At 65.7% G+C, this 55,753-nt stretch carries 52 protein-coding genes and 2 tRNA genes (2 of these 54 cut by a window edge); 16 read left to right on the top strand and 38 right to left on the bottom strand.

All coding sequences use genetic code 11. The features are described 5' to 3' along the window. The 3 genes in view from AB4Y31_RS19345 to AB4Y31_RS19335 are tightly spaced (at most 44 nt apart) and all read right to left on the bottom strand, a layout consistent with a single transcriptional unit that may run on beyond the window. Window positions 1–309: the 5' portion of a DUF2007 domain-containing protein gene (locus AB4Y31_RS19345; protein ID WP_018441519.1), read on the bottom strand. It extends 15 nt beyond the left edge of the window; the window shows 309 of its 324 coding nt (coding positions 1–309); its start codon is at window positions 307–309; its stop codon lies off the left edge, out of view. A 44-nt stretch (window positions 310–353) separates the two neighbouring features. Continuing rightward, on the bottom strand, window positions 354–1,331 hold the full coding sequence (gene rsgA / locus AB4Y31_RS19340; protein ID WP_368675279.1) for a ribosome small subunit-dependent GTPase A: 978 nt from the start codon (window positions 1,329–1,331) through the stop codon (window positions 354–356). Then, on the bottom strand, window positions 1,328–2,587 hold the full coding sequence (locus AB4Y31_RS19335) for a M48 family metallopeptidase (RefSeq protein ID WP_368675278.1): 1,260 nt from the start codon (window positions 2,585–2,587) through the stop codon (window positions 1,328–1,330). Before AB4Y31_RS19335 ends, rsgA begins: the two co-directional genes overlap by 4 nt. 72 nt (window positions 2,588–2,659) lie before the next feature. Here AB4Y31_RS19335 and orn point away from each other — a divergent pair, with 72 nt between their 5' ends. Then, on the top strand, window positions 2,660–3,268 hold the full coding sequence (orn, locus tag AB4Y31_RS19330) for an oligoribonuclease (RefSeq protein ID WP_368675277.1): 609 nt from the start codon (window positions 2,660–2,662) through the stop codon (window positions 3,266–3,268). Window positions 3,269–3,284: 16 nt separating this feature from the next. Here the strand turns inward: orn and mog are convergent, their stop codons facing one another. Next, entirely contained in the window at window positions 3,285–3,905 is a 621-nt protein-coding gene (mog, locus tag AB4Y31_RS19325) for a molybdopterin adenylyltransferase (protein WP_368675276.1), read from the bottom strand. Next, window positions 3,889–4,515 (bottom strand): ribosome biogenesis factor YjgA, encoded by a 627-nt coding sequence (gene yjgA, locus AB4Y31_RS19320; RefSeq protein ID WP_368675275.1) that lies wholly within the window; start codon window positions 4,513–4,515, stop codon window positions 3,889–3,891. Before yjgA ends, mog begins: the two co-directional genes overlap by 17 nt. 170 nt (window positions 4,516–4,685) lie before the next feature. Here yjgA and pmbA point away from each other — a divergent pair, with 170 nt between their 5' ends. Further along, the gene (pmbA, locus tag AB4Y31_RS19315; protein ID WP_026229816.1) at window positions 4,686–6,056 is read left to right on the top strand and encodes a metalloprotease PmbA; all 1,371 of its coding nucleotides are present in this window, start codon (window positions 4,686–4,688) and stop codon (window positions 6,054–6,056) included. A 15-nt stretch (window positions 6,057–6,071) separates the two neighbouring features. Here the strand turns inward: pmbA and AB4Y31_RS19310 are convergent, their stop codons facing one another. The 10 genes from AB4Y31_RS19310 to AB4Y31_RS19265 all read right to left on the bottom strand — a co-directional run bounded on the left by AB4Y31_RS19310 (window position 6,072) and on the right by AB4Y31_RS19265 (window position 15,478). Further along, window positions 6,072–7,298 carry a PepSY-associated TM helix domain-containing protein gene (locus AB4Y31_RS19310; RefSeq protein WP_368675274.1) on the bottom strand — a complete coding sequence of 409 codons (1,227 nt, stop codon included), beginning with the start codon at window positions 7,296–7,298 and terminating at the stop codon, window positions 6,072–6,074. Window positions 7,299–7,475: 177 nt separating this feature from the next. After that, window positions 7,476–7,982: a dihydrofolate reductase gene (locus AB4Y31_RS19305; RefSeq protein ID WP_368675273.1), complete on the bottom strand. Its 507-nt coding sequence runs from the start codon at window positions 7,980–7,982 to the stop codon at window positions 7,476–7,478. Window positions 7,983–8,054: 72 nt separating this feature from the next. Continuing rightward, window positions 8,055–9,491 (bottom strand): sigma-54 dependent transcriptional regulator, encoded by a 1,437-nt coding sequence (locus tag AB4Y31_RS19300; protein ID WP_020566284.1) that lies wholly within the window; start codon window positions 9,489–9,491, stop codon window positions 8,055–8,057. Between the two features lie 101 nt (window positions 9,492–9,592). Further along, entirely contained in the window at window positions 9,593–11,014 is a 1,422-nt protein-coding gene (locus AB4Y31_RS19295; RefSeq protein WP_368675348.1) for a hypothetical protein, read from the bottom strand. Between the two features lie 156 nt (window positions 11,015–11,170). Next, window positions 11,171–12,046: a peptidase C39 gene (locus AB4Y31_RS19290; RefSeq protein WP_368675272.1), complete on the bottom strand. Its 876-nt coding sequence runs from the start codon at window positions 12,044–12,046 to the stop codon at window positions 11,171–11,173. A gap of 6 nt (window positions 12,047–12,052) precedes the next feature. Then, on the bottom strand, window positions 12,053–12,763 hold the full coding sequence (locus AB4Y31_RS19285; RefSeq protein WP_368675271.1) for a C39 family peptidase: 711 nt from the start codon (window positions 12,761–12,763) through the stop codon (window positions 12,053–12,055). 69 nt (window positions 12,764–12,832) lie between these two features. Further along, complete coding sequence (locus AB4Y31_RS19280) at window positions 12,833–13,939, bottom strand: hypothetical protein (RefSeq protein WP_368675270.1); 1,107 nt, start codon at window positions 13,937–13,939, stop codon at window positions 12,833–12,835. A 30-nt stretch (window positions 13,940–13,969) separates the two neighbouring features. After that, window positions 13,970–14,440: a hypothetical protein gene (locus tag AB4Y31_RS19275; protein WP_368675269.1), complete on the bottom strand. Its 471-nt coding sequence runs from the start codon at window positions 14,438–14,440 to the stop codon at window positions 13,970–13,972. Between the two features lie 176 nt (window positions 14,441–14,616). Next, window positions 14,617–15,096, bottom strand: coding sequence for a hypothetical protein (locus tag AB4Y31_RS19270; RefSeq protein ID WP_368675268.1), 480 nt, complete (start codon window positions 15,094–15,096; stop codon window positions 14,617–14,619). A 10-nt stretch (window positions 15,097–15,106) separates the two neighbouring features. Next, window positions 15,107–15,478 (bottom strand): hypothetical protein, encoded by a 372-nt coding sequence (locus AB4Y31_RS19265; protein ID WP_368675267.1) that lies wholly within the window; start codon window positions 15,476–15,478, stop codon window positions 15,107–15,109. 500 nt (window positions 15,479–15,978) lie between these two features. Here AB4Y31_RS19265 and AB4Y31_RS19260 point away from each other — a divergent pair, with 500 nt between their 5' ends. After that, on the top strand, window positions 15,979–17,349 hold the full coding sequence (locus AB4Y31_RS19260; RefSeq protein ID WP_368675266.1) for a sigma 54-interacting transcriptional regulator: 1,371 nt from the start codon (window positions 15,979–15,981) through the stop codon (window positions 17,347–17,349). Between the two features lie 254 nt (window positions 17,350–17,603). Next, window positions 17,604–18,575 carry a thymidylate synthase gene (locus AB4Y31_RS19255; RefSeq protein WP_368675265.1) on the top strand — a complete coding sequence of 324 codons (972 nt, stop codon included), beginning with the start codon at window positions 17,604–17,606 and terminating at the stop codon, window positions 18,573–18,575. Between the two features lie 205 nt (window positions 18,576–18,780). Here the strand turns inward: AB4Y31_RS19255 and AB4Y31_RS19250 are convergent, their stop codons facing one another. The 4 genes from AB4Y31_RS19250 to AB4Y31_RS19235 all read right to left on the bottom strand — a co-directional run bounded on the left by AB4Y31_RS19250 (window position 18,781) and on the right by AB4Y31_RS19235 (window position 26,100). Further along, on the bottom strand, window positions 18,781–21,105 hold the full coding sequence (locus AB4Y31_RS19250; RefSeq protein WP_368675264.1) for a hypothetical protein: 2,325 nt from the start codon (window positions 21,103–21,105) through the stop codon (window positions 18,781–18,783). Continuing rightward, the gene (locus AB4Y31_RS19245) at window positions 21,102–22,454 is read right to left on the bottom strand and encodes an ATP-binding protein (RefSeq protein ID WP_368675263.1); all 1,353 of its coding nucleotides are present in this window, start codon (window positions 22,452–22,454) and stop codon (window positions 21,102–21,104) included. The genes AB4Y31_RS19250 and AB4Y31_RS19245 overlap by 4 nt, the downstream gene beginning before the upstream one ends. Window positions 22,455–22,705: 251 nt before the next feature. After that, the gene (locus AB4Y31_RS19240; RefSeq protein ID WP_368675347.1) at window positions 22,706–25,147 is read right to left on the bottom strand and encodes a DUF6600 domain-containing protein; all 2,442 of its coding nucleotides are present in this window, start codon (window positions 25,145–25,147) and stop codon (window positions 22,706–22,708) included. A gap of 221 nt (window positions 25,148–25,368) precedes the next feature. Beyond that, the gene (locus AB4Y31_RS19235; RefSeq protein WP_368675262.1) at window positions 25,369–26,100 is read right to left on the bottom strand and encodes an ArsR/SmtB family transcription factor; all 732 of its coding nucleotides are present in this window, start codon (window positions 26,098–26,100) and stop codon (window positions 25,369–25,371) included. Between the two features lie 172 nt (window positions 26,101–26,272). Here AB4Y31_RS19235 and AB4Y31_RS19230 point away from each other — a divergent pair, with 172 nt between their 5' ends. Further along, window positions 26,273–26,413, top strand: a complete 141-nt coding sequence (locus AB4Y31_RS19230) for a hypothetical protein (protein WP_020566286.1) — start codon at window positions 26,273–26,275, stop codon at window positions 26,411–26,413. Between the two features lie 100 nt (window positions 26,414–26,513). Then, entirely contained in the window at window positions 26,514–27,017 is a 504-nt protein-coding gene (locus AB4Y31_RS19225) for an acyl-CoA thioesterase (protein ID WP_018441543.1), read from the top strand. 18 nt (window positions 27,018–27,035) lie between these two features. Here the strand turns inward: AB4Y31_RS19225 and fumC are convergent, their stop codons facing one another. The 11 genes from fumC to fdxA form a co-directional block, all read right to left on the bottom strand. Then, window positions 27,036–28,418, bottom strand: a complete 1,383-nt coding sequence (gene fumC / locus AB4Y31_RS19220) for a class II fumarate hydratase (RefSeq protein ID WP_368675346.1) — start codon at window positions 28,416–28,418, stop codon at window positions 27,036–27,038. Between the two features lie 39 nt (window positions 28,419–28,457). Next, complete coding sequence (locus AB4Y31_RS19215; RefSeq protein WP_368675345.1) at window positions 28,458–30,041, bottom strand: phospholipase D family protein; 1,584 nt, start codon at window positions 30,039–30,041, stop codon at window positions 28,458–28,460. Window positions 30,042–30,203: 162 nt separating this feature from the next. Then, window positions 30,204–31,574: an MATE family efflux transporter gene (locus tag AB4Y31_RS19210; RefSeq protein WP_368675261.1), complete on the bottom strand. Its 1,371-nt coding sequence runs from the start codon at window positions 31,572–31,574 to the stop codon at window positions 30,204–30,206. 158 nt (window positions 31,575–31,732) lie between these two features. Next, a complete protein-coding gene (locus AB4Y31_RS19205; RefSeq protein WP_018441547.1) occupies window positions 31,733–31,954 on the bottom strand; it encodes an RNA-binding S4 domain-containing protein in 222 nt (73 codons plus the stop codon). A 137-nt stretch (window positions 31,955–32,091) separates the two neighbouring features. Further along, window positions 32,092–32,859, bottom strand: coding sequence for a DUF4088 domain-containing protein (locus tag AB4Y31_RS19200; RefSeq protein WP_018441548.1), 768 nt, complete (start codon window positions 32,857–32,859; stop codon window positions 32,092–32,094). A gap of 223 nt (window positions 32,860–33,082) precedes the next feature. Further along, window positions 33,083–33,406, bottom strand: coding sequence for an AzlD domain-containing protein (locus AB4Y31_RS19195; RefSeq protein ID WP_368675260.1), 324 nt, complete (start codon window positions 33,404–33,406; stop codon window positions 33,083–33,085). Further along, a complete protein-coding gene (locus tag AB4Y31_RS19190) occupies window positions 33,403–34,107 on the bottom strand; it encodes an AzlC family ABC transporter permease (protein WP_368675344.1) in 705 nt (234 codons plus the stop codon). The genes AB4Y31_RS19195 and AB4Y31_RS19190 overlap by 4 nt, the downstream gene beginning before the upstream one ends. Window positions 34,108–34,271: 164 nt before the next feature. Next, window positions 34,272–35,111 (bottom strand): AraC family transcriptional regulator, encoded by an 840-nt coding sequence (locus AB4Y31_RS19185; RefSeq protein ID WP_368675259.1) that lies wholly within the window; start codon window positions 35,109–35,111, stop codon window positions 34,272–34,274. Between the two features lie 173 nt (window positions 35,112–35,284). Next, window positions 35,285–35,360, bottom strand: a tRNA-Asn gene (locus tag AB4Y31_RS19180). Window positions 35,361–35,429: 69 nt separating this feature from the next. Then, window positions 35,430–35,505 (bottom strand) — tRNA-Asn (locus AB4Y31_RS19175). A 241-nt stretch (window positions 35,506–35,746) separates the two neighbouring features. Continuing rightward, a complete protein-coding gene (fdxA, locus tag AB4Y31_RS19170; RefSeq protein WP_368675258.1) occupies window positions 35,747–36,070 on the bottom strand; it encodes a ferredoxin FdxA in 324 nt (107 codons plus the stop codon). Window positions 36,071–36,339: 269 nt separating this feature from the next. Here fdxA and pncB point away from each other — a divergent pair, with 269 nt between their 5' ends. The 5 genes from pncB (at window position 36,340) to rmuC (ending at window position 42,276) form a co-directional block, all read left to right on the top strand. Beyond that, window positions 36,340–37,542 (top strand): nicotinate phosphoribosyltransferase, encoded by a 1,203-nt coding sequence (gene pncB / locus AB4Y31_RS19165; protein ID WP_368675257.1) that lies wholly within the window; start codon window positions 36,340–36,342, stop codon window positions 37,540–37,542. 120 nt (window positions 37,543–37,662) lie between these two features. Next, window positions 37,663–38,334, top strand: coding sequence for a lactate utilization protein C (locus tag AB4Y31_RS19160; protein WP_368675256.1), 672 nt, complete (start codon window positions 37,663–37,665; stop codon window positions 38,332–38,334). Between the two features lie 38 nt (window positions 38,335–38,372). Beyond that, window positions 38,373–39,794 (top strand): sodium:proton antiporter, encoded by a 1,422-nt coding sequence (locus AB4Y31_RS19155; protein ID WP_368675343.1) that lies wholly within the window; start codon window positions 38,373–38,375, stop codon window positions 39,792–39,794. Next, a complete protein-coding gene (locus tag AB4Y31_RS19150) occupies window positions 39,794–40,783 on the top strand; it encodes a 2-hydroxyacid dehydrogenase (RefSeq protein WP_368675255.1) in 990 nt (329 codons plus the stop codon). Before AB4Y31_RS19155 ends, AB4Y31_RS19150 begins: the two co-directional genes overlap by 1 nt. Then, window positions 40,780–42,276, top strand: a complete 1,497-nt coding sequence (gene rmuC, locus AB4Y31_RS19145) for a DNA recombination protein RmuC (protein WP_368675254.1) — start codon at window positions 40,780–40,782, stop codon at window positions 42,274–42,276. The genes AB4Y31_RS19150 and rmuC overlap by 4 nt, the downstream gene beginning before the upstream one ends. A 13-nt stretch (window positions 42,277–42,289) precedes the next feature. On the opposite strand, the gene AB4Y31_RS19140 is transcribed toward rmuC, so the two are convergent. The 6 genes from AB4Y31_RS19140 to AB4Y31_RS19115 form a co-directional block, all read right to left on the bottom strand. Then, on the bottom strand, window positions 42,290–42,727 hold the full coding sequence (locus tag AB4Y31_RS19140) for an N-acetyltransferase family protein (RefSeq protein WP_368675342.1): 438 nt from the start codon (window positions 42,725–42,727) through the stop codon (window positions 42,290–42,292). Between the two features lie 110 nt (window positions 42,728–42,837). After that, a complete protein-coding gene (locus AB4Y31_RS19135) occupies window positions 42,838–43,113 on the bottom strand; it encodes a hypothetical protein (protein ID WP_026229824.1) in 276 nt (91 codons plus the stop codon). Between the two features lie 51 nt (window positions 43,114–43,164). Beyond that, window positions 43,165–44,547, bottom strand: a complete 1,383-nt coding sequence (gene glp, locus AB4Y31_RS19130) for a gephyrin-like molybdotransferase Glp (RefSeq protein WP_368675253.1) — start codon at window positions 44,545–44,547, stop codon at window positions 43,165–43,167. A 104-nt stretch (window positions 44,548–44,651) separates the two neighbouring features. Next, window positions 44,652–45,305, bottom strand: coding sequence for a molybdenum cofactor guanylyltransferase MobA (mobA, locus tag AB4Y31_RS19125; RefSeq protein WP_368675252.1), 654 nt, complete (start codon window positions 45,303–45,305; stop codon window positions 44,652–44,654). Between the two features lie 14 nt (window positions 45,306–45,319). Continuing rightward, entirely contained in the window at window positions 45,320–46,429 is a 1,110-nt protein-coding gene (gene moaA, locus AB4Y31_RS19120) for a GTP 3',8-cyclase MoaA (RefSeq protein WP_368675251.1), read from the bottom strand. 133 nt (window positions 46,430–46,562) lie between these two features. Further along, a complete protein-coding gene (locus AB4Y31_RS19115) occupies window positions 46,563–49,805 on the bottom strand; it encodes an Rne/Rng family ribonuclease (protein WP_368675250.1) in 3,243 nt (1,080 codons plus the stop codon). Between the two features lie 763 nt (window positions 49,806–50,568). Between AB4Y31_RS19115 and AB4Y31_RS19110 the strand changes: the two genes are divergently transcribed. The 4 genes from AB4Y31_RS19110 (at window position 50,569) to AB4Y31_RS19095 (ending at window position 53,752) form a co-directional block, all read left to right on the top strand. Continuing rightward, window positions 50,569–51,591, top strand: a complete 1,023-nt coding sequence (locus AB4Y31_RS19110; RefSeq protein WP_018441566.1) for an RluA family pseudouridine synthase — start codon at window positions 50,569–50,571, stop codon at window positions 51,589–51,591. Continuing rightward, window positions 51,572–52,231 carry an HAD-IA family hydrolase gene (locus AB4Y31_RS19105; RefSeq protein WP_368675249.1) on the top strand — a complete coding sequence of 220 codons (660 nt, stop codon included), beginning with the start codon at window positions 51,572–51,574 and terminating at the stop codon, window positions 52,229–52,231. The genes AB4Y31_RS19110 and AB4Y31_RS19105 overlap by 20 nt, the downstream gene beginning before the upstream one ends. Continuing rightward, on the top strand, window positions 52,228–52,626 hold the full coding sequence (locus tag AB4Y31_RS19100) for a Rieske (2Fe-2S) protein (RefSeq protein ID WP_368675248.1): 399 nt from the start codon (window positions 52,228–52,230) through the stop codon (window positions 52,624–52,626). Before AB4Y31_RS19105 ends, AB4Y31_RS19100 begins: the two co-directional genes overlap by 4 nt. A gap of 112 nt (window positions 52,627–52,738) precedes the next feature. Further along, entirely contained in the window at window positions 52,739–53,752 is a 1,014-nt protein-coding gene (locus tag AB4Y31_RS19095; protein WP_368675247.1) for a S49 family peptidase, read from the top strand. 95 nt (window positions 53,753–53,847) lie between these two features. Here AB4Y31_RS19095 and AB4Y31_RS19090 read toward each other — a convergent pair whose 3' ends face one another. Next, complete coding sequence (locus AB4Y31_RS19090; RefSeq protein WP_368675246.1) at window positions 53,848–54,570, bottom strand: SAM-dependent methyltransferase; 723 nt, start codon at window positions 54,568–54,570, stop codon at window positions 53,848–53,850. Further along, complete coding sequence (locus tag AB4Y31_RS19085; protein WP_368675245.1) at window positions 54,567–55,214, bottom strand: Maf-like protein; 648 nt, start codon at window positions 55,212–55,214, stop codon at window positions 54,567–54,569. Before AB4Y31_RS19085 ends, AB4Y31_RS19090 begins: the two co-directional genes overlap by 4 nt. A gap of 185 nt (window positions 55,215–55,399) precedes the next feature. Here AB4Y31_RS19085 and AB4Y31_RS19080 point away from each other — a divergent pair, with 185 nt between their 5' ends. Then, window positions 55,400–55,753, top strand: the 5' portion of a protein-coding gene (locus AB4Y31_RS19080) for a YceD family protein (RefSeq protein WP_368675244.1). It continues 309 nt past the right edge of the window; the window shows 354 of its 663 coding nt (coding positions 1–354); its start codon is at window positions 55,400–55,402; its stop codon lies off the right edge, out of view.

The following is a 55,753-nucleotide window of genomic DNA, read 5'->3' as shown; positions in this document are numbered from 1 at the left end:
ATCGCGTGCGGTCCCGCATTGCCAACAGAGCGTGAACTGAGGCTCGAGCGTTTCGCCGCAACGGCGGCAGCGCCACGAAGCGCCGCCGGGAGGCGGGCCGTTGACGGCCGCCTCGATGAGCTTTCTCGCAATCGTCTCGTCACGCTCGTCGACAAGCCATAGCTCGGGCGCACACTGCTCGGCTGGGATTTCGCCGAGCGCGCCGTTCAGGTAGCGGTTATGCAACTCGCAAGGAATCCCGGCGACGGTCAGGAGGTTCACCCAGTGCTGGCCGATCACGGTGTTGGGAGCGAGCATCAGCTTGAGCATGGCGAGAGCTTCTCGGCGTGTTTGCCGCCTATCGTTGCACGACGCTAGCGTACCGTCTGATTGGCTTCGTGTACCAGTTGTGCATAGAGTGCATGGCGTTCGCGCGCAATGCGGCCGTCCGCCAAGGCTGCGAGTATCGCGCAGCCGGGTTCATGCAAATGATGGCAGTTGTAGAAGCGGCAGTCGGCGAGCAGCGGGCGGAACTCGGGGAACGCGCGCTCGAGCCGGCCCTCGGTCAGATGATGAAGGCCGAACTCCTGGAAGCCCGGCGAATCGATCAGCGCTCCGCTCACGGGAAGCGGATAGAGCCGCGTGAACGTCGTCGTATGGCGGCCGCTGCCCAAGGCCGTCGAGATTTCGCGAGTAGCCGCATCGGCATTCGGAACCAGCAGGTTGACGAGCGTCGATTTGCCCATGCCAGACTGACCGAGCAGCAGCGTCGAATGACCCGCGAGGCGCGTGCCGAGCGTCTCGCGCGCTTCATCCGCGCGCGTCCTGATCGACAGTTCGAGCACCTCGTAGCCGAGCGCGCGGTAGGGGGCGAGCCGTGCCCGCGCCTTTTCGAGCGCCGGCTCGATGTCGGTCTTGTTCAGCAGGATCAGCGGCGCGAGCGCATTCGCTTCCGCGGCGACGAGCGCGCGGCCGAGCAGATCCTCGCTGAAATGCGGCTCCGTCGCGAGCACGATCAGCAGTTGGTCGAGATTGGCCGCGAAGAGCTTCGACTTGTACTGATCGGAACGATAAAGCAGATTGCGGCGCGCGCCGATTTCGACGATCACGCCCTGATCGACCGAGGTCGGCTCGTAGACGACGCGATCGCCGACGGCCACTTCGCTGCGCTTGCCGCGCGGAAAGCATTGCACGAGCACGCGCGTGTCGCCGCCGCGAGCGACGAGATAGTGGCGTCCGTGCGCGGCGACGACGAGGCCGTCGACGCGGTTGGCGTCCGTCGCGTCGCAAGCGCGATCGGCCCCTTCGGCGTCGCGCGTTACGGCTCGAGCTGGGGCGGAGCGGCTCCTCATGCGGGGTGCAGCAGTCGATCGATGCGCTGCGAGGCCGGCGGGTGCGAGTAGTAAAACGCCGTATAGACAGGATCGGGCGTCAGCGTCGCCGCGTTGTCCTCATAGAGCTTGACCAGCGCGTTGACGAGCTCGCGCGCATCGGTCTGGCTTGCGGCGAATGCATCGGCCTCGAACTCGTGCTTGCGCGAGCTCAGGCTGCCGAGCGGGGTGACGAAGAAGAGGAACACGGGGAGCGCGAGGAAGAACAGCACGAGCGCGAGGCCGTTGTTGCTCGCGGTCATCGACGGCTCGACGCCGAGCCCTTCGTAGAACCAGGTGCGTTGCGTCAGCCAGCCGAGCAACGCGAGCAGTGCGAGACTGACCGCGAACATGACGGCCATCCGCTTGACGACATGACGGCGCTTGAAATGGCCGAGCTCATGGGCCAATACGGCTTCGATCTCGGCGCCCGTCAGGCGGGCGAGCAGCGTATCGAAGAAAACGATGCGCTTCGATGCGCCGAAGCCCGTGAAGTAGGCGTTGCCGTGCGCGGAGCGGCGGCTCCCATCCATCACGAAGAGACCCTTGGCGGCGAAGCCGCAGCGCTTCATCAGCGCTTCGATCCGAGCCTTCAGCGCTTCATCGGTGAGCGGCTCGAACTTGTTGAAGAGCGGTGCGATGAGCGTCGGGTAGAGCACGAGCACGAGCAACTGGAACGCGACGAGGACGGCCCAGGCCCAGAGCCACCACAAATTGCCTGCCTGGTGCATGAGCCAGAGCACGACGAAGAGGAGCGGCAGCCCGAAGGCGGCGCCGAGCGCCGTACTCTTGGCGAGATCGGCGAAAAAGATCGCCTTTGTCATCCGGTTGAAGCCGAAACGCTCTTCGACGACGAACTGCCGGTAATAGTCGAACGGTAAGTCGATGATGCTCGTGATCGCGACGACGACCGCGACCAAGCCGATCTGCCCAACATAGCCGTGACCGAGCAGGTCCGAGACCCCGACGTTGAGCGCCTGCACGCCGCCGAGCAGCGTGAGCGCGATCGTGACGGCGGCGCCGACGACGACTTCGAGCATGCCGAGCCGCGTGCGCTCGATCGTGTAGTCGGCCGCGCGCTGATGAGCGGAGAGTGTGATCGTTCCCGCGAACTGCTGCGGCACCGCGCCGCGATGGGCCGCGACGAACCGGATCTGGCGTGCGGCGAGCCATAGTTTCGTGCCGACCATGGCGAGCACGGTGGCTGCGAAGAGGACGGTGAAGTAAAGGGATGACATCGCGGAGGTCCGTTGTATCTATGCGACAATTATAGGGTTTTGCCAGCCCTTGTTCGTAACCTGGATGCCTTCATGACTGACACCCTCGAACTCGTCGGCGAGCCGACGCTTGCCCGCAGCGAGATGAACCTCGTCTGGCTCGACATGGAAATGACGGGGCTCGAGCCCGACACCGATCGCATCATCGAAATCGCCGTCGTCGTCACGAATTCGACGCTCGATAAGATCGTCGAAGGGCCCGTGCTCGCCATCCATCAGAGCGACGAGACGCTCGGCAAGATGGACGAATGGAACAGGAACACGCACGGCCGTTCGGGGCTCACCGAGCGCGTGCGCGCCTCGACGGTGACGGAGCGTGAGGCAGCCGAGCAGATCCTCGCGTTTCTTTCGGCTTACGTTCCGCCGGGCAAGTCGCCGATGTGCGGAAACTCGATCTGCCAGGACCGTCGCTTCATGGCGCGCTGGATGCCCGAGCTGGAGCGGTTCTTTCACTACCGCAATCTCGACGTGAGCACGCTGAAGGAACTCTGCCGGCGCTGGCAGCCGACCGTCTACAAAGGCTTTCAGAAGCGCGCGATGCATACGGCCCTCGCAGATATTCACGAGTCGATCGACGAGCTCAAGTATTACCGTCAGCATTTTCTCGTTGTCGCGCCGAGCGCGCCGGTCGAAGGCAACTGAGCGAGCCTTAGCCGCGTCATGGGTTCGGGGGGCGCCGCGCGCTCTTCGGCCGGAAGGCGGTGACGACATCGTCGTTCGTCGTCACGTACGGGCCGCCGATCAGATCGATGCAGTATGGCACCGCCGCGAAGATGCCCGGCACTTGCACCGCGCCCGTGTCGTCGCGCAAGCCCTCGAGTGTTTCCTGAATCGATTTTGGCTGGCCCGGCAAATTGACGATCAGCGCCGCGTGCGTCGGCGTTTCGCGTACCACGGCCACCTGTCGGGACAGAATCGCCGTCGGCACGAAGTGCAGGCTGATCTGACGCATCTGTTCGCCGAAGCCAGGCATTTCCTTCGTTGCGACCGCGAGCGTCGCTTCGGGCGTGACATCGCGCCGTGCGGGGCCGGTGCCGCCTGTCGTCAACACGAGATCGCAGCCTATGTCGTCGACGAGCTCGACGAGCGTCTTCGAAATCGTGTCGACCTCGTCGGGAACGAGCCGTTTTTCGGTGCGCCAGGGCGAGGCGAGCGCCTTTTGCAGCCAGGCCTCGAGCGACGGGATACCCTTGTCCTCATAGACGCCGCTCGTCGCGCGATCGCTGATCGAGAGCAGGCCGATCACGATTTCGTCGGGGTGGCTACGCTTGGTTGTCATCTTCGTCGTCTTCCGTCGTCTGATCGTCCGGACCGGCTCCTTCGACCGGGTGCGCGGCACCGCCGCCGCTCGCGTTCTTGATCCATTGGAACAGCTCGCGGAAATAGCGCGGCGGCTTGCCTTGCTGCACTTCCTTGCGCGCGTTCCGAATCAGCGTGCGGCCCGTTTGCGCATCGGCCCCTGGATGTTCGCGCACGAAGGCCGTGAAAGCGTCGTCGTCGGCGAGGAGGCGCTCGCGCGTGTCCTCGATCCAGTGCAGCCGCGCCGTTTCGGCCTTGTTGGCGCCACGGTTCGCTTCGAGCGCCGTGCGCAGCGCGTCGATTTCCTCTTCGGTCAGCGAGCGCATCACTCGGCCGATGTACTGAATCTGCCTGCGCTTGCCTTCGTGATCGGTGATGCGGCGAGCTTCGAGAACGGCGTCGGCGAGATCGTCGGGCATCGGCATCCGTTTCAAGGCGTCCTTCGGCAACTCGACGAGCTCGACGCCGAGCGCTTGCAGCGCATGCATTTCGCGCTTCATCTGCGACTTGCTCGGCCGCGTGTAAGCAAGATCGTCGTCGAGCTCGGGGGCGGCCGGCTCGATCGGTTGAATGCGGGTTTTGCGTGTCATGCCGCCATTGTAGCTTGGGCATTCGCATCGACGCGGACCTTGCTATGATCGCGGGATGCGCAAAACGCGCGCGCGAGCCGGCTGCGACGCTTTTCGTCGAAGCCGGAGGGCGGAAGAGCCGCCGAGCGCCGCGCGTCTCCCCGAAAGCTCTACACCGGATGGCAACCACGATGGCAGCGGACACCGATACCCCACAACGCTTCTTTCCGCATACGCAAGACGAATTGAAGGAGATTGCATCGGACATCCTTCGCCACGCGAAATCGCTCGGGGCGACCGATGCGGCCACCGAGATTTCCGAGGGCGACGGCTTGTCCGTGACGGTGAGGCGCGGCGAGGTCGAGACGATCGAGCACAACCGCGACAAGATGGTCGGGGTGACGGTCTTCATCGGCGCGAAGCGCGGCAACGCGAGCACCTCGGATTTTTCGAAGGAGGCGCTGCGCGACACGGTCGCAGCGGCCTACAACATCGCGCGCTTCACGGCTGAGGACAACTGCGCGGGGCTGGCCGAGGCGGAGCTGCTCGAAACGGCGCCGCGCGACCTGGACCTTTACCATCCGTGGCATCTCACGGCGGAAGACGCGGTCGAAATCGCGCGCCGCGCCGAAGATGCCGCGTTCGCGACGGACGCGCAAATCAAGAACTCGGAGGGGGCGAGCGTCTCGGCGCAGCACTCGCAGTTCGTGCTCGCGACGACGCGCGGCTTTCTCTCCGGCTATCCGTACTCTCGTCACTACATCTCGTGCGCGCCGATCGCCGGCAGCGGACGCAACATGCAGCGCGACGACTGGTATTCGTCGAAGCGCAGCGCGGATGAGTTGGCCGATCCCGAGGCGATCGGGCGTTACGCGGCCGAGCGGGCGCTCGCGCGGCTCAGCGCGCGGCGCCTCGATACGCGCAAGGTGCCGGTGCTGTTCGAGGCGCCGCTGGCCGCCGGCCTGCTCGGGGCATTCGTGCAGGCGACGAGCGGCGGCGCGCTCTATCGCAAGACGACGTTTCTCGTCGACAGTCTCGGCAAGCGCGTCTTCGCGCCGCACGTGCAGATCGTCGAAGACCCCCACGTGCCGCGCGCGATGGGCAGCGCGCCGTTCGACGAGGAGGGCGTGCGCACGAAACGGCGTCCGGTCGTGAAGGACGGCGTCGTCGAGGGCTATTTCCTGTCGACTTACTCGGCGCGCAAGCTCGGCATGCAGACGACGGGCAACGCGGGCGGCTCCCACAACCTTTCGCTCAGAAGCTCGCAAACGAGCGAGGACGACGATTTCGAGGCCATGCTCAGAAAGCTCGATACGGGGCTCCTGCTGACCGAGCTGATGGGCCAGGGTGTCAACTATGTGACGGGCGACTATTCGCGCGGCGCATCGGGATTCTGGGTCGAGAACGGCAAGATTCAGCATGCCGTCGAGGAGATCACCGTCGCGAGCACGCTGCAGGAGATGTTCCGCAACATCGTCGCGATCGGCGCCGATACCATCGTGCGCGGCACCAAGCAGACCGGGTCGGTGCTGATCGAGCGGATGACGGTGGCGGGTCAGTAGGCGTCGCCGGGAACCTTATACGGGCGTGCGCTCGCGTTCACGAGCCGGACGTCGTGCCGCCGCCGCGGCCGCCGATCGGCGCGCCCGCGCTTTCGTCAGCCAGATGGCGAGACCTGTCACGCTCAGAACGGCTACGGCCAGTCCAGTCATGCTCACCACGACGCGCCCGGCAAGGCCCGCGATGCGGCCGGAATGCAGCGGAAACTGAGCTTCCATGAAAAGATCGCCGGCTGAGCCTCGGCCGGGAATCTGCCGGCCCGCCGGGGCGCCCGTTCGGGCGTCCCAATAGAGCCACGCATCGCCGAGCCCCGCCTCGTTGCGGTGACTGCTTGCATCGAAGTAGCGCACGCCGTACGCGGCGAGTCCTGGCGCGTAGCGTAGCGCGCCAGGCGTATGCGGGATGTGCTCGCGTCGTGCCGCCGCCTCGGCAATCTCGATGATTTGCTCGCGGCTCAACAGTGGCTCGTGCGCCAACACAGGCTGGCGTAGTGCGCTCGACGTGAACGGCGTCGGCTCGAGCGGCGACAATCGCGAGACGATCGGCCGCACGACGGGATCGGCGAGATTCATCGAGACCGAGGTGACGGCGACGATCGACATCACGGCCCAGAGCCAGACCCCTCCCGAGCGGTGCAGGTCGAACACGAGCGCGTAGCCGCCGCGCTTCATGCGGAATGCGAACGACTTGCGCCATGTCTTTGCGCTCGGGAACGCGATCATGATCGCGACGATGCAGTCGATCGTCCAGAGAATGCCAACGATCCCCATCAGCCATCTGCCGATATCGACGCCGCCGCGCAATGGCAGGAAAAGCGTGTAGTGCAGTTTGTAGACGAACGGCAGCAGATTCAATCGCGAGAGCGAAGGCGATCCCCACGCACGCCGGCCTTGGATGGCGCCCGTCACCGGATCGAGCGCAACCTGATTGAAGCCGAGCTCGTACGGCTTGCCCGTTGCGGGATTCGTGCGGCCCGCGACGCCGACGATGAGCGTATGGCCGACTTCAACGTGGAGCGGAAGGTAAGTGATTGCAATGCGAGGGTCGGCTGCTTCGAGTCGATCCGCAAGCGCTAGCGGCGGCTGGGGCCTACCGGGCGTGACGGAACGGAAGAAGGCGGGATTGACCGCCGCATCGAGTTCTTGATACCACGCGATGACCGCGCCGCTCAGTCCCGCCACGATGAGGAACGAGGCCGTCGCAATGCCGAAACATCGGTGCAGCCGGACGAGAAGCGGCCTCATGCGAGGCTCCTTCCGCTGAAGTCAAAGCCACCGCGGTTCTCGAGCGAAGCCGCTGATGCGGAGGCGAAAAAGAAGAACCTGCTCGGCACGAATCGAGCCTCATGCGAATGAGAATGATTCGCATTCTATGGCGGATGCCGAACCGCCGCAAGCCGGCAGGAACCGCTGCGTCGCGTCCTAACCGGGAGGCGCGGTGCGCCGATAGACGACGCGCGCGTAATCGAAGCCGTCCGCTCCTTCCTTGCGGTGCGATTCGCGCGAAATTTCCCGCCATTGCGCGCGATCGGGTGCTGGGAACGTCGCGTCGCCTTCGAAGTCGGCTGCGATTTCCGTGACGATGAGCTTGTCGGCGAATGCGATGCCTTGCTTGTAAAGCTCCGTGCCGCCTATCAGAAAAGCCTCGGCGGCGCCGCCCGAGGCGGCAAGCTCGAGCGCGTCGCGGATGCTCGTCACGGTCTCGCAGCCTTCGAAGCGGCGCGAAGCGTCGCGCGTCACGACGATGTTGCGTCGTCCCGGCAACGGCCGGCCGATCGACTCGTGCGTCTTGCGGCCCATGACGATCGGCGCACCCATCGTCGTGCGCTTGAAAAAGGCGAGGTCTTCGGGCAAGTGCCAGGGCAGGCGATTGTCGCGGCCGATCACGCCGTTGCGGGCGCGCGCGACGATCAGTGTCAACGTCGTCATCGAAAAATCGTCAAGAGAGCAAAGCGGGATTGGCGCCGATTGTACGCGACAGGCGGCGCCCTCGACGTTCGCTCACTTCTGGCACGCATCGCCGTTCGGCGGCCTGCCCGGCCGCTCGGGGAGCCGGGACGGCAGCGGCGAACCGTCCGCTTTGTCGTGCTCCGGCGTACCGGCCTCGCGCAGCCCGTGCGCGGCCATCAGCCGGTAAAGCGTCACACGTGAAATCCCGAGGTCGGTCGCGGCTTCGTTGAGTCGATGCCGATGGCGCAGCAGCGCGGACTCGATCGCGCGTTTCTCGGCGGTGTCGCGCGCCTGCGCGAGCGTCATCGATTCTTGCGCGGTGAACTGCGCGAGATCGAGGTCCTCCGCGGTGATCAGCTTGCTCTCCGCCATCACGATCGCGCGCCGCACGCGATTGATCATCTCGCGCACGTTGCCGGGCCAGCCATAGCTGTACATCGCCTCGATCGCCGACGGCGCGAAGCCGCGAATCTTGCGCGAACTGTCGGTCTTGAACTTGTGCAGGATGTGATGGGCGAGTATCTCGATGTCCTTGCCGCGCGCGCGCAGCGGCGGCTCGTCGATGCGCAGCACGCAGAGCCGATGAAAGAGGTCCGCCCGAAAACGTCCGTCGCGCATCGCCCCGACGAGGTCGACGTGGGTGGCCGAGATGACGCGCACGTCGACCGCGATCGATTCGCGTCCGCCGAGCCGCTCGATGCGGCCTTCCTGCAGGAACCGCAGCAAGCTCGCCTGGCTCTCGAGCGGCAAATCGCCGATTTCGTCGAGAAAGAGCGTGCCGCCGTGCGCGGCTTCGACGCGCCCGATTTTGCGTTGATGCGCGCCCGTGAACGCGCCGCGCTCGTAACCGAACAGTTCGGACTGCAGAAGGTGGTGCGGGATCGCGCCGCAGTTGATCGCGATGAACGGCTCCTTGCGGCGCGGCGAGCGCTCGTGGATCGCGAGCGCCGTGAGCTCCTTGCCCGTGCCCGACTCGCCCGAGATGAACACCGCGGCGTCCGTGTTCGCGACCTTTCGGATCGTTCGGAAGAGCTGCTGCATCGGTTCGCATGTGCCGACCATCTCGTCGTCGCCCGCCGCGGCCACGCCTGCCACCATGTCGAGGTCGCAAAGCGTCACCATCCCATAGGCATGACTCAGCAAATAGTCGACGGTCGGGTGCGCGACGGGGAGCTTCACATAGTCGAAGCAGTAGTTGCGAATCAGCCGGCGGATGTCGGGCTCGACGAGCCGTTCGGGATTGGCGAGCGCGATCCAGCCGATCTGCTGCTGGCGCAGGCTCGTCTCGAGCGTGGACAGCTCGCGCAAGGTGAAGCGCGTGATGTCGATGAGGCCCGCGCTCGGCAGATCGGGTTTCGTGAGCCGAACGGCTTCGCTCGGCGAGTGCGCGATCGATACCTTCCAGCCGCGGCTCGTCAAGTGCTCGACGAGCGCTTCGTCGGCGGCGCGCGCCACGTAGAGGAGCGCCCTTTCGTGAGTGACGTTCATAACGACGCTTTCCTTCGCGTCCGTGGCCGGCGGCAACGGCGTGCCGGCGGCGGACGGCGTAACGGGGGGGAGGTGAGGGGGTTCGCGCACAATGTCTGCCCCTAGAAGGTGTAAGGGAACCGCACGCCGACGACGAAGTTGGGCGCGTCGGGTGTGAGCCCGACCGAGACCGATCCGTTGATCGTCAGGTGCCTGTTCACCACATGGTTCAAACCGAAATTCAGTGTCGCGGCCATCGTTTCGCTGCCCGGCACGCTTTGCCAGTCCTGCCCCGGCGCCTGCGTCTTGCTCTTCGGCTCGATCGCCATCGTGTAGGAGATGCTTGCCGAATCCTTTTCGGAGAAGGCGAGGGCGGCACCCGCGCCCCATTGCACGATGTCGCCGAGCTTGACCTTGGCGGGCTGCGTCTGGCCGACGACGGACGAAATGTCGGAGAACGAGCGTGCGACGTTGTAGGTGTACGAGACGCTGCCGAACAGCACGATCGGATCGAATGTCTTCAAGAGCGACAGACCGCCCGTGATGTTCCAGAAACCCGTGCCCGTCGGCAGCTTGCTGGGCGCGACGAGGTTCGTGTTGTTCGGATCCAGCTGCACGAGCTTGATGCCGAACGGCGATGTGCCGCTCGGCGCTTTCACGCGCAGGCTCCCGACAATGTCCGGCCAGCTCGCGCTTTCCTTGACGAACTGGTAGTAGAGGCCGAAGTTGACGTCGCCGAGCGCGCTCGAGGTGGCGGATGCGTCCGAAAGCGTACCTGCCGAGCCGCCGGCGCCGCCGACGATGAAGTTGCTGTATCGGTAGACGTAAGGGACGTCGACGTCGATGCTCACGCGATCGGTGAGGCCGTAGCGCGCGTCGAGGTCGGTCATCAACTGATGCGATTTCGTCTCGCCGAGATTGATGTTGCCGAGAAAGATCGCGTCGAGCGCGAGGAACCCGGACAACTGCAACTGGCGGCGATCGTAGTAGGTGTCGCTGATGCCCCAGTCGAGGGTAAGTCTGCGATCGAAAAGCGGCGCGTGCTCGCGCTGAGCGACGGCCTCTTCCGCTTCGGTGCGCGCGGGCTGCGCGGCCTTTTGCGACGTACCCACGGCACCGCTCTCGTCGGTTCCGGCGGCCGAGGCAGGCACGGGCGGGCGCGCCGGCACGCCTGTGGCGGTCTGCCCGCCGCCTCCTGGCGCGGGCGCGCCCGGCGTGATCTGCGCGAGCGCCGGTGAAACGGCGTCGTCCTGGCGGGGCGCGAACGCCGAAGCCGCGCTCGTCGCCGAGTCGCCCGCGGCCGGGCTCGCCGCGGCGCCGGCGAGGCCGCGTCCGCGCTGTTCCATTTGGAGTTCGGTGACCTGCCGCTCGAGTGAGCGAATCCGCTGTTGCTGCTGATCGATGACACGCATCAACGTATCGAGCCGTTCTTCGACAGACTGATTCGCGAGCGTTTGCGCATGTCCGGCAGGCGTGCACGCGAACAGCGCGGCCGCGGCCGGAACGGCCGTCAGCCTCGTATGCCGCGACGCCTTGCTCGACATGCTGGACATTGTTCTTCCCCCGGTTCGCGGCTCTCGCGCTTTCCCCGTCTTGCTGCCTGCGCGTGCCGCTTCTGTTGCTTGTTACGATTCGTGCGCGAGCGCGGTGCGACTCCGCGTTTTCGCGATTGCCCCGCTCGTGGCGAGGTCTCGATTACTTCATCTCCTCATGTAGGCCGTGTTCCACAGCGCTTCGAGCATGCCGAGTTGGCGCACGAGCGCCGCCGGCATCGGTTGCGTTCGCAGACTCAGCTGCAACTGGTTGGATACGGCCTGGTTATTGCCGACGATCCGCACGAATTGGGCGATCGTTCCGCTTTCATGCGCGCTGCCGGGCGCGATCGTTTGTGTCGCCGCGCCAGTCGGTGTCCGCAGCGCGAGCGTGACGCCGCCGCTGCCGAACGCGATGCCGGATTTGATCGTGCCCGCTGCGTTCGCCGCGTTCGCGCTCGGCGCGTCGTTGCCGGCGAGCGGCTGCGCTTGTGCTCCGTTGAAGTCGATGAGGGCCGAGTTGATGCCGACGTTGTTGTCGCCGGCCACTTGCGTCAATTGCGAGACGCCGCTGATCGCGACGTTCTGACCGCCTCTCGCGCTCGAGCCGGGATTCGCGCCCACTGCGACGCCCGCGCCGTTGCCGTTGCCGTTGCCGTTGCCATGAGCAAAATCCGATACGCGCGCCGCCGTCGAGACTCGGGCGTCGAGCGCGCGGTTCGCGTCATCGACGACGAGCGAGCCTTGCACGCTTGCGCTCGCGCCATTCGGCAAGCGCCATTGCGAAAGCACGTTCAGCACCATCCCGTCGATCATCGCCGAGCCCGCATACTTACCGGTCTGGCTCGCGAGTGTGGCGTCATCGACGGCCTGCCATCGAGCGGAGTCAGTCGACGAACTGTTCACCGAGAAGACCTGCGAGAGCGAGCAGCCGCCACATCGGCCGCCGGCGGAATCGACGACGTCCGCGTGCGCGGCGACGGCCATGACCGCGCCGGCTGCGAATATCAGCGCGAAACCGAGGGGAAAGGAACGCGCGTTCATGATCGGTCAAAACCAGTCAGCTCGCGACAAGCCGTAGTCGACGAACGGCGTCGTGGCCGTGCTCGTCATGAGCGCTTGCGCGCGCAACTTGTCGGCGAGCGACACGTTGCCGGCGAGGAGCGGCGAATCATCGAGCAGCGGCTTGCCGAGCACCGCGAAGACGAGTCCGTTCCAGCTCGAGACGAAGTTCGACTCTGAGACGATGCGATTGCCGAGTGCGGGGTCCGCGATGAAGACGCGGCCATCTTGCGCATGCTTGACGATGACGAAGTGCTCGTAGCCTTCGATGTTCATGAGCACGAGCACAGGGACTTGCAGGTGATAGAGCGCGTCGACGCTCACGCGAAAGCCGCGGCCGCGCAGGCCGATCGTTTCGACGAACTTCTTCATGTCGAGCATGGAAAAGCCGTTCTTCACGACGACTTCGGGCGTCGAGAACGCCATCATTCGGCGGATCAGTTCGGGTTCCGCTATGTCGATGCCATAGCCATATTTGAGCAGCGTCGCGAGCGCGGCCGAGCCGCAGCTGTAGTCGAACTGCTGGCTCACGACATGGCTATAGCGAATTTCACGCATCGAACGCACCGTTTTCGTGACTGGCACGCCTGCAAGCGTAGACGTATCGATGGTCGATTGCGCGTTGCTTCGCGCACATATCACGACGCAAGCGAGCACAAAGGTGGCTCGCCATGCCGCGAGCCGTGGATGCCCGGACATGTCCGTTACCCCGAGTCGAAAAGCGCCGGCCGGCCGCACTCGAGCGACCGGCGCGTCACGCGTGAGAGGCTAGCGAGTGCCGGCGGCGGCGATCGCGAGTCCGTTGTGTTGCAAGTTGCCCGCGCCGCCCGCGATGTTCACGCCGATGTTGCCGGTCGAACCCGCGAGCGCGCCGGCGCCGAGCACCGCGGTGCCCGCGATCGAACCGTGAAAGTCGAGCGATGCGGTTTGCGAGGTCTGATCGGTTGCCGCCATCGCAACGGCCACCGCGTCACCGGGATTCGACTGCGTGGTCGCGGCGGCGAGGCTGTTGTTCTGCACGTTGGCCGCGCCCGAGGACACGTTCACGCCCACGTTGCCGGAAATGTGCTGCAGCGAGTTGTCGCCGATGGACGCATTGAGCACGTAGTTGTTGATCTTGACGTTGCCACCCGACGATTGGGAGCTGAAGATCTGTGCGTTGCCGAACACGTTGCCGGTGTCGACGGATGCAAGCGAAGCGTCGTTGCTTTGCGCGTTCGCGACGCCTTCCGTGACGTTGATGCCGACGTTGCCCGAAATGCCGTTGCCGGCCCCGCTGCCCGTAGTCGCCGTCAAGGTAGTCGGCGCCTGAGTGTCGATGTAAGTCGTCACCGAGCCGGATGTGCTCACGTTCGTCGAGTATTCCGTGCCGCTGAACGCCCATGATGCGTGGTGCGTTTGCTCCGATTTCGAATTCCATTCATGCGTGCTCGTCTTGTGCTCGCCGAACGATTGCCCTCCCGATCCCGCGTTGTCGCTCCATGCGCTGAACCACGTCGTATCGCTGTCACTATCAGACACCCGATGTGTGCCCGATCCGGAAGACGAGGTCGAGCTCGTGGCGAAGCCGCTGCCGCCGATGGAGCGATAGTCGTTGTCGACGGTGGTCGTCACCGAGCCCTTGAGGTAGCTGGACGGCAGCGCGTCGAGCACGACGTTCGGGGCGACATGCTGCGAGTTGTTGACGACGGCACCGACGGTGCCCGATACGGACGCGCAGCCGAACAGAAGCACATTTCCTTCGATGCCCACATGCTCGTCGATGACGGTCGAGTCGAACAGGTACGCACGATGGCCCGAGTGAGCGAATGCGCTGCCGGACGCGACGGCGAAAAGCGCTGCGGCGACGAATATTCGTTTGAGGTTCGTTTTCATTTTGGATGCTCCGATATCGACGTTGCTGCGTTAGAAAAGAGTGCCCGCCGGGGGACGGAGCACAAAACTGTTTGCCGTGGTGTTGCCGGCGCCTGCTGACTGGTTGACCTGGACGATGCCGCCCGCGTGTTGGAAGGCATCGTCGGCGATGCTTGCCTCGCGCACGCCGCCTATGCCCGTTCTGTTATCGAACCGTTGGTTGCGCGGCGCCACGGCGGATAATTCGCTGTCGCTGAGGGCCTGAGCCTGCGCCGATGCCGTGCCGAGCACGACGCTGTTGCGCTGGAGATTGGCGATGCCGGCCGCCTGGTTCACCGAGATCACTCCCGCTCCAAACGAGAAGGCATTGGCCGCGATCGTCGCGCGCGCGCTCGATACGTGCCCTTTGGTGCGCGCAGATTGGTCGCTGCCGTTCGCCGCCAAACCGGCCGCATTGACGGCGATCACGGTGGCATTGCTCTGTGCGTTGGCGACGCCCGCCGCCTCGTTGATCGCGATCACGCCCGTCGCGCCTGCCAGCGCTCCCGCCGAAACGGCCGCGTCCGCGCTCACGATCGGCGCGGGTAGCGCTTGTCCGAGCGCCGGCATCGCTACGCACACGAAGAAGGCGGACAAGCACGTGTATTTGGCCGGTGAATGCTTGGCGACCTGGCGCAAGAGAGGGTTCACGACGGCGTTCATTTGAGCGCTCCCAGTGCTGCGCCCACCGGCGCGAGCACGCCCGTCACGGACGAGGTGACGGCGCCTCCGATCCCTGCCCGTTGACCGGCAACGCCCGCACCCGTCGCGGAACGCGCGCCGGCCGACGCTCCGAGACCGAGCGTCGCAAGCGTCGCCTTTCCGGCGGCCGTATCGAGGCGGCTCGTTGCGGCGAGGCCTGCCGAGCCGTGCGCATGCTCGAGCTCGAGGTCGGACATGAGTCCGGCGACGGTCGGGCTGAACGCCCGGGTCGGGAACGTCTCGACCTTCGAGGCGATGGGGTTATCGGTCTTCGGTACGGAGTCGAACGCGTCGCGCGGGGTGATTTGCCGTTTGACGATGATGTCGCCCGGGTTTGCTTGCTCGGCGACGGCATGGACGGGCGCCCACGCGGTCGAGAGCGCGGCCAACACGGCCGTGGAGATGAGGCGAGCGCGGCTGGCGCGGTGAGCGGTCATGGCCGGTTCCTCACTTGCGCGTGTAGTTGACCGCGTTGGACTGCACGGCGCCGGTCGTGTCGACAGGCATCGGAATCGGCGCGGGGGCGGGGCGGGCGAGCTCGTCCCAAAGTGTGACCGAGTTCGCGCCCGGCGATGCATCGGGAAGCGCCGCAATGGTGACCATGCCGGCATGCCCGCCGCGCTGGCGGGCGAGCATGCTGTCGTCGAGCGCGCACGCCGCTGCGAATGGCGTACGCGCATCTGCCGCGCACGTATCGCCCGTCCCCTCGGCGAGGGCGGCCGAGGGCGCGACGAAGGTCCCAAGCGCCGCTTGCAGCGCAAGCGCGAGGGCGGTGGCGAACGCGCGTTTGGCCAGACGGGCGAAGGGAAGCGATGGCATGACGGTACCTCCGTGGTGCGCCGCTTAGAGCGAAACGCATGCCATCGCCCGGAGACCGCCATGCCTGTTGAGGTCCGCTTGCATCGACTGCAAACTCGCCGAAGCGACGGACGAAAATCGTTTCACCGTTGAAACGAGTCGGAAAAAATGAAATTAGCGGTAAAAACCGCGCTGTCGTAAAAGAGCCACGCAATAGGGTTAAAACGGAAGCGCGGCTGTGCGACCGGCGGCTGGAAGCCTTATCGGGCGGGTCCAGCTTCAATTTGTTACATGCGTCTCCTGCCGCAAGCGCGGGCCGTATAGTAAGCTTGGCATCAGTTTCACATCCTTAATAAGACCAACCGAACGCCTTTTCTAATAATAATTTTTTTCGGGGGCAGCTTCCAGGGAGAGACAGAGCGATTCGGCGCTTGCACGGCAAGACGCTGATGGAACGTGCGTTGCGGCGTTGCCGCGCGCGCCGTCATCCATTACGTTCGTCATAGAAAGAGGTCTGAAGAATGGAACCCGCAACACGTCAACTGATTTACATCACGCGAGAGGCGAACGCTCGGCTGAGTGCTCAGTTCAACCAGCGCGGGTGGCATGTCGACGTGGTCGCGAACGCGCGCGATGCGCGACGTGCGCTGCGCGGCGATGCAGTCGCGGGCGGCCTGCTCGATCTGTCGAGCGGGTTCGACGACCAGGAAATCGGCGCGCTCGAAGCGTGCCTCACCGCGCCGCGCGTGGGCTGGGTGGCCGCCACGGCGCCGGGCCAACTGCAAGATACGGCGTTGCGCCGTCTTGTGCGCGACTACTGCTTCGACTACGTGACCGTGCCCTACGAGGACCGTCGCATCGTCGATTCCGTCGGCCATGCTTACGGCATGGTCGTCCTGTCAGAAACCGATGAAGACGCGACGACGCGGGTCGGCGAGGGCGAAATGATCGGGTCGTGCGAGGCCATGCGCACGCTCTTTCGCGCGATTCGCAAAGTCGCCATGACGGATGCACCCGTTTTCATTTCCGGTGAATCCGGCACGGGCAAAGAACTGACGGCCGTCGCCATTCACGAGCGCTCGCCTCGACGCGACGCGCCTTTCGTCGCGATCAACTGCGGCGCGATTCCGCCGCATCTGCTGCAATCGGAGCTTTTCGGCTATGAGCGGGGCGCGTTCACGGGCGCCAACCAGCGCAAGATCGGCCGCATCGAGGCCGCGCATGGGGGAACGCTCTTTCTCGACGAGATCGGCGATCTGCCGCTCGAAAGTCAGGCGAGCCTCTTGAGATTTTTGCAGGAAGGCAAGGTGGAGCGGCTCGGCGGTCATGAAGGGATTGCCGTCGACGTGCGCGTGATTTCGGCAACCCATGTCGACATGCATCAAGCGATGGTCGAAGGGCGTTTTCGCGCCGATCTCTACCATCGTCTTTGCGTGCTGCAGATCGACGAGCCGCCGCTGCGCGCGCGCGGCAAGGACATCGAGCTGCTCGCGGCGCACATGCTCGAACGCTTCAAGAAAGACGCGAGCCGCCGGTTGCGCGGCTTTTCGCCCGATGCGATCGCCGCGCTCCACAACTATCGATGGCCGGGCAACGTGCGCGAGCTCATCAATCGGGTGCGGCGCGCCATCGTCATGTCCGAAGGGCGGCTCATCACTGCTCGCGATCTCGAACTCGCCGAGTATGTCGAGATCGTTCCGGTCTCGCTCGCCCAGGCGCGCGAGGCGGCCGAGCGGCAGGCGATCGAGCTGGCCTTGCTGCGACACCGCGGACGGCTCGGCGACGCAGCACAGGAGCTCGGCATCTCACGTGTCACGCTCTATCGCCTGCTGGGCTCGCATGGGATGCGTCACATCGAGGTTCATCAGGGTAGCGAGCAGATGACGAGTTGACGAGTTGTCGGCGCAAGGCCTCGCTGCTCGAAGCGCAGCGGCGATCGGTCGATGGGTCGGTGCCTTGCTTCGCGCCGAGCAGGGGGCGCAGTGCCGGTGTCGGCGGAGTTGGGGGACGGCTTGGTAGAATCGCGTCAAACGCGGGCGCTGGAACGCGCTGTCGCCCACGGCGTGGCCGCAGGAGCGTCGAGCCGCGCAAGCCGTGTCGAGCGCCGCATCGCAAGCCGTACCGAACGCCTGAGGACCCCCTTCGCATGAAACAGTATCTCGACCTCGTCCGCACCATTCTCGAGACAGGCACTTGGCAGGAGAATCGCACGGGCATCCGCACGATCAGCATGCCGGGCGCCATGATGCGCTTCGATCTGCAAGAAGGCTTCCCCGCGGTTACCACGAAGAAACTTGCGTTCAAATCGGCGATCGGCGAGCTCGTCGGCTTCTTGCGCGCCTCGCGCAGTGCCGCCGATTTTCGCGAGCTCGGCTGCAAGGTCTGGGATGCGAACGCCAACGAGAACGCACAGTGGCTCGCGAATCCCTATCGCGAAGGGCCCGACGACCTTGGCGACGTCTATGGCGTCCAATGGCGCAAGTGGCCTGCCTACAAGGTGCTCGACGATAAGGCGTCGGCTCGCATCGCCGATGCCCAGGCGCGAGGCTATCGGATCGTCACGCGGTTCGAGGAGGACGGAGCGCGCAAGGTGCTGCTCTACAAGGCGATCGATCAACTGCGCCAGTGCCTCGATACGATCATGTCCAACCCCACTGATCGACGCATTCTCTTTCATGGCTGGAATCCCGCCGTACTCGAAGAGATTGCGCTGCCGGCCTGCCACCTGCTTTATCAGTTCCTGCCCAACGCCGTGCGCAAGGAGATTTCGCTCTGCCTCTATATCCGCAGCAACGACGTGGGGCTCGGCACGCCGTTCAATCTCGTCGAGGGCGCGGCGCTGCTCTCGCTCGTCGGGCGGCTCACCGGCTACGCGCCCCGCTGGTTCACCTACTTCATCGGCGATGCGCACATCTACGAAAATCAGCACGCCATGCTCTTGAAGCAACTCGAGCGCGAACCGTTCCCGAGCCCGAGGCTCGCGATCGCCGAGCGCGTGCCCTCGTATGCCGAGACGGGCGTTTATGCGCCCGAATGGCTGGAGAAGATCGAACCCGGCGACTTTTCGCTAGTGGGCTATCGGCATCATGAGCCGCTGACGGCTCCGATGGCTGTCTGATCGTCTCGGCTCTCGCCGCGACAGCTTCTGTCGCGAGCGCGGAGCCATCGCAAGCGCAAGGATCGCCTTTTCCGGACGAGCGAACGTAGTGGGCCGTGAGCCGGCTTTTTGGCTTTTTCCACACTTTGTGCGGGCCAGGAAACAACGACGATCAGTGGGCAATCGCGCCACTCAGACCGCCGTCTCGGGGGTGTCACGCGCAGAGTCAGAGAGCCGCGTCACGGCGGATGCGCAGAGCCTCGTCGATTTCGCCGCGCGCTTGCAGAATGTGGGCGATCTTGTCCAGCGTGATCGCCCGCGACCGCATATCGCCCAGCCGCTCGTACACCGGTAGCTCTTCTTCGCGATGGATGCGCAGCGCCTCGTCCAATTCGCCGCGCGCTCGCAGGATGTCGGCGATCTTGCCCAGCGCGATCGCCCGCGACCGCACATCGCCGAGCTTTTCGTACACTGGCAATTGCTCTTCGCGACGGATGCGCAGCGCCTCGTCCAACTCGCCGCGCGCTTTCAATACATCGGCAATCTGGCCCAGCGTGATCGCCCGCGACCGCATATCGCCCAGCCGCTCGTACACCGGTAGCTCTTCTTCGCGATGGATGCGCAGCGCCTCGTCCAGTTCGCCGCGCGCTCGCAGGATGTCGGCGATCTTGCCCAGCGCGATCGCCCGCGACCGCACATCGCCGAGCTTTTCGTACAGTGGCAATTGCTCTTCGCGACGGATGCGCAGCGCCTCGTCCAGTTCGCCGCGCGCTTTCAGTACATCGGCAATCTGGCCCAGCGTGATCGCCCGCGCGCGCATATCGCCCAGCCGCTCATAGACCGGCAGCTCTTCTTCGCGACGGATACGCAGCGCCTCGTCTAGTTCGTCGCGCGCTTGCAGCACATCGGCAATCTGGCCCAGCGTGATTGCCCGCGCACGTGTATCGCCCAGCCGCTCATAGACCGGCAGCTCTTCTTCGCGACGGATACGCAGAGCCTCGTCGATTTCGCCGCGCGCTTGCAGCACATCGGCGATCTTTCCCAGTGTGACTGCCCGCGACCGCTCATCGCCGAGCTTTTCGTACACTGGCAATTGCTCCTCACGACGGATGCGCAATACCTCGTCGATTTCGCCGCGCGCTTGCAGAATGTCGGCGATCTTGCCCAGTGCGATCGCGCGTGCTCGCACATCGCCGAGATTTTCGTACGCTGGCAATTGCTCCTCACGACGGATGCGCAGCGCCTCGTCCAACTCGCCGCGCGCTTTCAGCACATCGGCAATCTGGCCCAGCGTGATCGCCCGCGCACGTATATCGCCCAGCCGCTCATAGACCGGCAGCTCTTCTTCCCGACGGATACGCAGCGCCTCGTCCAACTCGCCGCGCGCTTGCAGGACGTCGGCGATCTTTCCCAGTGTGACTGCCCGCGACCGCACATCGCCGAGCTTTTCGTACACTGGCAATTGCTCCTCACGACGGATGCGCAATACCTCGTCGATTTCGCCACGCGCTTGCAGAATGTCGGCGATCTTGCCCATTGTGACTGCCCGCGATCGCACATCGCCGAGCTTTTCGTACACTGGCAATTGCTCTTCGCGACGGATGCGCAGCGCCTCGTCGAGTTCGCCGCGCGCTTGCAGAATGTCGGCGATCCTGCCCATTGTGACTGCCCGCGACCGCACATCGCCGAGCTTTTCGTACACTGGCAATTGCTCTTCGCGACGGATGCGCAGCGCCTCGTCCAACTCGCCGCGCGCTTTCAACACATCGGCAATCTGGCCCAGCGTGACTGCCCGCGCCCGCGTGTCGCCCAGCCGCTCGTACACAGGTAGCTCTTCCTCGCGGCGGATGCGCAACGCCGCATCAAAATCACCGATGCTTTGGTAGAGATCGGCCAGTTCGTCTAACAGCGGCAGGCGCTGATCGTCGTTCGGAGGAGGAGAGCTGGCTAGATAGGCCTGGAGGACAGCAATGCGCTTGCTGCGTTCCGCGAGCGGACGGCCAGCGGTGGCGGCACTCTCCGGAGGCTGTGGAACCTCTCTACTGTGTGCAACAGGCATAGCAAATGCGTACACGCCGCTGCGCCAGGCCCACAGATCTGGCGCAGCGCGGGCCATTGTGCGGACCGCGTCCGTCGTCAGCCATAGCAGCAACCGCGCCGGCACATCGTGCGCGATCGCTTCTCGGCGAAGGTTGAAGGCTTGCCAGCGTTTCGCATCGAACCAACCTTCCCCGCCCAGCAAATGGATGGTGCTGTGATCGATGACCAAATGGCGGATAGCAGCTTCGACTGCATTGAACTCATCGAACCGACCGTCGGCGAGATTGATGAATCCTGGTTGCGAATTCTCGACAGCGACTACATCGTTAATCCGTTCAATGAGTGAGTCCCGATAGGGGACATCATTGAATTCCGCGATGAGCAGTTGAAAGGCGCTGCCATAGCGAATAGTCTTCACAAGCCGCGCGAAGTCCTGGACATGCTCAGGCCTTAGTTCCGCGGCGGCAACATGTCTTTTGTAGTTGAAAAGGAAGTCGTCCTGTTCGTTCACGTCAGGCTGATACCGGTCTGTGCACTTTCGGCTTGAGCGGCCCGAATATAGCCTTCGAGAGTCCGCACCACAGGGTGACTGCGTCGCCAAGAGCCGTCATTGTATTGCAGCAGCGCGAGGTCATAGAGCAACTTATTTGTGCGCTCGTCAGTACCTTCATGCAGTGGGTCGGCGTCGATTCGGACCAGCAATGCATAATCGTCAGGCTGCAGGAAATATCGGTATTCGGCAGCGAGTTGATCGATGGCGGCTCGCACGGTCGCTTCGTCGATGATCTGTTCTTCAGCAAGCTCGCAGCAGAGCTTCAGCAACCTCAGAAGTTCGCGCGGATGCCCGCCGGAGTATTCGACGAGGAGGTCGATCTCAGCTTCGCTGGCAAACAGTTTGCGATCGGCGCGCCGCAGCAGGATTTCGCTCATGGTCCTGGCCCCTGCCGCGCAAGGCGAACCATCGCGCTCCTGTAGCTTGATCATCGGCAGCACGAGGTCGGCATCGAGCTTACCAGCAAGATTTCCGCCGGATTTCAGGCTTAGGGGTGCCGTGTAGATGACAAACGCGGTGATCGCCAGCAGCTGCTCAGCGTCTTCGATGAAGAACTTCTGAGTATCTTCGCCTCGCATTTTGTCCGTACCGTCTATGACAAAAAGGATGCGTTGAGCCTTGCCGGCGACCTGCAGCGTTTCCTCGGCCTTTCTCACGAAGCCGTTGAAAGCATCCTTCAACTGCGTGAAGTTATTGCGAACAACGCGCCGTAGCTTATCTTTATAGCTGGCATTTGCCTTGATTGAAGCAGTGAACTTGGCGAAGAGGTCTACAAGAAAAGGAATGCCGCCTTTCGCCTTGGCGCCGGCCTCCAGCTGGGCTGAGAATTCTTTGCCCTCCTCAGCTTCGAGGACGCGCTCGGAGAACCATTTTTCGATTTCGCCGATGGAATCTTGACCAAGGTGAATGCTTTCTTCATTCAGACGTAGCAGCAGCGCCTGGGCCAGTGCCATCAGCGTGTCAGCATACTGCAGGTTGTTAGGATCGAGTACCTGGACGACATCGACTTCGACGATGAAGAAGCGATTTGGGCCGCTCAACTCTCGCGCATAATGCCGCAACTCCGTCGTCTTCCCGCTGCCGGTGTGCCCGAAAAACAGCACGTGCTTGGCCTCCGGCGCGTACAGGACGTCCGTTTTCAAGTCGAGACCAAACTTCTTGGCAAGCCGGCTCAGCGTCCTTTGACTACCCCGTGCTTCGCGCGTATCGACGTAGCGAGGATCTCCCAATTGCAGCGCCTGCTCGTACTCGATGCGCTGCAGTACCTGCAGAAGATGGGAAGGGGGGTGATAGGGCGTCGCGCTCATGCCTTAGGTTCCAAGAAGTCGTCGCAAGCATACTGACAGGCCGATGATCGTAACACGCGATGTTTTTATGATACGCGGTCGCCCTTGCATTCAGGAAAGTCTTGGCGGCATCGGTCAATGCCTTCTCAGCCATCTGCAGCCAGCCGAGCAGGCCACGGATCGCGAGGCGCCGCTCGCCGAGAGGCGGAGAGTATGACGCCGCGCCTCCGATACGGCGTCATACCGTGGGCGCGTTTTATCGATGATATGCGTCAACCTTGGGGGTGGTTCTCGCGTCCCTGCTGCGGATGTGTTTGCTCGTGTGGCTGCGCGTGCGGTTGAGCCGGCGCTTCGAAATGCGGCTGAGGCGGCGGCGGTTGACGGACTTCCACGCGAGGCTGCGGCTGCGGTTGCGGCCTCGGCTCAAAATGCGGCTGGGGCTCGGGTCGAGCTTCGATATGAGGCTGCGGTTGTGGCCGAGCCTCCATACGCGGTTGCGGCTGCGGCCGCGCTTCGACACGCGGTTGTGGCTGGGGCTGCGGCCGAGCTTCCATTCGTGATTGCGGTTGCGGCCGTGCTTCGACACGTGGCTGCGGCTCCGGTTGCGGACGGGCTTCCGCTCGCGGTTGCGCCTCGGCCGGCGGTCCGAAGCGCGCCTGCGGCTGCGGCGCCTGTTGCGGGTGGCCTTCGACGCGCGGTGGCGCCTCGGCCGCGACGCCGGGCCGCTGTCCGGCGCCGCCTTGCGGCCCGCGCTCGAACTGCTGTGCCGCCGGTTGCCGCGCGTGATCGAGGCCGCCTTGCGCGGCAGGCGCATGCGGTTGCGTCCAAGCCGGGGCGCCATGCGCCGGATTGCCCGCGGCGGCGCCCCCTCCGAACGCGTTCTGCGCCGGCGGGCGAGGCACGCCGTTCGTTTGCGGCCGCTCCGCGACGGGCCCTTGCGGCGGACGTTCCGCGGCGGGTGCCTGCGGCCGCGGCTCGAAGCCGGGGCGCGTTCCGTTCGGGCCACCGGCCGCGCCCGGAGCAGGGCGTTCGCCTGGCTGCGCGGGGCCGTGCCCCTGCATGACGACCGGCGATTCGCGGCCCACGATCCGCACATTGCGTGGTTCGCCCGCATTCGCTCCAGGGTGGGCAAGCTGGGCCGCAACGCCCGCCGGCGGCGTCATCGGCCTTCCGGGCCGTCCCGCGCCCGGCACCTGTCCGCCGCTTTGCGCGAGGTGCTGCGCGAGCGAATCGCGGTACACGGGCGGCACGGCCGGCGCGCGCGTTGCGACCACCTGGCGCGCCGCGATCGACTGCGGCGGTCGGTAGGTCGCGGGGCGCATGCCCGGCGCATAGCTCTCGCGCACGGGCGCGATGCCTGGCGCGCCTGGGCTCATCCGCGCATTGCGCCATTGCCGCGGATCGACCTTTTGCGCGAAGCGCGCGACCGGCTGCCCATGGACGAACGCCGTCGCCGGCACCGCCGTCACGGCGCCCGGTGCCCGATAGTTGATGTAGGTGTTGTGGATGTTCGTGATGTTGACGTTCTGGTTCACGACGACGGTCTGATTCACGCGCTCGTAGTAGCGCGGACTCCAGCCGCCGTAATGCGGGCGCCACGCTTCGCCGGGGCCGAGCGGGAACCAGGCGACGCCGGGCGAAGGGGCACCGCCAATCGAGAGGCTCACGCTCCAGTCGAAGCCGCCGCCTCCACCGCCCACGAACGCCACGAGCGCCGGCGCATAGACGGGTGGCGCCGCGACGATCCGGCCCGGCACCCAGCACCATGACGAGCCGACATAAGCCCAGCGGCCGTAATGGAACGGCGCGAAGCCCCATGGCGCGTTGTCGACCCAGGTCCAGCCCCAGGGCGCGATCCATGCCCAGTGACCGTAGTGATAGGGCGCCCAGCCGGCGGGTACGGCGGTCGGAACCCAGACCGCGCCGTACTGCGGGTCCTCGCGCCAGGTGCCGTTTTCGTCGAGATCCTCGTAGCCAGGTACGTCGCGCGAGACGTAGCGCGCGGAAACCGAGCGGTCCTCCGCCACGTCGCGGTTGCGCGCCCAACGATCGAACTCGTCGGGCGGCGGCGCCTCGGCGCTCGCCACTTCCTGCAGGCTCGTGCCCGAGAAGGTGATCTGCTCGCCGGCCTCGATCGGCGTCTGGCCGTTGTCGCCGTACGCGGTCAGCGCGCCGCTTCGCACGGTCACGGTCGTCGTGCTGCCGTCCGGCGCCACGTCGACGCGGTAATCGCCTGGCCGCGTCGCGGCGAGCGCGACGTTCGGCGTGTCGATCTCATACGAGCTGCCGGGCGGCAATGCGCGGACATGCGTCGAGAGGGTGCCTTGCGTCACCTTCAGCTGCGCATTGGTGTCATCGAGATTGAGGATGTCGAGGTTCGTCGATGCGCCGAGCCGGAGCGCCGTCGAGCCGATGTGCAGCTCCGAGCGGGCGTTCGCATCGTTCCAGAGCTGGTCGCCCGTCGTGAGCGGGCGGTTGATCGAGGCATAGGACCAGTCGCTCGCGCCCGCGGGCTCGGTCGTCACGGTGCCGGCCGTGTAATTGAGGCGCGCGACGCGGCTGGGCGGATCCACGCTTTGGGCGGCCGCCGGCGCCTCGTCGGGCGGCGCGGTTTGGGCGAGGGCATGCTCGGCGGCGAGCGCGAAAGAGATGGCTGCGATCAGCGTGCAGTTCGTCAGGCGCCTGAAAGTGACGAGGGGCGAGGTGGTCCGCATTGTCATGATGGTTCTCGTTGGCCGACCGGATAGTACGCTATCCGTGTCACCAATGTAGCGGCGCGGCTTGTATCAATGCATACGCATTTGTAAGGTCATGGTCTGTCGCTGTAACGAAAAATATCCGGGCCGAGGGTTCTCGCGCCGCCCGGCGTTGACTCGCGCGCTCTACGTGTCTCCGCCCGCGTCAGCCGGCGCCATCCGACGGGACGGCCACGGGCTCACCGTGCCAGCAGCGCGTCGAAGTAGCGCCGGCCCGCGGGCGTCACGCGCAGCACGCGCGGCTTCTCCGCACGTTCGACACAGCCGCGCTCGCACCAGTGCGCCAGCAGCGCCGCGCCGAGCGCTCCGCCGAGGTGAGCGCGTCGTTCGCTCCAATCGAGGCACGTGCAGCCGAAACGGCGTTTGAGCGTGCGCTGACGCTGGAGGTCGATTCCCCACTCGGCGAGCGCGCGCGCCCCTCTTTCCGTGGTCTCGACAGCGCGGCCATCCTCCACGAGGAGCCAGCCCTGCGCGAGCATATGGTCGAAGACGCTTACGGCGAGTTCGCCGGCCATGTGGTCGTAGCAGGTTCGGGCATAGCGAAGGTCGACCGGCACGCTGCGGGCGGGCCGCATCGTCTCACGTTGCGGGGCGCTCGCCTGTGCGATGTTCGCAAGCGCCTCCAGCGAGTCGGCCACTTCGGGTGTCGCGATCCGGTAGTAGCGGTGCCGCCCACGCACTTCGAGCGTCAATAAACCGCCTTCGGTCAGTTTCGCGAGATGCCCGCTCGCCGAAGACGGCGAAAGGCCGGCGATCAGCGTCAATTCGCCGGCGGGTCGCGCGCTGCCGTCCATCAGCGCCCAGAGCATGGCCGCCCGACCTGGGTCGGCCAGCAGGGCGCCGATCCGGCTCAGGCCAGGGAAATAGGCGACTTCGCGATTCAGCTCGGCATTCGGCAGGGAAGCAGTCATGGCATACCTCACGAGAACGTCGGACGTTTACTGTAGTCGCCGCTCGGATTCGATGTTTCAACCGTCGATGAACGGTCGAATGCGCGTCTCTCACGGCGCTCGCGTTCGCGCCTTCGAGTGCGCGCTAGAATCGGCTCGTGGAAAGAGGAGCCGATGCCTCGCGGAGGGACCGATGAAATCATGGATAGCGGCGGCGCTGGCCGCGTGGCTGTGCGCCGCGTGCGCGCAGGGAGAGCCTTCGAGCGCCTGGCCGCAAGGCGGCAGCATCACGATGTACGGCACGATCGATGAGGGCGTCTCGTTTCATAACTGAGGAGCGAACAGTGAATCGCAGTCCGCTCATCGCGTGCGGGAAAATTGGGCCCGTATAATCGGGCCCTTTCCTGCACGCTTTGCGCCAGACGGAGTCACCGATGAATACGCCGACCGCCCCGCTCGACCGTTCCGAAACGACCTTTCGCTTTCTCGCGGAGCCCACCTCCGTGAACTTCGGCGGAAAGGTCCACGGCGGCGCCCTGATGAAGTGGATCGACGAGACCGCTTACGCGTGCGCGGCCGTCTGGTCGGGGCGCTATTGCGTCACGGTCAGCGTCGGCAACATCCGTTTTCGGCGGCCGATTCTCGTCGGCAATCTCGTCGAGTTGCGTGCGCGTGTCGTCGCGACGGGACGCACGAGCATGCACATCCACGTCACCGTCCATGCGGGCGATCCGAAGAGCGGCCAGTTGCGGCTGACGACTGACTGCCTCGTAGTCTTCGTCGCCGTCGACGAGAACGGCACACCGATTCCGGTGCCGCCCTTCGTCCCTGAAACAGAAGAGCAAAAGCGCGTGGCCAAGTATGCAATGGACGTCAAGGCCGCGCTCGACGCCATCGTCGAGCTCAAGCCCGAGGAGATGGCGCAGGGCAGGATCTGAGGCGCCCCGCGCGTCACCTCACTGGCCGTGCCCGCCAACCATGTCCGCGGGTACCACCCACTCGTCGAACTGCTGCTCCGTCACATAGCCGAGCGCGAGCGCGGCGGCCTTCAGCGTCGAGCCTTCCTTGTGCGCCTTTTTTGCGATCTGCGCGGCTTTGTCGTAGCCGATGTGTGGATTGAGCGCCGTCACGAGCATCAACGATTCGTTGAGCAGCGTATCGATGCGCTCGCGATTCGGCTCGATACCGACCGCGCAGTGATCGTTGAAGCTCTGCGCGCCATCGGCGAGCAATCGGGTCGACTGCAGCAGGTTATGCGCGATCATCGGCCGGAACACGTTGAGCTCGAAATTGCCGCTCGCCCCCCCGATATTGATCGCCACATCGTTCCCGAATATCTGGCAGCACAGCATCGTCACGGCTTCGGATTGCGTCGGATTGACCTTGCCGGGCATGATCGAGCTCCCCGGCTCGTTTTCGGGGATCGAGATTTCGCCGAGCCCGCAGCGCGGGCCGCTCGCGAGCCAGCGAATGTCGTTGGCGATCTTCATCAGGCTCGCGGCCACTGTCTTCAAAGCGCCGTGCGCGAACACGAGCGCGTCGGCCGCGGCCATGACCTCGAACTTGTTTGGCGCGCTGACGAACGGGAGCCCCGTCAGGCGCGCGATCGTGGCCGCCACGCGGTCCGCGAATTGCGGATGCGCGTTCAGTCCCGTGCCGACTGCGGTGCCGCCCTGCGCGAGCTCGTACAGATGCGGGAGCGCCGACTCGACGTGCGCGATACCGTGCTCGAGCTGAGCGACGTAGCCTGAGAACTCCTGGCCGAGCGTGAGCGGCGTCGCGTCCTGCAGGTGCGTGCGGCCGATCTTGACGATACCGGCGAACGCACGCGCCTTCGCGTCGAGCGTCGAGCGCAGCGTCGAGAGCGCCGGGAGCAGATGCTTGACGATGCCCGTGGCGGCGGCGACGTGCATGGCCGTCGGGAATACGTCGTTCGAAGACTGCCCGCGGTTCACGTCGTCGTTCGGATGAACCTTGCGGGCCATTCCGCGCTCACCGCCGAGAATTTCGCTCGCTCGGTTCGCGATGACCTCGTTGAGGTTCATGTTCGTCTGCGTGCCTGAGCCCGTTTGCCAGACCGCGAGCGGAAACTCGCCGGCATGCCGGCCCTCGATGATCTCGTCGGCCGCCTGCATGATCGCGCGGGCCTTGTCTTCGGCAAGCACGCCGAGCTCGAGGTTGACTTCGGCCGCCGCGCGCTTGATGAGAGCAAGCGCGGTGATGATCTCGGGCGACTGCTTTTCCGTGGAAATTTTGAAGTTCTGCAGCGAGCGCTGCGTCTGCGCGCCCCACAGACGCGCGCTCGGCACGGCGATCTCGCCGAACGTGTCGCGCTCCATCCGTACGTCTTCGGTGTTGTCCGTCATGAGTGGCTCCGGTCACAGCTGGGAATCGATCGGCAATAGCAAGAATAAACCCGTCAGCGCATTGCGTACGAATCCCGCCTGCGGATCGAAGGACCATGTATGCGGGAGGTTGTGCGAGGCGAAATGATCGTCGCCGGTCCAGACCAGGCCCGAAGCGGGGACGCCGAGCGCGTGCAGTTGGGCGTTCTCTTGCGGCGTCGCGAGCCGGACGCGGTAGCTCGAGTCGGGCGACATCGCGTGCTCGATCAGCGCCGCGTCGGCCGCGGCGAGTTCAGGACTCTCGATGAAGAGCGCCAGTTCGGTGTTGAGAAAGGCCGAGCGCGGATCGAGATTCATCGAGCCGATCACGAGCGTATGCCGGTCGATCACGTAGGTTTTCGCGTGCAGGCTCGAGCGTGAATTAGAACCTGAGAAGTAGCGCCGGCCGTCGCGCTGCAACGGCTGAAATTCGTAGAGTTCGACCCCTTCCTTCAGCAACGGGATCCGGTAGGGGCTGTAGCCGGCCTGCACCGCGACGGCATCGGTCGACGCCATCGAGTTCGTCACGACGGCGACGCGCACGCCACGCTTCGTGAGGTCGCCGAGCAATTTGACGCCGGCATCGTGCGGCACGAAGTAGGGCGACAGCATCAGCACCTCGTGCTGAGCGCCTTGCAGCAGTTCCGCGAGCCGATGCATCGGCGGGCTCTGATAGTCGCCGTCGGTCGCCGTCACCTTGCGCGGCGAATCGTAGAGGAACTGTGCCGGCGCCCAGACGAGGCCCAGCTGGCCATCGGCAATTTGCGTCGCGAGCGGCGCGCTGTTGAGCGGCTTCGCGCCGACCGCCTGTGCCTCGGCACGCCAATGCGCCCGCAGCGCTTCACGCGCCGCATGCAGATCGGCCATCTTGTAGCGATGCCGGTCGCGCACGGCGAGCGGGTAGGCAAGGGCGCTATTCCAAAACGTATCGAAGCTCGTTGAAATCTGCTCGACGATGGGCCCCGCCGCCAGCGCGTCGATGTCGCGAAAGTCCAGCGTCGGGCTCGCGCTGAAATACTCGTCGCCGAGGTTGCGGCCACCGACGATGGCGACCGAGCCATCGACGATCATCGCCTTGTTGTGCATACGGCGCGTGAAGCGGTCGATGCGCGTGAAGACGTCCTCGGTTCGCGTGAAGAAGCTGCTGCGCGTAGCGCCGAACGGATTGAAGACGCGGACCTCGATCGACGGATGGGTGGCAAGCGCGGCGAGCAGGTGCCGGCTATCGTCGAGGTTGAGATCGTCGACGAGCATCCGCACGCGCACGCCGCGATCGGCTGCATAGAGCGCGGCGGCGAGCAATAGCCTTCCTGTCGTGTCCTCGGCGGCGATGTAGTACTGAAGGTCGAGCGTTTTCGTCGCCGCGCGGGCCAGCGCGATCCGCATTTGTAGAGCGTCGGTCCCGTTCGAGAGCAGACGAAAACCCGATTGGCCCGGGTGCGCGGCGTCGAGCGGGGCGAGTGCCTGGCCGAGCGGCGTCGCTTGCGGGTCCGCGAGCGCATGGGTGACGGGACGATCGAGAGACGTCGCCGGCGGGAGCGAGGAGCAGGCTGCCATGAGCAAGGCAAACAGGGCCATTGCGAGGCGCGCGATGAACGGGACGGCGGGTTTCCTTTCTGGGTGCATGACAGTCGCGTTGCGGCCGAGCGCGGTTTGCTCCGACACGGATAGAGATTCTAACGCTCTGCAAGGAATGTTCCTGTTTTCTCCCACCGGTGCCAGCGTCCGCGAGAAAACCTCTCACGACCGCGTGCGCGTCATCCGCTCGAATCGAAACGTCATGAGCGCGGCGACGCTAGCCAGCCCCGCCGCGAGTCCCCACCACAGGCCGCGTGCGCCGAGGCCCGCGTGAAAGGCAAGCAGATACCCGGTTGGAAACCCGATGCCCCAGTAGCCGAACGCGGCGGCGAGCATCGGGATCCGCGTGTCCTTCAGACCACGCAGGCAACCGGAGCCGATCGCCTGCATCCCGTCGACGATCTGAAATACGGCCGCGACGCCGAGCAGCGAGGCAGCGATCGCTGCCGTTTGTACATTCGCGGGATCGTCGAGGCGCAAGTAAAGTCCGACGATTGCGCGCGGCGCCGTGATGAAGACGAGCCCAGTCAGGGACATGAAGGCGACGCCGAGCCCGAGCGCGACAAAGCCCGCATGACGCGCGGCGAGCGGTTGTCTGGCGCCCATCCAGTAGCCCACGCGTACATTGGCGGCCTGTCCGATCGCGAGAGGCACCATGAACGTGACGGACGCCACGCTGAGGGCGATCTGGTGCGCGGCGAGCGGCGTCGGCCCCAGCAGACCGATCATGAGGCCGGTTGCGAGGAAGAGCGTCGACTCGACGCCATAGGTGATGGCCACGGGCCAGCCGATGCCGAGCAGCTCTCCCATGAGCGGCGCGTTGGGCCGCTTTGCCGCGACGAAATGCCGATACCGCGGGCGGCCGTGGAGCCAGGCCACGAGCGCGATCGCCGTCAGCCATACGGTTGCCGTCGTGGCGGTGGCCGAGCCGAGCAGGCCGAGGCGCGGCAGCCCGTAGGCGCCGTGAATGAGACCGTAGTTGAGCACGCCGTTGATGCCGACGCTACCGATCGAGATCCACAGCAGGCGCTTGCCTGCGCCGATAGCCGGCAAAAACGCGCGCATCATGCCGACGCCGATGAGGCTGCCCAGCGATGCCCAGCGCAGCACGGCGGTGTAGGCGCCGACGTCGTGCGCAAGCGCGGCCGGCTCGCCGAAGCTGAGCAGGATCGGCTCCGTAAACGAAAGCAGGACGAAGGCAGGTATGGCGAGCAGCGCCGACAGCAGAAGGCCAGTCCAATAGATGTGCGGCACGTGGTGATCGGCCTGGGCCCCGCGTGCGTTGGCGACCGTGACGCTGACCGAGGTCAGCACGCCTTGCAGCAGCGTCGCGACGACGAAAAACGTGCCCGCGCCGAGGCCGCCGGCGGCGATGGCCTCCGGGCCCAGCGCGCCGAGCAGAATCGTATCGGTGACGCCCATCGCCATCTGCGACAGTTGGGCGATGGCGAGCGGCGCCGCGAGCCGCGCCGTCTCGGCCGCATGGCGGGTGAAAGTGGGCGGCGCGGCGGCCGCGTGTCCGGAATGCGACATGGCGGATAGCAGAACGAAAAGCCTCGGAACCGGCGCCGATCCGTGGCGCCCTGGCGTGTTATTGATCTGAAAGATGAACAGCTTATTGCCTGGCGGCGCAACTGTCGATGAACAGTCAGCCCGGCGAGTGGCGCGGACTGTTCCGGTCCGCTCAATCGTCAGACGGCTTCGTGCACGGCGATACGCGCATCGCCGAGCAGGACGACCTGGCCCGCGCGGATCTTGCAGGTCTTGCGCAGCTCGACGCGGCCGTCGACCTTCACGGCGCCCGCCGCGACGAGCGATTTTGCCGCGCCTCCGCTATCGGCGAGGCCCATCAGCTTGAGCAGGTTGTGCAGTTCGACGTACTCGCCCGTCAGCGTGAAATCGAGGTTGGCCATGCCAGTATGCGCTCCGTGAAACGGAGTAAGGGCACGCATGATAAGCCAAGCGGGGCGCCGCGTGAACCGGACTTTTCCGAATCGCTCGGAACCGGGCCCGCGAACAAAACGGTCGAAGCGAACGGGCCGACCGAGGATCAGCGCTGGCGGCGCTGTTCGGGCTGGGGCGGCCGCACCGGGGCCATGAAGAAGTTGCGCAGCCAGGCGGCCATGCGCGAGAAGATGTCGTAGGGTTCCTCGACGAAGATCTCCGGCTTGAGCAGCCGCAGGAATTCCATGATCTGCTGAGCTTCCTGCTTTTGAAAAGAACCGTGCGAGAGCCCGAGCTTGAGCAGCCCGCGCAGCTCGCCGAGTTTCTCGCGCGCCGTGCTGCCGACGCTCGTCTCGCAGGCGATCTTCGCCTCGTAGACGCGCTGCCGCAGCGATTCCGCGAGCCGCCAGGCGGGGGTCTGCATCTTTTCCTCGAGCGACTGGATGTCGCGCGCGGAGGACTTGATTTGCGCCGCGAGAGGGTCGATGAGCGACGCGTCGCCGCCCGCCTCTTTGACGATCGCCGCCGCCCACTCACGACAGGCCTTCGCGAGCTCGTCGGGCGTCCATTCGGAGCGCACGGCGAAGGCGAAGCCGTGGTCCTCGGCCTGCCGCACGAGGATCGCGACGACATCGGGGAATTCCTTGTCGAGCGTGCGCTTGGCCCAGGCGTACTGGCCGCCTTGCAGCATCCGCTGCACTGCATGCTCGGTCAGCGGCACCATGTTGTCGAGCAGCTTCGCGCGCAGGAAGTCCTCGAACGACGGTGTCGCGAACTGCGGATCGAGCTTCAGCGACACGCGCACGAAGGCTTCGAAGTCCTTTTGCAGAGAAGCGATCGTCTCGTCACGAAGTGAAAGGGTGATGTGGCCCATAGATGTCCTGAGAGCGAGTCCGTGTGCCCGGCGCCGCGGGCGGCAGCGCGATACTGGCGGTCTGCCGCGCGGACGCGTTCGTGCGGCCCCCCGGCGCCGCTCGCGCCGGAAGGTCCGCGGAATCAGCCCGGGCTGCGGCCGAGAAACGCTGTACGGCTCTTTATCGGCGGCAATCGGACAAACTTGAGGGCCGGCTCTCGCCCGCATCGAGCATGCGGGCCCTTCAACCCGTGACGAACGCTTGCCAGGCGAAGAATACGGCGAGGCCGACGGCGATCGTGACGAGCGGCCGGCGCGTGACGGCCGAAATCACGACGGCCGCGAGCGCGCCGACGAGCTGCGGATTGCGCCATGTCAGCTCGGCGCCGCCGCCGTGTGGCGCGACGGCCATCGGGACGATGATGGCCGTGAGAACGGTGACGGGCACGAAGCCGAGCGCCGTGCGCACGAGCGGCGGAAAGACGATGCGCTCGCCGAGCACGAAAACGGCCGCGCGAATGAGGCAGGTGACGACGGCCATGCCGAGGATCAGCAGCACATAGTTCATCGCGTCACTCCGGCTTCGGCGCACGACTGGCCTTCGCAGCGCCTGCCGGCTCGATGGGGCGTCGACTGGCGCCGCGACAGGACGACGCCCACCGCGACGCCGCCCGCGACGGCCGCCAGCAGCCCGAGCTTGTATGGCCAGGCATGGCAAGCCCAAGCGAGCGTGCCGGCTGTCGCGGCCGCTGCGATATAGCGCACGGCGACGAGCTGCGGCACGACGATCGCAATGAACGTGGCGACCATCGCGAAATCGAGCCCGAGCGACTGCAATCGCGGGAAGGCGGCGCCGAAGAGCAGCCCGGCCAGCGTCCAGAGCTGCCAGTTCACGTACATGGCGACGCCCGAGCCCAGGAAGTAGTGCGGGCCGATCGCGCCGGGCGGCGCGTGGCGATAGCGAGCGTAGGCGACGGCGAACACCTCGTCGGTCAGCAGCGCGGCGAGCGCCCAGCGCCAGCGCGCGGGCAGCCGCGCCACATACGGAGCGAGTGTCGCGCTGTAGAGCAGGTGACGCAGATTGACGACGAGCGTCGTTGCCAGCACGACGGCGAATCCCGCATGACCGGCGATGAGGCCGAGCGCGATGAATTGCGCCGATCCGGCGAAGACGGCGAGCGACATCAGCTGACCTTGCCAGAGTTGCAGCGGGCCCGATGTGACGAGCGTGCCGAAAATCACGCCGAACGGCGCCGCGCCGACCATCATCGGAATCGTATCGCGGGCGCCTTCGGCGAATTCGCTGAGCGAAGTGCGGGTGTTCGATTCGACCAATTTAACGCTCCTCCTTTGCCGTCGAGCTTAACGCCCGACAGGAGGACGGCGCTTGTACGTTCTTGCGCTGGCGATGCGGGTGGGGCGCCGGCCGCGCCTCAGCCCGCCTGCCAACGGCCGGGCGGCACGCCGAACATGCGGCGGAAATGCCGCGTGAAGTGGCTCTGATCGGTGAAGCCGCTCGCGGCGGCGACTTCAGTGATGGACGCGCCGGCGCGCAGCGGTGCGAGCGCGCGCTGCAACCGCAGTTGGTTGCGCCAGGCATGCGGCGGCAAGCCCGTGGCCTGCGCGAAGAGGCGCGCCGCATGAAACGGCGAAAGGCCCACCACTTCCGCGAGCTCAGTCAGCGTCACCGGCTCGACGAGATTGGCCGCAAGCCGCGCTTTCATCGTCGCCACGCGCGGCGCGTCGTCGGCCGGCCGCGCCGCGTCGGGCTGCCGCTGCGCATGACGCACGAGGAGCGTCGAGAGGGCATCGACGAGCGCCGTTTCGCCCGCGAGCGAATCGGCGCCGGCTTCGAGCGCGCGGTGCGCGTGGCCGATGCGGGCGGCAAGATCGGCATCGTGGATCGGCTCAAGGGGAAACCACGGCAGCGGCTGCGGTTTGCCCGCGATCTCGTCGGCGAGCCGCTGGACATAGTCGACGGGGACATAGAAGACGCGATAGCGCCAGCCGGCTTCGATCGCGCGCGAGCCCGTGTGGACTTCGCCGGGATTGACGATCGGAACGGACCCTGCCTCGGCGACGCGGCGCGCGCCGCAATAGGCATAGGCTTCCGCGCCCGCTTCGATGACGGGCACGGTATAGGCTTCGTGCCAATGCGGCGCGAACTCGTGCTCGCGGTATTCGGCCGTCAGCATATCGGCGCCAGGCACGAGCGGGCTGCGCCAGAAACGGGCGAAGTCGCGAAAGCGGGGCGCATTCGTCGTCGTACTCATATCCGAGAAGACTAAGCCGTTCGGAAGACTTTGCAAGCGGCCTTACGGATGGAGGCCGCGATGCCGCCGGTCGGCCGGCATCGAGCTCGAGCCCGGCCGATACCGAAAACGCCCGCGACATCGAAACATCGAATGAAAAAGGGGCGGCGTTTGCACGCCGCCCCTTTCAAGCTTGGCTCCCCGACCTGGGCTCGAACCAGGGACCTACGGATTAACAGTCCGGCGCTCTACCGACTGAGCTATCGGGGATCGACAATGACAAGTCTTGATGAAAAAGAGCCCGTTTTCTCGAACGGGCTCTTTTCGTACGCATTTCTTTGGCTCCCCGACCTGGGCTCGAACCAGGGACCTACGGATTAACAGTCCGGCGCTCTACCGACTGAGCTATCGGGGAACAGCTGAGAAACGAGATTGTATGAACCGAAGCGTACCCTGTCAATACCTTCGGTCTCTCGCGGCTGCCCGCGCGGGCGTCACGCGGATGAAGCGCGCAGCCGCGCTTCCCGGGACGGCGAGAGGGCTCGCGCCGTGCGAGCCTGATGCGAACATGAGCCGAGGAAACCTAGTGCCCTGTCCCGCAACTTCCTTTGAATGAAATCGCCCAGGAGATCAGGGGCATGCGCCAACGCGCTATTTCAACGCTCGAGCAGATTCAGCTTCTCTTGCACGTCCTTCCACTCGTCCGCCTCCGGGAGCGAACCCTTGGTCTTCGTGATGCTCGGCCAGTTCTTGGACAAGTCGGCGTTGAGCGCGACGAATTGCTGCTGATCGCCGGGAACGTCTTCCTCGGCATAGATCGCGTTCACCGGGCACTCGGCTACGCAGACGGCACAGTCGATGCATTCATCGGGATCGATCGCGAGGAAGTTGGGACCTTCGCGAAAGCAATCCACCGGACAAACGTCGACGCAGTCCGTATATTTGCACTTGATGCAGCTTTCGGTCACAACGTGAGTCATTCAAGCTCCTGCACTCAGGGTATCGGAAGAGGACGCAAACGCGGTATTTTAAGATGCCGGGTACGCAAACAGGATATTGTAGCGTAATGCCAAGGCACCAATGGGCACGGGCCCGAGCGGCGGCTTAGATCGATTCGTGATTAGTTTATGGGCGATTGCCATGCTGCACGCGCGAGGCCTGGCGACCGCGGTTCGGGTAACATGCGGCAGCGGCGGGCGCCGTGCGTCGTGCCCGGCGCGCCTCGACCGTTCGCGCTCCGGCTTCGATCATGATCATCACATCGCTCATCGACACCGATCTCTACAAGTTCACGATGATGCAAGTCGTCTTGCATCATTTCCCCGCCGCGACAGTGGAATATCGCTTCCGCTGCCGCACGCCGAACGTAAATCTCGTCCCGTACGTCGACGAGATCCGCGAGGAGATCGGCAAGCTCTGCCAGCTGCGCTTCGGCGAAGACGAGCTCGACTATCTGCGTCGCATGCGCTTCATCAAGAGCGATTTCATCGACTTCCTGGCGCTCTTTCACCTGAACGAAAAGTACATTTCGGTCGAACCCTCCGCGAAAGGCAATGGCGAAATCGACATCGTCATCAACGGCCCATGGCTCCATACGATCCTCTTCGAGATCCCGGTGCTTGCGATCGTCAACGAGGTGTACTTCCGCAACACGCAGCGCGACCCCGACTATCAGATCGGCCGCGATCGTTTGCGCGAGAAGATCGCGCTGCTCGCGCGGCCCGAGCTCGCTGAGTGCAAGATCGCCGATTACGGGACGCGCAGGCGTTTCTCGAAGCGCTGGCATGAAGAGGTCATTCTCACGTTGATGGATGGCATCGGCGCGCAGCTCGCCGGCACGAGCAACGTCTACTACGCGAAAAAGCACGACCTGACGCCGCTCGGCACGATGGCGCACGAATACCTGCAGGCATGTCAGGCGCTCGGCCCGAGGCTGCGCGACTCGCAGACCTACGGTTTCGAAGTCTGGGCGAAGGAGTACCGCGGCGACCTCGGCATCGCGCTTTCCGACGTCTATGGCATGAAGGCGTTCCTGAACGACTTCGACATGTATTTCTGCAAGCTCTTCGACGGCGCGCGGCACGATTCGGGCGATCCGTTCGAATGGGGCGAGGCGCTCTTGCGTCACTACGAGGAAAATCGCTGCGATCCGCGCACGAAGGTGCTCGTCTTCTCGGACGCGCTCGACATTCCGAAGGTGCTCAAGCTCTACGAGCGGTTCCGCGGGCGTTGCCGGCTCGCGTTCGGCGTCGGCACGAACCTCACGAACGACCTCGGCTACAGCCCGTTGCAGATCGTCATCAAGATGGTTCGCTGCAACGGCCAGCCGGTCGCGAAGCTGTCCGACTCGCCCGGCAAGAACATGTGTGACGACAAGGCGTATATCGCCTATCTGCGTCAGGTCTTCGGTATCGAGGCGCCCGTCGAGGATAGGCCCGACCAGTCGGAATGAGCGCGCGGGCGTCCTCGCGATGCGCGCGCGGATTGGCTTGACGGCTGGTTTATCCCAAAAAACACCGCCGCTATAATCGACCGTTCTTGTTCGATTTCGCCTCGCAAAATGGAGAAGGTCATGGATACGTCGGCGGCCCGCCGCAACATTCTCGCGCGCATACGCGCCGCGAGCGGCCGTGCGGCGCAGCCAGAGCCGGCCGAGCTCGAGGCCGCGGCCGATTATCTCGTGCGCCATCCGGCGGGGCCGCGCCCGCCGATGCCGACCGACGCGGCGGGGCTGATCGCGCGCTTCATCGATGAAGCGCGCGCGATGGCGACGTCGGTGGAGGAAGTGGCGACGCTCGCCGACGCGCCGGCGGCGGCGCTGCGCTACTTGAACGCGAACGGCCTGCCGACACACGCTGTCGCTTGGCGCTCGCTCGAGGCGGTTGCATGGGATCAAGCCGGTATCGCCGTCGAGTTCCGGGCACCGCGCGATTCCGATCTCGTCGGCATTACCGGCTGTTTTTGCGCGACGGCCGAGACCGGTTCGCTCGTGTTGCTCTCGGCGCCGGGCACGGAAGTGTCCGCGGCGCTGCTGCCCGAGACGCACATCGCGGTCGTGCCGGCCTCGCGGATCGTCGCCGCTCATGAGGAAGCGTTCGCGCTGATGCGCGCGGAGCGCGGCGAGTTGCCGCGTGCGGTCAACTTCGTGTCGGGGCCTTCGCGCACCGGCGACATCGAGCAAACCATCGTTCTCGGCGCACACGGTCCATACCGCGTGCACGCGATCGTCATCATCGGCGCCTAACCCGGATGAGGACTCGAAACAGCGCGCCAGCGAGCGCGATGGTCACGGCCGCGCTCGCGTTGGGCTTCTGGTCGCAAAGCGTCACGGCCGCCACGCTCGACGGCGCAAAGCTATCTCCGCTCTGGGCTTTGCCGTTCGCGGGCATTTTGCTGTCGATCGCGATCGGGCCACTCGTTGCGCCCGGGTTCTGGCATCGCCACTTCGGCAAGGTCGCCGCCGCATGGGCTGCCGCGCTGCTCGCGCCGTTCGCCTATGCTTTCGGCGCGCCGGCCGCGCTCAGCACGCTCGCCCATGCGCTCGTTACCGAGTACGTGCCTTTCATCGTGCTTCTCACCGCGCTTTACACGATCGCGGGCGGCATCTGCGTACGCGGGAATCTGCATGGCTCGCCGAAAGTCAATACGGCGATCCTCGCGCTCGGCACGCTGCTCGCGAGCGTCATGGGCACGACGGGAGCGGCGATGCTGCTGATTCGCCCGTTGCTGCGCGCGAACGACAATCGCAAACATGTGGTGCACGTCGTCGTGTTCTTTATTTTTCTCGTCGCCAATGCGGGAGGTTCGCTCTCGCCGCTCGGCGATCCACCGCTCTTTCTCGGCTTCCTGAACGGTGTGAGCTTTTTCTGGACGACGCGGCACCTTGCGTTGCCGATGCTGTTCATATGCGCGGTGTTGCTCGCGCTTTTCTATGCGCTCGACTCGTACTTCCATCACTGCCGCGAGGGGGCGGCCGAGGAAAGGGCGGCGTTCCTCGATCCGACGCCCGATACGCGCGGCGTCTTCATCGAAGGGAAGGTGAACTTCGTGCTGCTCGCGCTCGTCGTCGCGCTGGTGCTGGCGAGCGGAATCTGGAACCCCGGCGTCGAGTTCGCCGTATTCGGCGCGCCCGTCGAGTTGCAAAACGGCTTGCGCGACGTGGCGCTCGTCGCGTTCACGCTGCTCTCGCTCGCGATCACGCCGCGCTCGGCGCGAGTCGGCAACGCGTTCAACTGGGGGGCGATCGTCGAGGTGGCCAAGCTTTTCGCGGGCATCTTCGTCACGATCGCGCCCGTGATCATGATGCTGCGCGCCGGGGCGGAGGGCGCCTTCGCGCCTGTCGTCGATCTCGTGACCGATGCGCAGGGCAAGCCGATCGACGCGATGTATTTCTGGGCGACGGGGCTGCTTTCGTCGTTTCTCGACAACGCGCCGACCTACCTCGTCTTTTTCAATCTCGTGGGCGGCGACGCGCAAACGCTGATGACCTCGGGCGCGAGAACGCTGGCGGCGATATCGGCCGGGGCCGTCTTCATGGGGGCGAACAGCTATATCGGCAACGCGCCGAATTTCATGGTCAAGTCGATCGCCGAAGCGCGCGGCGTGCGCATGCCGAGCTTCTTCGCTTATCTTATCTGGGCCGGGGCGATTCTGGTGCCCGTTTTCCTGTTGACGACGTGGCTCTTTTTTTCCGGGGGTAGGTGATGCAAAAGGTATTGGTCGCGCGCTCGATCTTTCCCGATGTCGTCGAAAGGCTCAGGGAGTATTTCGAGGTCGATTGGAACGACGGACCTGCACTGAGTCAAGACGAGCTCGTGCGCAGACTGGCCGACAAGGACGGGGCGCTGACGGCGGGCGATCCTATCGGCGCCGCCACGTTCGCCGCCGCGCCGCGGCTGCGCGTCGTGTCGAATATGGCCGTCGGCTACAACAACTTCGACATCGCCGCGTTCAATGCGTCCAATGTGCTGGCGACGAACACACCGGACGTGCTCAATGAGTCGACGGCCGATTTCGGCTGGGCACTGATGATGGCGGCGGCGCGCCGCGTAACGGAGAGCGAGCGCTGGCTGCGCGCGGGCGAGTGGCGCGGATGGCGTTACGACGGCTTTCTCGGGGTCGACATTTATGGCTCGACGCTCGGCATCGTCGGGATGGGGCGAATCGGTCAGGCGCTCGCGCGCCGCGCGCGCGGCTTCGCCATGCGCGTCCTTTATCACAACCGCTCACGCGTGGCGCCCGAGATCGAGGCCGAGCTCAACGCCGAATACCGGTCGAAAGAGGATCTACTGCGTCAAGCCGACCACGTCGTGCTCGTGTTGCCCTATACGCCCGCGAACCACCATACGATCGGGCGCGCCGAGCTGGCGCTGATGAAGCCGACGGCCACGCTGACGAACATCGCGCGCGGCGGGATCGTCGATGATGCCGCGCTCGCCGAGGCGCTGCGAGCGAATCGCATCGCCGCGGCCGGACTCGATGTGTTCGAGGGCGAACCGAGCGTGCATGCGGCATTGCTCGAGGTACCGAACGCCGTGCTGACGCCGCATATCGCGAGCGCGAGCGAAACGACGCGCCGCGCGATGGCGAACCTCGCCGCGGACAATCTGATCGCGGCGCTCGGGGCGGGGCCGCGCGCGGGGCGGCCGCCGAACCCGATCAACCCTGAAGTGCTCGGAAAGGCGCGCACATGACGACGATCCTGACGATCGCGCTGGCGCTCGCCGTCATCGCGCTGGCCGTGGCGCTGGCCGTATTGATGCGCGGTCTGGCTCGCGCGAACGATCGCGCGGCGTTCATCGAGCTCGGCGAATGCATCGAGGCGGCCGGCGAAAAGCAAGCACGCGCCTATGAGCGGCTCGAGCGCGAGCTGCGCGGCGAGATCGCCGAGACGTCGCGCTTGTCGCGCGTCGAACTCGGCGGCGGATTCGCGCAGTTTCAGCAAACGCTCGCGGCCCAATTGACGAGCGTGGCGACCGTGCAGAATCAGCAGATCGACGGCTTTGCGACGCGCCTCGCCCAATTGATCGATACGAACGCGAAGCAACTCGACGCGATGCGCGAGAGCTTGCAGCGCCAAGCGCTCGAAGCCCGCGAGGAGCAAAGTGCGACGCTGAAGCGCTTCGGCGATACGCTTTCACAGCAGCTCGCTCAATTGATGGAGGCGAACGATCGCCGCTTCGCGGAAGTGCGTGCGACGCTCGAGCAACGTCTCAAGGATATCGAGGCGAACAACGCGACGAAGCTCGAGGAGATGCGCCGCACCGTCGACGAGAAGTTGCATGCAACGCTCGAGCAACGACTCGGCGAATCGTTCAAGCTCGTCTCGGACAGGCTCGAGCAGGTCCATCGCGGGCTCGGCGAGATGCAGACGCTCGCGGCCGGCGTCGGCGATCTGAAAAAAGTGCTGACGAACGTGAAGACGCGCGGCACGTGGGGCGAGGTTCAGCTCGAGGCGCTGCTCGAGCAGATGCTGACGCCCGATCAATATGCGAAGAACGTCGCCACCGTGCCGAAGAGCGGCGAGCGCGTCGAATTCGCGATCAAGCTGCCGGGCCGCGGCGCGAGCGGCAACGGCGAGGGAACCGGGGCGGCCGCCCCGGTCTGGCTGCCGATCGACGCAAAGTTTCCGCGCGAGGACTACGAGCGGCTCATCGATGCGCAGGAGCGCGCGGACCCGGTGGCCGTCGAAGAGGCGTCGCGCGCACTCGAGGCGCGGGTGCGCGGCGAAGCGCGCACGATTGCCGAGAAGTATGTCGCGCCGCCGCACACGACCGATTTCGCGCTGCTCTTTTTGCCGACCGAAGGTCTTTATGCGGAAGTGCTGCGCCGCCCGGGACTGACCGATCTGCTCCAGCGCGAGTACCGCGTGACGGTCGCGGGACCGACCACGCTTACGGCATTGCTCAACAGTCTGCAAATGGGCTTCCGCACGCTTGCGATCGAGAAGCGATCGAGCGAAGTCTGGCAGGTGCTTGGCGCGGTGAAGACCGAGTTCGGCAAATTCGGCGACGTGCTCGCGAAAACAAAGTCGCAGCTCGAGACGGTGACGCGTTCGATCGAAGCGGCGGAACGCCGTACCCGCGTCATGAACACCAAGCTGCGCGAAGTCGAGGCGTTGCCGGGCGAGCAGACCGAAGGGCTCCTCGGCGAAGCCTATCTGACCCTGCCGGAGCCTGAAGCGTGACGCGCAGCGGACGTCATGCGCCTTGCGCGAGCCCAGCGAGCGAGTCGCCGGTGACGCGGACGATTCGCCAGTCCGGCAGGACGGTTGCCCCCATCTTCGTGTAGAAATCGATGGCGCGTTGGTTCCAGTCGAGGACCGACCATTCGAAGCGGCCACAGCGACGCTCGACGGCGAGCGCCGCGACGCGCCGCAGGAGCGCCGTTCCGAGGCCGCTGCCGCGCAGTGCGGGCTGAACGTAAAGGTCTTCGAGATAGAGCCCGCGACGGCTCAGGAAGGTCGAGAAGTTGTGGAAGAAGAGCGCATAGCCGACGAGGCGCCCGTCGAGCTCGGCGACGAGCGCCTCGGCCGCGGGCCGCCCACCGAAGAGCGCCTCCGAAAGGCTCTGCTCCGTCGCGACGAACAGATGCGTCAGCTTCTCGAACTCGGCCAACTCGCGCATCAGTGCGAGCATGGGGCCGACGTCACGCGGCTCGGCCGGTCTGATGCAGGCCTCCCGTAGTCCCTCTGAGGTAGCGGGAGGCGGGCGATACCGAGCGTCGGGGGCGTCGTCATTGTTGAGCATTACGCTTCCTCCGGCGAATCCGAAAGAACGATCTCAATGCCGCCGAAGCGCGAGGCGACCCAGTTATAGGCGTGACATGCGATCCAAAGCAGAACGAAGCCGAGGATGGCATTGAGCAGCAGAGCGCTGAAGATCGTGCTCAACTCGACCGATCCATACCTGATGTACGCTACCAGCATCCCCAGCAGCACGATAGGTACGCTGAACGTCAGGTAGACGAGGATCAACGCTTTCGCGGTCTGACCCGCTGCGATCGACGAGATTTGTTTTTTCATTGGCGAGAAGCCCCGGTAAGAAACGAACTGGCTCGATTCGTTGGTCATGGATCAGATGAGTCCTTCGAAGGGCATGATGTCGACGAGTTCACCGGCGATCACGTCGCCGCGTTCGTGAGCGAGCACGATGAAGCAATTGGCTTCGCTCATCGAGCTCAGGGCGCCCGAGCTTTGCGTGCGCGTCGGCGTCACGCGCCAGGCTCCGTCTGCCCCGCGCGAAGCGATGCCGCGCAAGTATTCGGTCCGGCCCGCGCGCTTTTTCATCGTGACCGTGGCTGCGGCCGCCATCGTTAGCGGGGCGGCAGCCTCGGCCCCTGACATGCAAAGCAAAGCCTCGCGGACGATCTGATAGAACGTCGCCATCACGGCCACGGGGTTGCCGGGCAGCCCGAAAAAGAGGGCGGGCCGCTCCCCGCTTTGCCGACCGCTCGCTCCGTTAGGCCAGAGACGTCCGAACGCCAGCGGGCGGCCCGGTCTCATGGCGAGGTGCCAGAACGCAACATCGCCAAGTTTTTCGAAAATGCGGCGCGTGAAATCGGCCTCTCCGACGGATACGCCGCCCGAGCTCAACACCACGTCGGCGCTTTGGGCAGCGCAGCGGAACGCGGCTTCGAGCGCAGCCGGCTCGTCGCGGACGATACCGAGGTCGAGCGCATCGACGCCCAGTCGTGCAAGCATCGCCGCAATCGTATAGCGGTTGCTGTCGTACACCGTGCCCGCCGCGAGCGGCTCGCCGATCGAGCGCAACTCGTCGCCCGTCGAAAAGAACGCAACGCGAAGCCGCCGGTGCACCGACACTTCAGCGATGCCGAGTGATGCGAGCAAGCCTACGTCGGATGAGCGGATGATGCGCCCCGCGCGCAGCGCCGGTTGTCCGCGCGCCAGGTCTTCGCCGGCGCGCCGGCGATTGGCGCCCCGTGCAATGCGACGTGGATCGAACGCGACCTGCTTGCCACTCACCGCGACCCACTCCTGAGGGACGACGGTGTCGCAGCCCGACGGCATCGGCGCGCCCGTCATGATCCGGACGCATTGGCGCGACGCGAGTGCACCCGCGAACGGATGGCCGGCAAGGGCCTGGCCGGCCACCTCGAGTGTGAGCTGCTGCGCCGCGGCCGGTGCCGCGCCGTCTGCGGCTTGAGCGCCCTCATCCGGCTTCGCCCCGCTCGCGCCGGGCGCGCCCGCCGCCGCTTTCTCGACGATGGCTCCATCGAACGCGTAACCGTCCATCGCGGCATTGTCGTGCGCGGGCACATCGATCGGCGATACGACGTCTTCGGCCAGTACACGGCCGAGAGCGGCGCGCAGCGCGACACGTTCGGCCGTCGCCACGGGCTCGGCCCAGCGTCGGACGACAGCCTGAGCCGCGCCGACTGGCAAGGCCTGCGCGTCGTGCTCGGAAATGCAACTGGAAATGTTGTCGGACGTTGTCATCGCTGGTGAAACCGCGCGCCAGATAACCCGGTGGCGCCGGAGGAGGTCGGGCAGGGCCGCGACTCTGTTCCCGAGGGGCGCCGCGTCTCGGGCAACGCTCTCGCTCAGGACTCGTGTCTCGATTCGCCGACGGCGGGCAACGCACGCTCGAGCTCGGCGAGCTCCTGCAAAGAGTTGGCATTGTAAAACGCGTGCTCGTCCGGAAAGACGACTTCGACGTTCATGTGGCGCGCGTACCACGCGCGGACCTTGCGCTCGCCGCGAGCGAGCGTGGCCGCGAGGTCGTCGGCAAGCGTCGTGCGCAGTAGCGCAAAGACCGGATGCATCGTGGCCCGTCCGCTCGAATCGCGCGTGACGACGGTCGCGACGTCGGCGCGCGCCGCATCGAGCGCGTGAGTCAATTGCGCCGCGAGATCGAGCGGCAGATTCGGCGTGTCGCAGGGCACGCAGAGCACGAGCTCCGTGCGCGCCGCCCGCAATCCCGCAAGCATGCCCGCGAGCGGGCCGGGGAAGTCGGTCGTTGCATCGGCTACGATCTTCGCATCGAAGGGCTCGCCGAGCGCCGCATACGCGTCGAGATGACGGTTGGCGCTGACGAGTAGCGCATCGACCTGCGGCGCGAGCCGCCTTGCCGCATGCAGCGCCAGCGGTTCACCGTTCAGCGGCTGCAGCCCTTTGTCGAGGCCGCCCATGCGTGCGCCGCGACCGCCTGCGAGGATGAGCCCGGTGATACGCGGATGCAGAGCGGACCGTTCCATGACGACGACGCGTGCTATCCGCCAATGTACGACATCTCGACGCGCGGGGCGGCCGCAACGGACGCGCTCGCGGTTTGGCTTCCGCGCAGCAGCGAGTAACGATCTTCGCGTCCTTGCCAGATGCGCGCAATCACCGTGGCGATGTCGGCATCGGATGCGCCGTTGCGCAACAGTGCGCGCAGGTCGTGGCCCGTCGACGCGAACAGGCAAAGGTACAGCTTGCCTTCGGTGGAGAGCCGAGCGCGCGTGCAGGTACCGCAAAACGCGCGCGTGACGCTCGAGATGACGCCGATTTCGCCGCCGCCATCGGCATAGGCCCAGCGCTGCGCCGTCTCGGCCGGCGTATGCCGCTCGAGCGGCACGAGGGGAAAGACTTCGGCGATGCGCGCGACGACATCGGCCGAGGGCAGCACCTCGGCCATGTTCCACCCGTTCGACGTGCCGACATCCATGTATTCGATGAAGCGCAGCACGACGCCCGAACCCTTGAAATGGCGCGCCATCGGCACGATCTCGCCGTCGTTCGTGCCGCGCTTCACGACCATATTGACCTTGAGCGGCTCGAGCCCCACCGCTTGGGCGGCCGCGATGCCCTCGAGCACATTCGCCGCCGCGAAATCGGCGTCGTTCATCCGCTTGAAGAGGGCGTCGTCGAGCGCGTCGAGACTGACGGTGACGCGCGTCAAGCCCGCATCCTTGAGAGCGCGCGCTTTACGGGCGAGCAGTGAGCCGTTCGTCGTCAGCGTGACGTCGAGCGGCCGGCCATCGGGCGTCGAAAGACGGGCGAGGCGCTCGATCAGCCACTCGATGTTCTTGCGAAGCAGCGGCTCGCCGCCCGTCAGCCGGATTTTCTCGACCCCGTGCGCAACGAACGTGCGGGCGAGCCGCTCGATTTCTTCGAACGTGAGCAGCGCATCGTGCGGCAGGAAGGGGTAGTCCTTGTCGAAGACGGCGCGCGGCATGCAGTAGATGCAGCGAAAGTTGCAGCGATCTGTGATCGAGACGCGCAGATCGCGCATCGGCCTCGCGAAAGTATCGGTCACGATTCCGCGCGGCTCGATCGGGACGCCGGCGAAATCGGGAGCTGCGCTGATGTCGGCGACCGGAATGATGCGGCGGGACATGATCGATGGCAAAAAGGACTAGACGATCATTCTAGCCCAATAGGCCGGAGCGGGCTGGGAAAGGCGTTCGCGCCGAAAAAAAGCCTGCCGAAGGGCAGGCTTTTCGTCATCGCAGAACCACAACGAGCGTGGGTTACTCTGCCTTGCGCGTTTCGATCTGCTGCATGGGCGCCGTATCGGCCGGCGGCAGCGGCTTGCGTTCGCGCGCCACGCGCGCCGGCGCAGGGATCCGTGCGGCGGCTTCCTGCGAAGCGCGCAGCTTCTCGGCATCGGTATTGACCCATACGAGTCCCGCCGACTCGAGCATCGGCTGGAGCTCCGCGACCGAGAGGCCCTTCGCGACGCCATTCGGCAGACCATTCGACAGATGGCGAGCCGGCGCCGATTCCGCGACAGGCTGCGTCTCAGCTTGCGGCTGCATCGTCCCGGCTTCGGCCGTCTGTAGGTCGGCCGCGCCCTCGGCTTTTGCCACCGCCGGGGCGGCGGCTTCCGCCACTTGCGCTTGCGCAGCGCTCATCGATACCGGCTCGACGGGCGCGATCGGCGCCGGCTCCGTCACCCGCGGTGCCTGAGCGAACTCGGACGGAGCGCTTGCCGTCTGTTCGGCCGACGATTGCGGCGCGGCTTCCGCCGGCGCGGCCGGGGCTGACGTGACGGCCGGTTCGGTCGCGGCTGCCTGCTCCGCCGGAGTCGGCGACGGCTGCCAAGTCGGCGCGGCGGCCGCGTTTTCGGGCAGCGGCACCGCCACCGGCGTTTCGGTCGGCACGGGTGTCACGGCCGTATCCTCGGCGCTGGCGTGATCTTCCGCGCGTTGCGGAGCGGCTTGGCCAGGGGCATGCGACACAAGCTCGGCAGTTGCGGCTTGCTTGCCGGCATCGACCGCGGCGTGGGCGGCCGCGGCCTGCTCGGCGGCGCCGACTGTCGGCGGCACGGCGCCAACCGTCCCTTCAGCTTCGGCGACGTCGGCCGCGTGCGTGACGTTCACCGTTTCATCTTCGCGTTCGCGACGGCCGCCGCGACGACCGCGGCGGCGGCGACGACGCTCCTCGCCGTCACGTGCGCCCGTTTCGTGTTCGGGTGCTGGAACGCCTTGCTCGACGCTTGCCGCGACGGCGTCCTCGGAAGCCGCCGTTTCCGGACGCGTCGTCACGTCCGCGATTTCCGTCAGCGGCTTGCGGCGTTCGCCCCGTTCCGGACGCTCGGGCCGTTCGCGGCGCTCGCCGCGCTCCGGTCGCTCGCCCCGATCCTGACGCTCGCCGCGCGGCGCGGCGACTTCGGTGGTTTCAGTGCGTTCCGCGCGCTCACTGCGTTCGGTGCGTTCGGAACGCTCGAGTGCGCGTTCGCGGCCGTCACGGCCCTCGCGTGCTTCGCGACCTTCACGCGCCTCGCGGCCCTCGCGACCTTCACGCGCTTCCCGCGGCTCGCGCCGCTGAGACGGTTGTTGTGCCTGGCGCAGTCCCGCGACGCCGTCGGCGCGCGCCGCGGCTTCGCGACCCGCGCCGCCGCGCTTGCCGCGATTGCGATCGCCCGCGCGCTCGGTACCGCGCGCCGTCGCGCCCTCACGCGGCTCGCGGGCTTCGCGAGCGGGGCGGGCGGGCTGGACTGGTTCGGGCGCCGGCGCCGGAGCGGCAGGTTGCGCACCGAAGAGGCTCTTGATCCATCCGAAGAAACCGCCGCCTGCGCGGGCCGTGGCCGCCTCCTGAGCAGAGGCCGCCACGGGGGCTTCCTGCGGGCGAACCGGCGCGCTCGGGGCGGGCTTCTCGGGCGTAATGCCCTTGACCGCCGCTTCCTGCTTCGGCTTCACGTCTTCTGACCGTTTGCTGTAGCCGGTCTCCGACTCGAGCTCGCGGGCCGCTTCCTCGGCCATGCGCCACGACGCGCGCGGATCGTCGAGACGCGCGTCGTCGTGACGCAGGCGCTCGAGCTTGTAGTGCGGCGTGTCGAGGTGCTTGTTCGGAATGAGGATGACGTTGACCTTGAAGCGCGATTCGATCTTGTTGATTTCCTGGCGCTTTTCGTTGAGCAGGAACGCGGTGACTTCGACGGGCACCTGGCAGTGGATCGCCGCGGTGTTCTCCTTCATCGCCTCTTCCTGGATGATCCGCAGCACCTGCAGCGCCGACGATTCGGTATCGCGGATATGTCCCGTGCCGTTGCAGCGCGGGCAGGTGACGTGGCTGCCTTCGGAGAGGGCCGGGCGCAGCCGCTGGCGCGACAGCTCCATCAGGCCGAAGCGCGAGATCTTGCCCATCTGCACGCGCGCCCGATCGTGCTTCAACGCATCTTTCAGGCGCTGCTCGACTTCGCGCTGGCTCTTCGTCGACTCCATGTCGATGAAGTCGATGACGATGAGGCCGCCGAGATCGCGCAGGCGCAGCTGCCGGGCCACTTCGTCCGCCGCTTCGAGGTTCGTGCGCGTCGCCGTTTCCTCGATGTCGGCACCCTTCGTGGCGCGCGCCGAGTTCACGTCGATGGCGACGAGCGCCTCGGTGTGGTCGATGACGATCGCGCCCCCGGAAGGCAGCGGCACCGTGCGCGAATAAGCCGTCTCGATCTGGTGCTCGATTTGGAAGCGCGAGAAGAGCGGCACGTCGTCGTGATAGCGCTTCACCTTGCCCACGTTGTCGGGCATCACGATATCCATGAAGGCTCGCGCCTGATCGTGGATCTCGGTCGTATCGATCAGGATCTCGCCGATATCGGGCTGGAAATAGTCGCGAATTGCGCGGATGACGAGGCTCGATTCGAGATAGATCAGCATCGGCTGGCCGGGCTGGCCGCTTTGCGACGCGGCCTCGATCGCGCGCCATAGCTGCATGAGGTAGTTCAAGTCCCATTGCAGCTCTTCAGCGCTGCGGCCGATGCCGGCCGTGCGCGCGATCATGCTCATGCCGTCCGGCAATTGCAGCTGCGCCATCGTTTCGCGCAGTTCCTGCCGATCCTCGCCCTCGATGCGGCGCGAGACGCCGCCCGCGCGCGGGTTGTTCGGCATCAGCACGAGATAGCGCCCCGCGAGCGAGATGAAGGTCGTCAGCGCGGCGCCCTTGTTGCCACGCTCTTCCTTCTCGACCTGGACGATGAGCTCCTGGCCCTCGCGCAGCGCGTCCTGAATGCGGGCGGAGCGCGTTTCGACGCCATCGCGGAAATACTGACGCGCGACTTCCTTGAACGGCAGGAAGCCGTGGCGATCTTCGCCGTAGTTGACGAAGCAGGCTTCGAGCGACGGCTCGATGCGGGTGACGACGCCTTTATAGATGTTGCCTTTGCGCTGCTCGCGCCCGGCGGTTTCGATGTCGATGTCGATGAGCTTTTGCCCATCGACGATGGCGACGCGCAGTTCTTCCTGCTGCGTCGCATTGAACAGCATGCGTTTCATTGAACGGCTCCAGAGCGGCTGCGCCGGCGAGCTCACCGGTCAGTGGGGACTGAGCCGGAGAAGTGCTCGCAATGGCGCGCCGCGCCTTTGTTTTGTTGTCACAAGCACGCTGGAGCGGGAAAAATGGCGGGGAGAATTGCCTTGAAGGGGCTCGCCGCGAATCGAAATAGGGCCGCGAGCCGCCGGGGCGCATGCGAATACGGCTTCAAATAACGGCGCCGCACGGGACGTGCTTTGCGCTGCCGCGCGGCGATGCCGCGGCGCACATCGTACGGTGCGGGTCTCGAAGCGCCAGGCTAATTCCGCGTCGCGGGGACGCGGCTTGAAGCCCGGGACGCTCGACAGCCGCGCGGGTGCCTCGCCAGTTTTGACGTCGCCGAAAACGCCGCTAAACGCGGGACGCTCGTGGGCGCTCGCCGTGGTGTTCGCAATCGGGGAGCCCGGGCGCCGGCCATCTATGCCCCGACGCTTGCGGCTCTCCTGATGAATTCTTTTTTACCAAAATTCCGTTACCGTCGGCCCCGGCGCGACCGAACGCGCCTGTGGGCGCCATCCTTGCCGCGGCGAATGCCGTGCGTGCAACTCGTTGCTTCTCGGTTACAGGGCAAGCAACCAGCCCTTGGGTACTGCCAACGACGCTAAAATAGCGGCTTCCTGCTTTGGTGCCCCCACACAACCCGCCAGTTATCCTGGCAAACCCGCCGTCAAACCCGCCGGCAAACGCGCCGGCAGCGGTAAGTTGCTGGCGTAAATTATATTCAGAATGAATGAGTTAGGCAAAATTTCCCAGAAATTGGTCGCAGGCGACCAAGTCTCGATGATACAGGTAGACGAGGGTATCGCCGGGCAGCGGATCGACAATTTTTTGTTGCGCGTCTGCAAGGGGGTGCCGAAAAGCCACATCTATCGGATCCTGCGCAGCGGTGAGGTGAGGGTCAACAAAGGGCGCGTCGATGCGAAATACCGGCTCGTTTCGGGAGATATCGTCCGTGTGCCGCCCGTGCGCGTCGCCGAGCGCGGCGTCGAGGTGGCGCTCGCGGCGCCGCCCGCGCGGTTCGAGGTACTGTTCGAGGACGAATACCTGCTCATCATCGACAAGCCGGCCGGCGTCGCCGTGCACGGAGGCAGCGGGATCGCGTTCGGCGTGATCGAGCAAATGCGCGAGGCGCGGCCGCTCGGCAAGTTCCTGGAACTGGTGCACCGGCTCGATCGCGAAACCTCGGGCGTGCTGATGCTCGCGAAAAAGCGCGCGGCGCTCGTCGGACTGCATGAGCAGATTCGCGAGAACCGCATCGACAAACGTTACTATGCCTGCGTGCATGGGAACTGGCGGGGCGACTGGGGACGGCGCCGGGCCGTGAAGGAGCCGCTTCACAAGTATCTGACCGCCGACGGCGAGCGGCGCGTGCGCGTGGACCCGGAGGGCCTGCCGTCGCACACGGTGTTCAACCTCGTCGAGCGCTGGCCCGACTACGCGCTCGTCGAGGCCGAGTTGAAGACGGGCCGCACCCACCAGATCCGCGTCCATCTCGCGCACCTGGGGCTGCCGATCGTCGGCGACGCGAAATACGGCGACTTCGCGCTCAACAAGGCGCTGGCGCGCGCCGACGCGCGTCCCGGGCTCAAGCGGATGTTCCTTCACGCTCACCGGCTGCGCCTGACGCACCCGGTGACGGGTGAGCCGTTGACTTTCGAGGCGTCGTTGCCCGACGATTGTCGGCGTTTTATCGATCAATTGAACGCAGTGCGCGACGAGGCGCAACACGATGGCCCGACAGCAATTTGACCTGGTCGTTTTCGACTGGGACGGCACCCTGATGGATTCGACGGCGCATATCACGCGCAGCATCCAGGCCGCCTGCCGCGATCTCGGGCTGCCCGTGCCGGCGGACGAAGCCGCGAGCTACGTGATCGGGCTCGGCTTGCGCGACGCCCTCTCGATCGCGGCGCCGTCGCTCGATCCGGCCGAATACCCGCGGCTTGCCGAGCGCTACCGCTATCACTATCTGATCAAAGGCACGCGCACCGAGCTTTTCGAGGGGGCGCGGGAACTGCTCGAAGAACTGCGCGACATGGGTTACCTGCTCGCCGTCGCGACGGGCAAGAGCCGGGTCGGCCTCAACCGCGCGCTCGACGAGGCGCGTCTCACTTGCCTCTTCGACGGTACGCGCTGTGCCGACGAAACGTTTTCCAAGCCGCATCCGGCCATGCTGCACGAGCTCTCGCGCGAACTGGGGCAGGACCTCGAGCGCACTGTCATGATCGGCGACACGACGCACGATCTGCAGATGGCGCTGAACGCGGGAACGGCCGGCGTTGCCGTGAGCTATGGCGCACACCGGGCCGACGCGCTCAGCGCGCTCGAGCCGAAGTTCGTCGCCGAGAGCGTGCCGGCGCTGGCCGCCTGGTTGAGGGAGCACGCGTGAGCGCGGGCGACGGTCATGGGGAGGCGGCGGCCGTGCGCGTTTGCGCGTCCGACGAGCTCCAGGATGGGGGAGCGGGCGTTCGCCTCTCGGCCAAGCACTGCGGCGAGGATGCAGTCGTCTTTTTCGTCCGCTACGGCGGCGGCGTGTACGGCTATCTGAATCGCTGCGCGCATGTGCCGATGGAGCTCGATTGGCTCGAAGGACAGTTCTTCGAATCGTCGGGCTTATACTTGATGTGCGCGACGCACGGTGCGATTTACGAGCCCGAGACGGGACGGTGCGTCGGCGGGCCGTGCCGCGGTGCAAGGCTGCGCCGCGTCGCCGTCGAGGAGCGAGAGACGCCCGAGGGCCGCGCCGTCTTCTGGTTGCCGGACGAGGCGCTGGGGCCGGCCTAGCGACCGTGAGCCGGGGCATCCATCGATGCCCCGGCGGACGATGTTCGCCGGCGGCCGGGCGCTCCGGTCGCGCTTCATTCAATTTCCTTTCATACGCGATTCCATCGACTCAATGTCCGACTATCCGACTCCCGGCCCCCGCGACGACGCCGGTTCGCGCCCAGCGCCACCGCCTTCCGCTTCCCCCGGCGGCGAAGCGAACTGGGAGCGGGCGGCCCTCGAGCGCATCGCGCTTGCAGCCATCAAGGAGCAGCGCGCCGCGCGCCGCTGGCGCATCTTCTTTCGTTTCGCGTTCCTCATCGTCTTGCTGGTGATCGTCTTCCGCGTTTTCCACGCCTCGAGCGACAAGGTGACGGCGGCGGGGCGGCACACCGCGCTCGTGACGCTCGACGGCGAAATCGCACCTGACACCAACGCGAATGCCGACGATATCGACACCGCGTTGCGTCGCGCGTTCGAGGATAGCGACACGGCCGGCATCGTCCTCAAGATCGACAGCCCCGGCGGCAGCCCGGTGCAGGCCAGCATGATCAACGCGGAGATCCGCAGGCTCCGAGCCCGATATCCGTCGAAGCCGCTTTATGTCGTGGTCGGCGATATGTGCGCGTCCGGCGGTTACTACATCGCCGTCGCCGCCGACAAGATCTACGTCAACAAAGCCAGTATCGTCGGGTCGATCGGCGTGCTGATGGACGGCTTCGGCTTCACGGGGCTCATGGACAAGCTTGGGATTCAGCGCCGTTTGCATACGTCGGGCGCGAACAAGGGCTACTACGATCCGTTCTCGCCCGAAACGCCCGCGATGGACGCGCACGCGCAGCAACTGCTCGACGACATCCACCAGCAGTTCATCTCGGCCGTGCGCGAAGGGCGAGGCAAGCGGCTGCACGAGACGCCCGATATCTTCTCGGGGCTCTTCTGGACGGGCGAAAAGAGCGTCGAGCTAGGGCTTGCCGACGGCTTCGGCGATACGCGCTACGTCGCGCGCGAAGTGATCAAGGCGCCGCGCATCGTCGACTACACCGTCAAGGAAAGCCTCTCGGACCGGCTCGCCCGCAAGTTCGGCACGGCCGTGGGCAGCGCCGCCGTCAAGTCGCTCGTTTTCGACGGACTCAAGCTGCACTGATCGACGGGCTGGCCGATCGAACGAACGGCCGCTCGTAGGTCGAGCGGCGGCCGGGCGGCCGGGCGGTCCGTCGCCGGACTCGCCGGTCTCCGTTTTCAGCTCGCGAGCATCAGGAAAATTGCCGGCCGCTTGCGCAAATCGAGCGCGCCGGCGTCCTTTTTCCAGCCCGAGACGGGCCGGCTCACGATGGTTTCGGTCTCGAGCGTGAGGTCGGCCGCGACGGCGACGAGCGTCGACGGCGACAGCGCGGTCAATAGCGCATCGAGCAGCGTGCGATTGCGGTAGGGCGTCTCGATGAAGACCTGCGTCTCTTTGGCTTTGCGCGAGTGCTGTTCGAGCTCGCGGAGCCGCTTCCCACGCTCGGCGGCATCGACGGGCAAATAGCCGTGAAACGCAAAGCGCTGGCCGTTGAGTCCCGACGCCATCAAGGCGAGCAGAATCGAGCTCGGACCGACGAGCGGCACGACCTTCACGCCGCGCTCGTGCGCGCGCCGAACGAGCAGTGCGCCCGGATCGGCCACGGCCGGACACCCGGCTTCGGAGACGAGCCCGGCATCGGTACCGGCCAGCACCGGCGCGAGCAGCCCATCGATTTCGGCGGCCGGCGTATTGACGTTCAATTCCCGAATCTCGATTTCCTGGATCGGCCGCGCCGGGCCGACCCTTTTCAGGAATGCGCGCGTCGATTTCGCGTTTTCGCCGATGAAGTAGGACAGCGCCGCCGCGCGCGCGAGCACGCTGGCGGGCAGCACGGTGGCGAGCGCATTGGCGTCGCCGTCGCCAAGTGCGTTTGGAATCAGGTAGAGGGTGCCGCTCATTTCGTGGGCCGCAAAAGTGGGTAGCCCGCGTCCCGGAGCATACGCGTGAGCGCAATCAGCGGCAGGCCGATGAGGGCCGTGGGATCGTCGGAGTCGATCGTTTCGAGGAGCGCGATGCCGAGCCCTTCGGCCTTCGCGCTGCCCGCGACGTCGTAGGGTGTCTCCGCGCGCAAGTAGGCGTCGAGCTCCGCGTCGCAGAGGTCGCGAAAGCGCACGCGTGTGACGACGTCTTCCGTTCGCGCGATGTCGCATGCGCTGTCGAAGAGGCACAACGCGCTATGGAACTCGACGACGCGCCCGCGCATTGCCTGCAATTGCGCGAGCGCCTTGTCGTGCGTGCCGGGCTTGCCGATCTGGCGTCCGTCGAGCGTGGCGACCTGATCGGAGCCGATCACGAGCGTTGGCGCGCCCGGAAGCCGGGACGCACCGGACTGCGCGCATTCACGCGCGGCGACGGCGCGCGCCTTGGCCTCGGCGAGCCTCAGCGCCGTGGCGGCCGGGGCTTCGCCCGGATGGGGCGTCTCGTCGACCGAGGGCACGGCGACGTCGAACGCGATGCGCAGCCGTTCGAGCAGCGCGCGGCGATAGGGCGAGCTCGAGGCGAGAATCAGGTGCGGCCTCGGATCGTCTGCTGAAATCGGCATGGGATATCGGATTCGTGGGATTCGTGGGTATCGGGACGGTGTTGCCTCAATGGACGCGGCAATGATCGCCGGCTTGCACCGGCTGATCGGCGACCTCGCGGTTCACGCCTTAAGTGCTTGACTCAAAACGGTAAAGCAGCTACGCTCTCGTGTTTCTCGCGGTTTGCCGTGGAGTGGAGGCACCCATGAGTCGACATCCGGGCAAAACTGCCGGTTCCATCGATCCGCACGAGCTCGACATCTTCGAATTCGCGCGCAGTGCGCGCCAGGCGGCGGGTTCGGTGCGGGTCTCGCAGTTGCCGCGCATGTTAAACGAAGTCCCGGCCGAGGCGCCAGAGCGCGACACCGCGTTCACCTGGCAGGCGGAGGGCTCGACGCAGCCCGAGTTGCAGGATGACGGCAGCGAGGCGCAGCAACCTTATTTGCGGCTTGCGGTGCATGGCTTGGCATGGCTCGAGTGCCAGCGGTGCCTCACGCCCTACGAGCAGTCGTTCGATATCGACGCCACCTACCGGCTCGTGGAGACGGACGAGGAGGCT

Source organism: Trinickia sp. EG282A (assembly GCF_040965455.1).
GTDB lineage: Bacteria > Pseudomonadota > Gammaproteobacteria > Burkholderiales > Burkholderiaceae > Trinickia > Trinickia symbiotica.
Note: the sequence above shows the minus strand (reverse complement) of the source record. Positions and strands in the feature narration are given on the sequence as shown.

Excerpts from the sequence above, each read along its gene's own strand:
- rsgA (WP_368675279.1), bottom strand. The coding sequence starts at position 1,331 with ATGAGGAGCCGCTCCGCCCCAGCTCGAGCCGTAACGCGCGACGCCGAA.
- AB4Y31_RS19335 (WP_368675278.1), bottom strand. The coding sequence starts at position 2,587 with ATGTCATCCCTTTACTTCACCGTCCTCTTCGCAGCCACCGTGCTCGCC.
- orn (WP_368675277.1), top strand. The coding sequence starts at position 2,660 with ATGACTGACACCCTCGAACTCGTCGGCGAGCCGACGCTTGCCCGCAGC.
- mog (WP_368675276.1), bottom strand. The coding sequence starts at position 3,905 with ATGACAACCAAGCGTAGCCACCCCGACGAAATCGTGATCGGCCTGCTC.
- yjgA (WP_368675275.1), bottom strand. The coding sequence starts at position 4,515 with ATGACACGCAAAACCCGCATTCAACCGATCGAGCCGGCCGCCCCCGAG.
- pmbA (WP_026229816.1), top strand. The coding sequence starts at position 4,686 with ATGGCAGCGGACACCGATACCCCACAACGCTTCTTTCCGCATACGCAA.
- AB4Y31_RS19310 (WP_368675274.1), bottom strand. The coding sequence starts at position 7,298 with ATGAGGCCGCTTCTCGTCCGGCTGCACCGATGTTTCGGCATTGCGACG.
- AB4Y31_RS19305 (WP_368675273.1), bottom strand. The coding sequence starts at position 7,982 with ATGACGACGTTGACACTGATCGTCGCGCGCGCCCGCAACGGCGTGATC.
- AB4Y31_RS19300 (WP_020566284.1), bottom strand. The coding sequence starts at position 9,491 with ATGAACGTCACTCACGAAAGGGCGCTCCTCTACGTGGCGCGCGCCGCC.
- AB4Y31_RS19295 (WP_368675348.1), bottom strand. The coding sequence starts at position 11,014 with ATGTCGAGCAAGGCGTCGCGGCATACGAGGCTGACGGCCGTTCCGGCC.
- AB4Y31_RS19290 (WP_368675272.1), bottom strand. The coding sequence starts at position 12,046 with ATGAACGCGCGTTCCTTTCCCCTCGGTTTCGCGCTGATATTCGCAGCC.
- AB4Y31_RS19285 (WP_368675271.1), bottom strand. The coding sequence starts at position 12,763 with ATGTCCGGGCATCCACGGCTCGCGGCATGGCGAGCCACCTTTGTGCTC.
- AB4Y31_RS19280 (WP_368675270.1), bottom strand. The coding sequence starts at position 13,939 with ATGAAAACGAACCTCAAACGAATATTCGTCGCCGCAGCGCTTTTCGCC.
- AB4Y31_RS19270 (WP_368675268.1), bottom strand. The coding sequence starts at position 15,096 with ATGACCGCTCACCGCGCCAGCCGCGCTCGCCTCATCTCCACGGCCGTG.
- AB4Y31_RS19265 (WP_368675267.1), bottom strand. The coding sequence starts at position 15,478 with ATGCCATCGCTTCCCTTCGCCCGTCTGGCCAAACGCGCGTTCGCCACC.
- AB4Y31_RS19260 (WP_368675266.1), top strand. The coding sequence starts at position 15,979 with ATGGAACCCGCAACACGTCAACTGATTTACATCACGCGAGAGGCGAAC.
- AB4Y31_RS19255 (WP_368675265.1), top strand. The coding sequence starts at position 17,604 with ATGAAACAGTATCTCGACCTCGTCCGCACCATTCTCGAGACAGGCACT.
- AB4Y31_RS19245 (WP_368675263.1), bottom strand. The coding sequence starts at position 22,454 with ATGAGCGCGACGCCCTATCACCCCCCTTCCCATCTTCTGCAGGTACTG.
- AB4Y31_RS19240 (WP_368675347.1), bottom strand. The coding sequence starts at position 25,147 with ATGCGGACCACCTCGCCCCTCGTCACTTTCAGGCGCCTGACGAACTGC.
- AB4Y31_RS19235 (WP_368675262.1), bottom strand. The coding sequence starts at position 26,100 with ATGACTGCTTCCCTGCCGAATGCCGAGCTGAATCGCGAAGTCGCCTAT.
- AB4Y31_RS19230 (WP_020566286.1), top strand. The coding sequence starts at position 26,273 with ATGAAATCATGGATAGCGGCGGCGCTGGCCGCGTGGCTGTGCGCCGCG.
- AB4Y31_RS19225 (WP_018441543.1), top strand. The coding sequence starts at position 26,514 with ATGAATACGCCGACCGCCCCGCTCGACCGTTCCGAAACGACCTTTCGC.
- fumC (WP_368675346.1), bottom strand. The coding sequence starts at position 28,418 with ATGGAGCGCGACACGTTCGGCGAGATCGCCGTGCCGAGCGCGCGTCTG.
- AB4Y31_RS19215 (WP_368675345.1), bottom strand. The coding sequence starts at position 30,041 with ATGGCCCTGTTTGCCTTGCTCATGGCAGCCTGCTCCTCGCTCCCGCCG.
- AB4Y31_RS19210 (WP_368675261.1), bottom strand. The coding sequence starts at position 31,574 with ATGTCGCATTCCGGACACGCGGCCGCCGCGCCGCCCACTTTCACCCGC.
- AB4Y31_RS19205 (WP_018441547.1), bottom strand. The coding sequence starts at position 31,954 with ATGGCCAACCTCGATTTCACGCTGACGGGCGAGTACGTCGAACTGCAC.
- AB4Y31_RS19200 (WP_018441548.1), bottom strand. The coding sequence starts at position 32,859 with ATGGGCCACATCACCCTTTCACTTCGTGACGAGACGATCGCTTCTCTG.
- AB4Y31_RS19195 (WP_368675260.1), bottom strand. The coding sequence starts at position 33,406 with ATGAACTATGTGCTGCTGATCCTCGGCATGGCCGTCGTCACCTGCCTC.
- AB4Y31_RS19190 (WP_368675344.1), bottom strand. The coding sequence starts at position 34,107 with ATGATGGTCGGCGCGGCGCCGTTCGGCGTGATTTTCGGCACGCTCGTC.
- AB4Y31_RS19185 (WP_368675259.1), bottom strand. The coding sequence starts at position 35,111 with ATGAGTACGACGACGAATGCGCCCCGCTTTCGCGACTTCGCCCGTTTC.
- fdxA (WP_368675258.1), bottom strand. The coding sequence starts at position 36,070 with ATGACTCACGTTGTGACCGAAAGCTGCATCAAGTGCAAATATACGGAC.
- pncB (WP_368675257.1), top strand. The coding sequence starts at position 36,340 with ATGATCATCACATCGCTCATCGACACCGATCTCTACAAGTTCACGATG.
- AB4Y31_RS19160 (WP_368675256.1), top strand. The coding sequence starts at position 37,663 with ATGGATACGTCGGCGGCCCGCCGCAACATTCTCGCGCGCATACGCGCC.
- AB4Y31_RS19155 (WP_368675343.1), top strand. The coding sequence starts at position 38,373 with ATGGTCACGGCCGCGCTCGCGTTGGGCTTCTGGTCGCAAAGCGTCACG.
- AB4Y31_RS19150 (WP_368675255.1), top strand. The coding sequence starts at position 39,794 with ATGCAAAAGGTATTGGTCGCGCGCTCGATCTTTCCCGATGTCGTCGAA.
- rmuC (WP_368675254.1), top strand. The coding sequence starts at position 40,780 with ATGACGACGATCCTGACGATCGCGCTGGCGCTCGCCGTCATCGCGCTG.
- AB4Y31_RS19140 (WP_368675342.1), bottom strand. The coding sequence starts at position 42,727 with ATGCTCGCACTGATGCGCGAGTTGGCCGAGTTCGAGAAGCTGACGCAT.
- AB4Y31_RS19135 (WP_026229824.1), bottom strand. The coding sequence starts at position 43,113 with ATGAAAAAACAAATCTCGTCGATCGCAGCGGGTCAGACCGCGAAAGCG.
- glp (WP_368675253.1), bottom strand. The coding sequence starts at position 44,547 with ATGACAACGTCCGACAACATTTCCAGTTGCATTTCCGAGCACGACGCG.
- mobA (WP_368675252.1), bottom strand. The coding sequence starts at position 45,305 with ATGGAACGGTCCGCTCTGCATCCGCGTATCACCGGGCTCATCCTCGCA.
- moaA (WP_368675251.1), bottom strand. The coding sequence starts at position 46,429 with ATGTCCCGCCGCATCATTCCGGTCGCCGACATCAGCGCAGCTCCCGAT.
- AB4Y31_RS19115 (WP_368675250.1), bottom strand. The coding sequence starts at position 49,805 with ATGAAACGCATGCTGTTCAATGCGACGCAGCAGGAAGAACTGCGCGTC.
- AB4Y31_RS19110 (WP_018441566.1), top strand. The coding sequence starts at position 50,569 with ATGAATGAGTTAGGCAAAATTTCCCAGAAATTGGTCGCAGGCGACCAA.
- AB4Y31_RS19105 (WP_368675249.1), top strand. The coding sequence starts at position 51,572 with ATGGCCCGACAGCAATTTGACCTGGTCGTTTTCGACTGGGACGGCACC.
- AB4Y31_RS19095 (WP_368675247.1), top strand. The coding sequence starts at position 52,739 with ATGTCCGACTATCCGACTCCCGGCCCCCGCGACGACGCCGGTTCGCGC.
- AB4Y31_RS19090 (WP_368675246.1), bottom strand. The coding sequence starts at position 54,570 with ATGAGCGGCACCCTCTACCTGATTCCAAACGCACTTGGCGACGGCGAC.
- AB4Y31_RS19085 (WP_368675245.1), bottom strand. The coding sequence starts at position 55,214 with ATGCCGATTTCAGCAGACGATCCGAGGCCGCACCTGATTCTCGCCTCG.